We start from the raw sequence: 56,395 nt of genomic DNA, 5'->3' as shown, positions 1-56,395 counted from the left end.
GTCAATGGGGGCCCTGTTGGTTCTCCCGCAACGCTAACTTGTGAACTCGGTCAGGTCCGGAAGGAAGCAGCCGCAGCAGGCGACGCGTGTGCCGGGATGTAGCTGGCAGGGCCTCCACCATTTCTACTCCCCGAAAAAATCCTCAAGAAATCAGTACACAGCGAAACGCTGGCACTCCTTTGCCTGTGAATCATTCCCTGAAGGGAAAAGATGGCGTAACGAACAGCGGGTAAAAATAGTTAGCGGACGAACTTCCAGACAGAAACCGGTACTTTGTCGTAAAGCTTATTCATCGTCAGTTCAGCGAGACGATGATCGGCCGCAGAATAAAATACCGCGAGTTCGTTGTCAGATAATTCGTACTTGTTCTTTTCAATCACCCGTTCAAGGGTGTCAATTGAGCGACAACGACGCAGTCGCATCAAATAGTCTGTTTTGGTTAAGGCTTGATTGCTCATAAATAAACCGGTCTCACTCTGATGCTAAAAGGAATGGCTGGGTTGTTGGAGAAAAGCGCACTCTTCGGCAAACAGATTAAATAAGCGTTTTGCTGAACGTTGCCACCGTTGAAGATCCTGAGTATTGATTCCATAACTGCTAAACAGCATAAAGGTATCGTCAAGATATTCATCGATTTGCGTAATCAGCGCTTCATCTTCAACGTGCTTAATTTTGTAATTCATCGTGAAAGACGCGATATGCTCAATCAAATCGTTGAGCTGTAAATTGCTTTCCGCAGTAGGGTCATTCACCCAGCCGTGATGGCTGTCAGTCAGTGTCGTCATACTTTCGTCAAACAGGTTCTCACACAGGAATTTAAGCTGGGCAATATCATGCCGTTTTGGTGAGTATTCGTCCATCTTTTTCCCCTCCAGAGCTTGCACAGTGACCGCAGCGCGGCGAGATTTGGAAAAGCTATCAGGAAGCGATCACGAATATTAAGAATTCAGCGACTTTTTAAATATAATCCACATTCATTAGCTTTGCTCACCTCGATTACTAAATATTACAATTCGTCGGCTGGCGAGGGGCGGTTATTGTCTATCACTGAAAACACCAGTGCGCCCGGTACTATCTGGAACAAAATCTCTTCATGCTGGGTAGATGTTTCGTTTAAATCCAGGCAAGGATTAAATAAATCCCACTTAAAATCGTAAAGCATTTTAAATCGATTGTTATCGTGCGGTTGAATGGAAATAATCTTAAAACTGTCGGGAACTAATTGCGCGTTTTGAGAATACCACTGTAAATCACCTGCCAGGGCTTCGGCTATTTTGAGAATATTCCCCTGGATAATAGCCTGCAACTTCTCGCAATCGTCCTCATCCACAGCAATATCACAATGAATAATAGACTGCATTTCGCTTCCGGTAAAAAAAGGAGGATGAATCTATCATTGGGGTTCTGGCCAAATATTGCAAGTTAACTCTGTGCAGAATACGTAATCGTTGCGATGGGATTTATCGCTCAATCGATTCAGATCCAGTGATAGCCACAGAGTAAGCGCCAAATGGTTAACTTTTGAAACACTTTCTCTCGGGTATCGCGCGGGGAAAATCAGGTAGTATAATTGTTATGTTATAACGTTTTTGGTCTCCCTCCATGAATCACAGTGGTTTACTCCTCTCACTTAGCGGCCGCCTGCTGGTCGCGCTGCTGCTTATCGCGTTCCTGGCGCTGGCTATCTATTGGGGAATGCAGAAATGATGCATTTCAACCGCTTGCAGGGCGGCTATCAGGGACAAGCGGTGACGCCGATAGTTACCGGAGAACTGGCGGCAGGCAGCATGACGGCATTAATCGGCGCGAACGGCACCGGAAAATCCACGCTACTGAAAACCATCGCCGGTCTGTTGCCGCCGATTGCAGGGACTTGCGAATTAAAAATTTCGCCTAAGGCGCTTGGCTGGTTACCGCAGCGTAGTGAGTTAGAAACCCGTTTCCCGCTTACCGTTTATGAGCTGGTTGCTATGGGATGTTGGCCGCGCTGCGGCTGGTTTGGTGGCATCAATCGTGCGATGCGACAGGAGATCGATGCCGCACTGGATGCCGTGCAGATGCGTGATTTCGCCGATGCGCAGCCTTCAATGCTTTCCGGCGGCCAGTTGCAGCGGGTGCTGTTTGCGCGCCTGATGCTGCAGCAAAGTAAAGTCTGGCTGCTGGATGAACCCTTTAATGGCATCGATACGCAAACCGTCACGCTGTTGATGTCAATCCTCGAGCAGCAGCAGCAGGCGGGCACCACCTTATTAGTCGTGTTGCACGATCGACCACTGGTCGCGCGTTACTTCAAAGATGTGTTGTCACTTGATGATGCTGACTCCGCTCAAACTCCACTGCTGCGCAGGGTGGCTTCGTGACATTGATTCAACCGTTTATCGAATTTGGTTTTATGCGCCGTGCATTAGTGGCTTGTGTGGCATTAGCGCTGAGCGCCACGCCGCTGGGTGTATTCCTTTCACTGCGCCGTATGAGTCTGGTGGGCGATGCGCTCTCCCACGCGGTGCTACCTGGCGCGGCGATTGGCTATCTGGTTTCCGGCTTATCGCTGGTGGCGATGGGCATCGGCGGGTTGATTGCGGGGTTAGCCGTTGCGCTGCTTTCTGGTGCCGTCAGTCGGTACACCCCCTTAAAAGAGGACGCCAGTTTCTCTGGCTTTTATCTCGGCTCGCTGGCGCTGGGCGTGACGCTGGTGTCATTGCGTGGATCGAGCGTCGATCTGCTGCACGTGCTGTTCGGTTCACTGCTGGCCGTCGATAACGCGGCCATCCTGCTGGTGGGCGGCATTGCGGCGTTCACTTTAATGATGCTGGCAGTGATTTTTCGTCCGCTGGTGATCGATGCGTTCGATCCGGATTTCCTGCGTGCGCAAGGCAAATGGAGCGCGCCGATCGTGCACGGCATTTTCCTGATGCTGGTGGTGCTGAATCTGGTTGCGGGTTTTCAGGTGCTCGGCACGTTGATGTCGGTGGGATTGATGATGTTACCGGCCACCAGCGCCCGTTTCTGGAGCCGCCATCTGGCCTGCATGCTCGGTATCGCCATGGTGCTGGCGGTGATTGCGGCGGTGGTGGGCTTGATCCTTTCCTGGCACTTCTCACTGCCCGCTGGACCGGCGGTGGTGCTGAGTGCGGCCGTACTGTTTTTGCTTTCTGTTTTAACAGGACCGTGTGGCGGCCTGCTGCGCCGTCGATAACTATACAATTAGGGGATACGAATGAAGAAGTTACCGTTGAGTCTGGCGATAGGCGCCATGTTGATTAGCCCACTGACCATGGCGAAAACCGTGGATGTGGTAGCGAGTTTCACCGTGCTGGCGGATATCGTTAAGCAGGTGGGCGGCGATCACGTTAACGTGAAGTCGCTGGTGCAGCCTAACGGCGATCCTCATACCTTCGAACCGACGCCACAGGATAGCCAGGCATTGGCTAAAGCCAATGTGGTATTTGTGAGTGGTTTGGGGATGGAAGGGTGGATGGATCGCCTGATCAGCGCCTCCGGTTATAAAGGCACGATTGTGGTCGCCTCCAACGGCGTCAACACACGCAAAATGGAAGAAGACGGCAAAACCGTGACTGACCCACACGCGTGGAATAGCATGCACAATGGCGTGATTTATGCCACCAACGTGATGAATGCGCTGATTAAAGCCGACCCGGAAGATGCGGCGGATATCCGCAAGAGCGGTGAAAGCTACATTCAGCAGTTGGAAAAACTGGATAGCTGGGCAAAAACGGAGTTTGCTGCAGTGCCGAAAAGCAAGCGTAAAGTGCTGACCAGCCATGATGCCTTTGGTTACTTTGGCCAGCGTTACGGTGTGAGTTTCCTGGCGCCAGTCGGTTTCTCCACGGAAGCCGAAGCCAGTGCCAGCGATGTGGCATCGATTATCAAGCAGCTGAAGGCTGAGCACATCAAGACTTACTTCATGGAGAATCAGACCGATCCGCGTTTGGTGAAACAGATTGCCAGCGAAACTGGCGCACAGCCAGGTGGTGAACTCTATCCTGAAGCGTTGTCCGAGGCGAACGGTCCTGCTGCGACCTATGTTGCTGCCTTCAAGCACAACGTCGATATCATGTTGCAGAGCATGAAGTAAAAAAAAGGCCGGGGAGCATCCCGGCCAATTATCACGACACTTTCCTACCTTTTCTTTTTTCTTCCCTGAACCGCCTTAAAGCGCGGATTTGTTTTGCAGATCACGTAAATGCGACCTTTACGACGCACGACTTTGCAATCCTTGTGACGGGTCTTGGCAGACCGTAATGAACTTAAAACCTGCATGCGTTAACTCCTGATTAATTGCCGCGCGTCAGGAAGCTGCCGAAACGCTTGTTGAAGCGTGCGGCGCTGCCTTCTTTGGTGAGATCTTTTTGCTTGCCGGTGTAGTGGACGTGGGATTTCGACGAGACATCCAGCGTCACGTACGGCAGCACTTCGCCTTCGAACTCAATGGTGCGTTCGGTTTTAATGGTGGAACCGATTTTGAAATACTCATCGACAGAGGTGTCGTGGAACACCACGGGACGGTAATGAGGATGGATATTGGCTTTCATAACTGCGCTCTCATGTAATGTTATAATATAACAATAGTATGAACCTGCAGAGAATTGATTGCAACCGCGATCGCAGTAAGGGTATTGAACGGTCGGGTGAAGGGCGGTGTTCAGGCAATAAAAAAGGCCGCTTGCGCGGCCTTTTCAACAGGTGACAACTTAGTGTTTGTGCTCGACCGGATGGCCTTGCTCAATCTCCGCTTTGTTCTTACCAAAGCGGCGACGTACCACCACAAAGAACACGGGCACGAAGAAGATCGCCAACGCAGTTGCGGTTACCATGCCGCCCATTACGCCAGTACCTACGGCGTTCTGTGCGCCGGAACCGGCACCGGTACTGATGGCCAGCGGCAGAACCCCGAGGATAAAGGCTAGTGAGGTCATCAGAATTGGACGCAGACGCATACGTGCTGCTTCCAGAGTTGATTCCACCAAACCTTTCCCTTCCTTCTCCATCAAATCCTTGGCGAATTCAACGATTAGGATGGCGTTCTTCGCCGACAAGCCAATGGTTGTCAGCAGTCCCACCACGAAGTAGACGTCGTTACTGAGTCCGCGCAGGGTGGTGAAGATCAATGCACCGACCACACCCAGCGGCACCACCAGCATAACGGAGAACGGAATCGACCAGCTCTCATACAATGCCGCCAGACACAGGAACACCACAATCAGCGAGATGGCGTACAGGGCAGGGGCCTGGTTACCGGACAGACGTTCCTGGTAAGACATACCGGTCCAGTCATAGCCGATACCCGCAGGCAGTTTGCCCGCCAGCTCTTCCATCAGGTTCATGGCATCGCCGGAGCTCTTGCCTGGTGCAGCCTGACCCAGAATCTCCATTGATGGTAAGCCGTTGTAACGTTCCAGACGTGGTGAACCGTACTGCCACTTCGCCGAAGAGAAGGCTGAGAACGGAACCATAGTGCCGGAGCTGTTACGCACAAACCATTTGCTGATGTCATCTGGCAACATACGCGAGTCAGCCTGGCCCATGACGTACACTTTCTTCACACGACCACGGTCGATGAAGTCATTGACGTACGAACCACCCCAGCCCGCGCCCAGCGTGGTGTTGATGTCAGACAGCGACACACCCAACGCCTGCGCTTTTTCCTGATCGATGATCAGTTTGTACTGTGGCGTATCTTCCATACCGTTTGGACGCACGCCCACCAGCGTATCCGGATGCTGGGCAATCATGCCAAACAGCTGGTTACGCGCGGCGGTTAACTTCTCGTGACCCAGGTTACCCTGGTCCGTCAGCATGAAGTCGAAGCCGGTGGCGTTACCCAGCTCGATAATCGCTGGCAGGTTGAACGGGAAGACCATCGCATCTTTGATCTGACCCAACGCCTGCATGGCGCGTCCGGCAATCGCTGGCACTTTCAGGCTGGCATCGCCACGCTCATCCCACGGTTTCAGGCTGACGAAGGCAATACCGGTGTTCTGACCACGACCCGCAAAGCCAAAGCCGTTAACGGTAAATACCGAGTTAACGCTGTCTTTCTCTTTGTTCAGGAAGTAATCGGTCACCTGATCCAGCACTTTCTGCGTACGTTCCTGGGTTGCACCGGCTGGCAACTGCGCCTGCGCCAGTAACAGACCCTGATCCTCTTCCGGCAGGAAGGAGGTAGGCAGTTTCAGGAACAGATACGCCATGCCGACCACGATCACCAGGTAGATCACCAGATAACGACCGGTGCTACGCACGATGTGACCTACGCTATCGACGTAGTGGTTGGTGCTCTTGTCGAACAGGCGGTTGAACCAGCCGAAGAAGCCAGTGGTTTTACCGTGATCGCCTTTCTTGATCGGTTTCAGCATGGTGGCACAGAGTGCCGGCGTCAGAATCAACGCCACCAGTACTGACAGTGCCATTGCGGAAACGATGGTGATCGAGAACTGACGATAAATAACCCCGGTAGAGCCACCGAAGAAGGCCATCGGGATAAATACTGCGGACAGCACCAGGGCAATACCCACCAGCGCACCCTGAATCTGCTCCATCGAACGTTTTGTCGCTTCTTTCGGCGGTAAACCTTCTTCCGCCATCACACGCTCAACGTTCTCTACCACCACGATGGCGTCATCTACCAACAGGCCGATGGCGAGCACCATCCCGAACATCGTCAGGGTGTTTATCGAGTAACCAAAGGCACTGATAATCGCAAACGTACCCAACAGCACCACCGGCACCGCAATGGTCGGAATCAGCGTGGCGCGGAAGTTCTGCAGGAACAGGTACATCACCAGGAACACCAGCACGATCGCTTCAAACAGCGTTTTCACCACTTCGAAGATCGAGATCTTCACGAACGGCGTGGTGTCGTACGGGTAAACGGTTTTCATGCCAGCCGGGAAGAACGGCTGCAGTTTGGCCAGCTCATCTTTCACCGCTTTGGCGGTATCCAATGCATTCGCACCGGTTGCCAGTTTCACACCGATACCCGAAGCCGGTTTGCCGTTGTAGCGGGCGATGATCTCGTAGTTTTCACCACCGAGTTCAATCTTCGCCACGTCACGCAAGCGCACCTGTGAGCCATCCTGGTTCACTTTCAGCATGATGTTGCCGAACTCTTCAGTATTGGTCAGACGGGTCTGCGCAATGATCGAGGCGTTCAACTGCTGGCCAGGCACGGGCGGTGTACCCCCTAACTGACCGGCGGCGACCTGGGTGTTCTGGGTGCCCAACGCACTGATGACATCGACCGGCGTCAGCTGGTAGTTGTTCAGTTTGTGCGGGTCGAGCCAGATGCGCATCGCGTACTGCGCACCAAACACCTGCGTATCACCGACGCCAGGCGTACGGCTGATCGGGTCTTTGATGTTTGAAGCAACATAGTCAGAGATATCATTCTGCGTCATGCTGCCGTCATCACTGACAAAGCCCGCTACCATCAGGAAGCTGCTGGAGGATTTTTTAACCTGAATACCTTGCTGCTGTACTTCCTGCGGCAGCAGTGGCATCGCCAGCTGCAGCTTGTTCTGTACCTGTACCTGCGCGATATCGGCGTTGGTACCGGACTGGAAGGTCAGCGTCAGGGTTAAAGTACCGGACGAGTCACTGCTCGAGGCCATATACATCAGGCCATCGATGCCGTTCATGTTTTGTTCGATAACCTGGGTTACCGAATCCTGCAGCGTTTTCGCATCAGCACCCGGGTAGGTTGCCTGGATTTCAACGGCCGGCGGCGCAACATTGGGATATTGCTCAATCGGCAAGCTGATAATTGCAAGAGTACCTGCCAGCATAATGATGATGGCAAGCACCCAGGCAAAAATGGGGCGATCGATAAAGAACTTAGCCATGTATCAGTGGCTCCTGTTTAGGACGATGATTTAGCAGACTGTGATTCCGGTGCTGCTTTGGCATCATCTTTGACTTCTTGTGGTGTCACCTGCGCACCTGGCTTGGCACGCTGAAGACCGACGGTGATCACGCGATCGCCTTCTTTCAGGCCATCCGTTACCAGCCATTTGTCACCAAATGCCTGATTAGCGGTGATATTACGGACTTCCACTTTATTATCTGCGCCCACCACCATCGCAGTTGCCTGACCGGTTGGGGTACGGGTTACGCCCTGTTGCGGTACCAGAAGTGCGGTTGGGTTGGTGCCTTCATCCAGACGCGCACGCACAAACATCCCTGGCAGCAGGCGATGGTCCGGGTTCGGGAAGATGGCGCGCAGCGTGATGGAGCCGGTGGTTTCATCCACGGTCACATCAGAGAATTCCAATGTGCCTGTCTGCGTGTATGCGTTACCGTTTTGCATCAAGAGCGTGACGTTGGCTTTGCCGTCATTCTGTTTCAGCTGACCGGATTCCAGTTCTGCGCGCAAACGCAGGAAATCATCACTGGATTGGGTCACATCGACATACATTGGATCGAGCTGCTGCACGGTTGCCAGCGCAGTGGTTTGACCGCTGGAAACCAGAGCGCCCTCAGTGACTGACGATTTACCAATGCGACCGCTGATCGGCGACGTCACTTTGGTGTAAGCCAGATTGATGCGGGCGGTTTCCACATTGGCCTGGGCTGCCTGAACGGCTGCAGCCGTCTGTGCAGCGGTGGCCGCCGCGGTGTCATAGTCCTGCTGACTGATGTACTTAGTACCCAGCAGCGGCTTATAACGTTTGATGGTTAACTGCGCGACGTGTGCATTGGCTTGCGCCTGTGCTAAATCGCCTTTGGCGCTGTCATAAGCCGCCTGGTAAGTTGCCGGATCGATCTGATACAGGGACACGCCTGCTTTGATATCCGTTCCTTCCTCAAAATTACGCTTCAGAATAATGCCTGACACCTGAGGGCGTACTTCTGCCACGCGGAATGCCGAAGTACGTCCTGGCAGTTCGGTGGTAATTTTCAAAGGCTCGTTTTTTAACGTCACAACACCCACTTCTGGGGGCTGCTGCTGGGCGGCTTGCTGGGATTTATTATCATCACATCCTGTTAACACAAAGCTGCCTGAAAGCATCAGGACGGCCGCCAGAGGCGCTAATCCTCTGTTTTTATTCATAAATAAACCTCTAGTGTCCGATATCAAATGATCAATGGATCACAAACCGATAAACCCATTGCTGCGTTAAAACACGGGTCGTGCTATGGTACATACATTCACAAATGTATGTAAACTTGCCAGTTTGTAAAAAAAGTCCTCTATGGCACGAAAAACCAAAGCGCAAGCACTTGAAACGCGGAACCAAATTCTGGATGCCGCTTTAGCACACTTCTCTGAACACGGTGTGGCTGCCACATCCCTGGCAGATATCGCAACAGCGGCCGGCGTCACGCGCGGTGCTATCTACTGGCATTTCAAAAATAAAGCCGATGTTCTGCATGAAATCTGGCTTCGGTGTGACGCTGGGCTTGACGATGTGGAACTTGAGTATCAGACAAAATACCCGGACGATCCACTTTCTGTTATCCGTTCTATGTTGATCTATATCCTTGACGCCACAGCAAAGGATCCACAAAGACGCGCATTAATGGAGATTATCTTCCATAAATGTGAATTCGTTGGCGAAATGTCGACATTACAGGATATGCGTCAAAGTTTACTGCTTGAGTGTTACGACCGAATTGAATTGGTGCTACGTGAGTGTATCGAAGTGGGCCAGTTGCCTGCGGGATTGAACACGTTGCAATCGGCGCGTCTGATGTGCGGTTATATCAACGGTATGATGGAAAACTGGCTGTTTAACCCGCAGGCGTTTGATCTGGCGGCAGATGCGCCGCAGTTGGTGGATGCCTTTATTGATATGCTGCGGCTCAGTCCCACTCTCTCTTCGGCGCGTTAATTAACGCCCTCTGCCGCCTGTTTCTGCTGATAATCGCGTTGGACAATCGCCAGCGCGGCTAACACGGTTGCGGTAGGCACCTGGTTCTCTTCCAGCAGTTGTATCAAATCCACTGCCAGTTTGATCTCATCGGATGCAGTTTCCAGTGACATGATTTCTCCTTGTTAAATACGTAATTTTGCCGCCACCAGCAGCATCAAAATGGAACCCAGCAGTGCCACCCCAAAGCCAGCGGGATGCAACGTCGCTAAATCACCCGTTGTAAAATAAGTCGCGATGTAACCCCCAATTAACGCACCAATCACGGCCAGCACCAGCGTCGGAACAAACCCACCCGGCCGACCGGGAAAAACCATGCGCTTGATGCAGCCAGCCACCACGCCAATCGCTATCCACATAATTAGGGTCATGATTTTCCTCCTTCATTCATAGGGGGAGTATATATCCTAAATAATTTCAGGTGCAGGCAAGTGGCAAAGGAATGAACCCGCAGGGGCTTACTCATGCAGACACGGGGGGAATGAGCGTAGCCAACGCACCTGCCCTGTGAAGTATGACGGGTATAAAGGAAAGTGGGCGGTGATTACCGTGCCGGGCCTGACATTTCCAGTTTGTGCATCGCATGGCGACAGCGTGCCAGCCGCTCGTACAGCACTTCGATATCGCGGATCAACTGCTGCTGCACGCTGAGGGTTTCGGTGCGCGCCAGATGTTGCTCACGTTGTTCGATCATTGCCAGCAGGCGCGTTTCATAGCCCTGATACTCTTCGCGCTTCGACTGGCGCGGATCAACGCGAGGACGCTCACGCGGGGTGCGCAGTTGCTGGCTCTGGCATTCGCGTTGCAGGGCGGCAATCTGGTCCAGCACTTTCTCCGCCAGCCACTGGCGGCGCATCACATCAGTATCGGCTGCGCCAAGCTGGGTTAAATTTTGCTCCAGCTCAGCGAGATAATCAGCGAGCCGCGTGCCTTTGCAATGGAACAGTTGGGCGTCAAAACGGGGCTGTCGGCAGGCACCATCGCGTTGCTGTGCGATTTGCTGTCGTAGCTGATCGACAATGGCGAGCAGACGTTGATGTGCGGGCGGTTGGGGCATCACTCTGATTCCGACTGTGTTAACGTAGCGCAGTTCCGATTTTATCAGGCATCAGGCATGCAACGAATTTTTCTTCTGTGTCTTGGCTGGCTGGCGATTGTGCTGGGCACGCTGGGCATTGTATTACCTTTGTTACCGACCACGCCATTTGTGTTGCTGGCCGCCTGGTGCTTTGCCCGTTCGTCACCGCGTTTTCACCACTGGCTGCTGTGGCGCTCGCCGTTTGGTCGCTACATCCGCCACTGGCAACAGCATCGCGCCATGCCGCCCGGCGCCAAAGGCCGCGCCATGTTGCTGATTGTCATCACCTTTGCCGCTTCTATTTATCTGGTTAACATGCTGTGGGTGCGGATTATGCTGGGCATCATGTTGTGCGCGCTGCTTTTGTTTATGTGGCGTATCCCGGTAGTGGCAGAAAATGCTGACAGCGGCGATTAAGTGCGGCAGGGTTGCATTTAGACAGGTATTTGCATAGATTTGGGCATCTTCGTGCGTGGCTTCCCTTTTTAAACGTCTTCGCTTAACCCGGTTTCCGGGTATTGGCGCTGTCGGATGCTGCGCGTATTAGATATTTTTCCAGGCGTAACACTTATGACCGCAACTGCTCAGCAGCTTGAACTCATCAAAAACAGCATCAAAAGCATCCCTGACTACCCTAAGCCGGGCATCCTGTTCCGTGACGTCACCAGTTTGATGGAAGATCCGCAGGCCTATGCCGCGTCGATTGCCATTCTGGTTGAGCGCTATCGTGACAAAGGCATCACCAAAGTGGTGGGCACCGAAGCACGTGGCTTCCTGTTTGGTGCACCGGTGGCACTGGGTCTGGGTGTCGGTTTTGTGCCGGTGCGTAAGCCGGGCAAGCTGCCGCGTGAAACCTACAGCGAGAGCTATGAGCTGGAGTACGGTTCTGATGCGCTGGAGCTGCACAAAGATGCCATTAAGCCAGGTGATGTGGTGCTGGTTGTGGACGATCTGCTGGCCACCGGCGGTACGCTTGAAGCCACGGTGAAACTGATCCGCCGTGCCGGTGGTGAAGTGAAAGATGCTGCGTTCGTGATCAACCTGTTTGATCTGAGCGGTGAAGCGCGCCTTAACGCGATCGGCATTGATTGCTACAGCCTTGTGAATTTCCCCGGCCACTAAGGCCCTGTGCGCCGCTGACCTTGGCCATCGCGGCGCATTTCATTGCGCGTTCCTGCCGTCGTACCTTGGTATCAATATCTGATAAATCGTACCGCTCAAGCGGATGCGCGATGAAATTCAGCGCCTGCAGCGCGGGTATAGGCATATCCTGTTGTGGCTGTTAGACTACTGCCCATATAAACAGGGGTTGCGAAGCTGCATTTTTCCTCTTTGTCTTGTGGCGGAACCCGGTTCACTTAGCCGCACCGCTGTGCCAACTCAATAAATTCCAGTGATTGAATCCACATGAGCTATCAGGTACTTGCGCGAAAATGGCGTCCCCAGGCTTTCGCTGACGTAGTCGGTCAGGAACATGTGCTGACTGCGCTGGCCAACGGATTGTCACTGGGACGAATCCATCATGCTTATCTCTTCTCCGGTACACGCGGCGTGGGGAAAACCTCGATCGCCCGTTTGCTGGCGAAAGGTCTTAACTGCGAAACCGGTATCACCTCCACGCCATGTGGTCAGTGTGATAACTGCCGTGAAATAGAGCAGGGGCGCTTTGTCGATCTGATTGAGATCGATGCCGCGTCACGCACCAAAGTCGAAGACACGCGCGATTTGCTGGATAACGTGCAGTACGCCCCGGCGCGCGGTCGCTTCAAGGTTTATCTGATCGATGAAGTGCACATGCTCTCGCGTCACAGCTTTAATGCGCTGTTGAAAACGCTGGAAGAGCCGCCGTCGCACGTCAAATTCCTGCTGGCGACTACCGATCCGCAAAAACTGCCGGTCACTATTCTGTCGCGTTGCCTGCAGTTCCATCTTAAAGCGCTCGACGTCGAGCAAATTCAGCAGCAGTTAGTGCATATATTGCAGCAGGAGCAGATTGCCGCCGAGCCGCGTGCACTGCATCTGCTGGCGCGTGCCGCTGATGGCAGTATGCGTGATGCCCTGAGTCTCACCGATCAGGCGATTGCCATGGGGCAGGGCAGCGTGACGCGTGAAACCGTGGCGCAAATGCTGGGCACGCTGGATGACGAACAGCCGCTGGCGCTGATTGAAGCGCTGGTGGAGGGCCAGGGTGAACAGGTGATGGCACTGCTGAATCAGGCGGCATCGCGTGGTGTCGAGTGGGAAGCGCTGCTGGTCGAGATGCTGCGATTACTGCATCGCGTGGCAATGGTGCAACTGCTGCCGGCTTCGCTGGGTGAGGATGATGTAAATCAGGCACATCGCTTGCGCGATTTAGCGCGCGTCTTACCGCCCGCCGATGTGCAGCTCTACTACCAAACTTTGTTGATGGGACGTAAAGATCTGCCGCTGGCACCGGATCGTCGCCTCGGCGTCGAGATGACGCTGCTGCGCGCGCTGGCGTTCCATCCGCAGGCGACCATTGCCGAGCCGGTTGCGCGGCCCAGTCTGATCCCGCAGGCGGCACCGCAAGCGTCTGCTGCATCCGCAGGCGTTGCTGCGCCGGCCTCTTCCGCTCAGGTTACTGCTCCAGCTTCGTCAGCCAACACTGCAGCGTCAGCAACGCCAGCGGCTTCCGCTCCCGGACCTGCAGCCACTTCTTCGGCACCTCGCACCGCCTCTGCCGCGCAGCCGCAGATGGCGCCGCCAATGCAGGACGCGCCGCCGATGGCTGATGACTACGCCGATATGCAACCGGCGCCAGAACATATGTCCGACTCCACCAGCCAACTGTTACAGGCGCGAACGCAGTTGCTGCGTCAGGGAGCCGGCAAAGCAAAAAAGAGTGAGCCGGCAGCGCGTCCCGCGCGGCCGGCGAACCCGGCGCTGGAACGTCTTGCCAGTGTCACCGAACGCGTGCAGCAGCGTGCGTCTGAACCCGCGGTAAAAACGCCCGCGAAGCCAGAAGCCTATCGCTGGAAAGCCCAGCAAACGGTCGAGGTAAAAGCGGAGCCCATCGCAACGCCAAAAGCCTTGCGTTCCGCTCTGGAGCATGAGAAAACGCCTGAGCTGGCGCTTCGTCTGGCCGAAGAAGCCCAGCAGCGCGATGCGTGGGCCGCCGAAATAGCCGCACTGACGTTGCCAAAACTGGTGCAGCAGGTGGCGTTAAACGCGTGGAAAGAGGTGGGCGAGAACGCCGTCACGCTGCATTTGCGCAGCAGTCAGCGTCACCTGAATTCAGCGTCGGCAAAACAGGCGTTGACGGAAGCGCTCAGTCAGGCAGCCGGACAAACGGTTGAACTGACCATCGTTGAAGACGATAATCCTGCGGTGTTGACGCCACTGGAATGGCGTCAGGCCATTTATGAAGAGAAACTGGTGCAGGCGCGCCAGTCGATTGAAAGCGATACTCACATTCAGACATTGCGTCGATTCTTCGATGCCGATCTGGATGAAGAGAGTATTCGACCCGTTTGAACACCCGCTGTCGCGCGTGAGTGGCGCGCAGCCCCAGCAGAGAGAGAAGACTATGTTTGGTAAAGGCGGATTGGGCAACCTGATGAAACAGGCCCAGCAGATGCAAGACAAAATGGCCAAAGTTCAGGAAGAGATTGCCGCGCTGGAAGTGACCGGTGAATCAGGCGCTGGCCTGGTCAAAGTCACCATTAACGGTGCACATAACTGCCGCCGTGTTGAAGTCGATCCAAGCTTGCTGGAAGACGACAAAGACATGCTGGAAGATCTGATTGCGGCAGCCTTCAACGATGCAGCACGTCGTATCGATGAAACGCAGAAAGAGAAAATGGCTTCTGTGTCTTCTGGTATGCAGCTGCCACCTGGCTTCAAAATGCCGTTCTGATGCAAACCAGTCCACTGCTTGAATCTTTGATGGAGTCGCTGCGTTGCCTGCCGGGCGTGGGCCCGAAATCGGCGCAGCGCATGGCTTTTCAGCTGTTACAGCGCGATCGTAGCGGTGGTATGCGTCTGGCGCAGGCTTTGACCCGCGCGATGTCGGAAATCGGCCACTGTGCCGATTGCCGCACTTTCACCGAGCAGGAAATTTGCACCATCTGCGCCAATCCGCGCCGTCAACAAAACGGCCAGATTTGCGTGGTGGAGAGTCCTGCCGATATCCACGCCATTGAGCAAACCGGCCAGTTTGGCGGCCGTTACTTTGTGCTGATGGGCCACTTGTCACCGCTGGATGGCATCGGTCCGCAAGATATCGGTCTGGATCGGTTAGAGCAGCGCCTGGAGCGTGAAACGCTGACCGAAGTGATCCTCGCCACCAACCCAACGGTGGAAGGTGAAGCCACGGCCAATTACATCGCTGAGCTGTGCGGGCAATATGGCGTTGATGCCAGCCGCATTGCACACGGTGTGCCGGTCGGTGGTGAGCTGGAAATGGTCGATGGCACCACGCTGTCGCATTCGCTCGCTGGACGCCACAAGTTTAAATTCTAATCACTTGCCGATGTCTTCACCGACATCGGCTTGAAATTCCCATCATCATCCCCATTTCTCTCTCAACCTATGATCAACCCCGATTTAGTTGAGGTAGCAATGACCATGAAAGGACAAGAGACGCGTGGCTTCCAGTCAGAGGTAAAACAACTTCTGCACCTGATGATTCACTCCCTCTATTCAAACAAAGAGATTTTCCTGCGTGAACTGATCTCCAACGCTTCGGATGCCGCCGACAAACTGCGCTTCCGCGCCCTGTCCACGCCGGATCTGTATGAAGGCGATGGCGACCTGCGCGTGCGTATCTCGGTCGATAAGGATAATCGTACGCTGACCTTGAGCGATAACGGTATCGGTATGCGCCGTGATGAGGTGATTGAGAACCTCGGTACCATCGCGAAGTCCGGCACCAAATCCTTCCTTGAATCCATGGGCTCAGACCAGGCGAAAGACAGTCAGCTGATCGGTCAGTTTGGCGTGGGCTTCTACTCGGCGTTTATCGTTGCAGATAAAGTCACCGTGCGTACTCGTGCTGCGGGCGCGAAAGCCGATGAAGCCGTGTTCTGGGAATCGGCGGGCGAGGGTGAATACACTCTGGCAGAAATCGAGAAAGCCGATCGCGGTACCGAAATCACGCTGCACTTCCGCGAAGGCGAGGATGATTTCCTCGATGCGTGGCGCGTACGCAACGTGATCAGCAAATACTCCGATCACATTGCGCTGCCGGTTGAGATTGAGACCAAAGACGAAGAGAACGACACCACTACCTGGGAGAAGATCAACAAAGCTCAGGCGCTGTGGACGCGCAACAAGTCTGAAATCAGCGACGAAGAGTACAACGAGTTCTATAAACACATCGCCCATGATTACAACGATCCGGCGATCTGGAGCCACAACCGTGTGGAAGGCAAGCAGGAGTACACCAGCCTGCTGTACATCCCGCAGCGTGCGCCATTCGACATGTTCAACCGCGACAGCAAACACGGCCTAAAGCTGTATGTGCAGCGCGTGTTCATCATGGACGATGCCGAGCAGTTCATGCCGAACTACCTGCGCTTCGTACGTGGCCTGATCGATTCCAACGATCTGCCGCTGAACGTCTCGCGTGAAATCCTGCAGGACAGCCGTGTCACCCAGAGCCTGCGTGCCGCGCTGACCAAGCGTAGCCTGCAGATGCTGGAAAAACTGGCTAAAGACGACGCCGAAAAATACCAGCAGTTCTGGAAAGAGTTTGGTCTGGTCCTGAAAGAAGGCCCCGCCGAAGACAACACCAATCAGCAGGCGATTGCTAAACTGCTGCGCTTTGCCACCACGCAGAGTGAAGGCGCTGAGCAGACCATTTCGCTGGACGATTACCTGAGCCGCATGGTGGAAGGGCAGGATAAGATTTACTACATCACTGCTGACAGCTATGCCGCCGCGAAGAGCAGCCCGCATCTGGAACTGTTCCGCAAAAAAGGTATCGAGGTGCTGCTGCTGTCCGATCGTATCGACGAGTGGATGATGAGCTACCTGACCGAGTTCGACGGTAAAACCTTCCAGTCAGTGAGCAAAGCGGATGAGTCGCTGAGCAAACTGGCCGATGAAGAGACCGAAGAGCAGAAGGAAGCGGAAAAAGCGCTGGAGCCGTTTGTTGAGCGCGTGAAAACGCTGCTGGGCGAGCGTGTGAAAGAGGTGCGTCTGACTCATCGTCTGACCGACACCCCGGCGATTGTCACCACCGACGCCATCGAAATGACCACCCAGATGGCGAAGCTGTTTGCTGCTGCGGGCCAGGAAGTGCCGGATGTGAAGTACATCTTCGAAATCAACCCGGAGCATACGCTGGTGAAACGCGTGGCGGATACCCATGACGAAGCGCATTTTGCTGAATGGGTTGAGCTGCTGCTGGATCAGGCGCTGCTGGCTGAGCGCGGCACGCTGGACGATCCTAACCAGTTTATCCGTCGTATGAACCAACTGCTGACGGCATAAGCCATTCAGCGCCCGCGCCGGTTGGCGTCAATACCGGCGGCAGGGTTGGCAAGAGACAAAAAAGGTCGGCATTCAATGCCGACCTTTCTTTTAATGCAGCGCCTGATCGCGCAGCCAATCCCGGAATAACGTTATCTCCGCATCATGCTGACGTGACATTTTCGTCATCATCCAGGTGGCGCGGTCCACACGCACAAATCCCAATGGGGCGATAAGCGTACCGTCGCTCAACTCCTGCCTGACCAGTAAACGCGGGGCCATGATCACCCCTAAGCCATTTCTCGCCGCCTGAATGCCCAGAGTGAGATTATCGAAATGCTTACCGACCCAATAATTGCCACGCGCACCGCTGGTTTTCGCCCACTCGGCCCAGGCGTGCAGTCGTGTATCGGCATGCAGCAGCGGCAATGACGCTAAATCCTGCTCATTGTGAAAACGCGCGGCATACTGAGGCGCGCACAGCGGGCCGATGTAGTCATCGCTGATCAGCGTAGCATCAATATCCTCATCCGGTGACTGCTCATAGCTGAGAATCAGCACATCGGTGTGTTCACTGCGCAACTGGTCGATCTCCACCAGCGGCTGAAACTGCACTTCAATATCGGGATAGCGTTGATAAAAACTGCTAATACGTGGAATCAGCCATTGCGAGAGAAAACTGGGCGCGCAAGAGACGCTGAGGTGATGACGCATGCCGGTGCGAATGCTTTCGCAGGTGGTGGAGAGTTCGCTAAACGCCTTCTGACAACTCACCAGCAAGCGCTCGCCGTGTGAGGTTAATTTGACGCGCCCATTGGTACGGACGAATAAGGGCTTTCCCATCCAGCTTTCCAGCTGTCGAATCTGATGGCTAATGGCGCTGTGTGTCACATGAAGACGCTCGGCCGCCACGCTAAAACTGCTGTGCAGTGCTGCCTGATGAAAATAGTGCAGTGCACGTAACGACGGAAGCGCGGTCATACTCATCCCCTGTGTAAAAACCTAACAGGGATTGTCAGTTTATATCATTTTAATGTCCAGCCGCATTGGCCTAACCTTTCCCCCAGATTATGGCGGGTTGACGGATGGCGTTGTCTGTGTTTAACGCGGCTAATGTTCCCCCTTAATCTGCGACACACACAGCATCTTTATAATTAGAGAAATCTCACGCGATGGATCACCAATATGCTTCTGCCAGGGCGGCGGCAGCGCGCGATCGACTTCGCGGCTTGCTTTCACGTCACTATCGGCTGGAAAATTACGACCTCTTCTTTGCACCTTCTTTGCATATTTCGCGGGTGCTGCTCTCACAACTGTTTTTACGTCAGGAACAGGCGCGCAATCAAACGCGTTACGCTTCGCAATATCCGGTCAGTGAACTGAGTGTGTTACCCGCAGTGCCGATGATGGCTGGTAACATTGCGCTGGTGGAGCATGTCGACATGCTGCAGGGTCGGGTGCGTCCGCTGGCGGAGTGTCAAAGTCAGGGCGTGACCGACGCCTCGGAATCCTTTGCCACCTTGTTGCATAAACGATTAATCAGTGATGCGCGATTGTTTGTGGCGCGGCTCGATCGTCATGCGGCGTTAAGCAGTGACCTGGTGTTAATTGCAATGAAAACCTGCGATTTCAGCACGCTGGTGCGCAGCGAATTGCGGTTATTTGAGCAGGGACTGGCCTTTGGCTCGTCACTGGATCAAACCCTTGAAATGATGGAAAACAGCGACTGGCGGCCGTTTAATATCGCTAGCGTGGATAATATTACGCTTGAGGCCCCGGTTCAGCTGCAATCGATTCAGCAGCACGGCTTACCGTTCGCCCTGTTCCCCATGCCGGTCAGTCTTACCTTGCCCGACTTACCGCAGGATATGCATCTGCTTTCCGCTCATCACCGATTGCGCCTGCATGCCAACGTGCGCGGCGGTGTGAACAAAAATCAAAACGTCACGCCGATCCTGAAGAGACGTCTGAAAGACGTGTTAAGCGTTAGCCTTGATTCTTAAAAACGGGCACTCTGCTGGTGTTTTGCGCTAAAGCAAGTCAAAGTAAAGCTTTAACCGGAAGCGCGCCCGTTTCCTTGTGGTGCGCGGGCCATAATGGTATGTTCTTGGCCTTCTCAGATTGATCAATGCGATTCGCAAGGGGAATTACGCAATGCGTATTATTCTGCTCGGGGCACCGGGCGCAGGTAAAGGCACTCAGGCTCAATTCATCATGGAGAAATACGGTATTCCGCAAATCTCCACCGGTGACATGTTGCGTGCGGCAGTTAAAGCAGGCACCGAACTGGGCCAACAGGCGAAAGCCATCATGGATGCCGGTAAACTGGTGACAGACGAGCTGGTGATTGCGCTGGTTAAAGAGCGTATCGCGCAGGAAGACTGCAAAAACGGTTTCCTGCTCGATGGCTTCCCACGCACTATTCCACAAGCTGATGCCATGAAAGACGCGGGCATCAATGTGGACTTCGTGCTGGAGTTTGCCGTACCGGACGAACTGATTGTGGATCGTATTGTTGGTCGTCGCGTGCATGCGCCGTCTGGCCGCGTGTATCACGTCACCTATAATCCTCCAAAAGTGGAAGGCAAAGATGACGTGACCGGCGAAGAGCTGACCACGCGTAAAGACGACCAGGAAGAAACCGTGCGTAAGCGTCTGGTGGAATACCATCAGCTGACGGCACCGCTGATTGCTTACTACAGCAAAGAAGCGGAAGCCGGTAACACCCAGTATCACAAGATCGACGGCACCCGTAAGGTGGCTGAAGTGAGCACGCAGCTGGCCGGTATTCTCGGTTAATGCGGATCAGGGGCCGGTTGTCCGGCCCTTTTGCAGCAATTGCTTTCCCCTCCCACGAATTCCGCTACAATTTCCCCCTGATTTTGATCCATTCGTTTTGACATCAAGGAAATACCAATGAGGCAAGAAAAGCCTGGGGTTTTGCTGGTCAACTTAGGCACACCCGATGCGCCTACAACACCTGCCGTTAAGCGCTATCTGAAACAGTTCCTTGGCGACCCGCGCGTGGTGGATACACCGCGTTGGTTATGGTGGCCGATTCTCAATTTCGCCATTTTGCCGTTCCGTTCGCCGCGCGTGTCGAAGTTGTACGCCTCGGTGTGGATGAAAGAAGGCTCTCCGCTGATGGTGTTCAGCAGGCAGCAGCGCGATGCGCTGGCGCAGCGCGTGGATATGCCGGTTGAGCTGGGCATGAGCTACGGCCAGCCAAGCCTCGACGGGGCGGTACAGCGTTTGCTGGATCAGGGTGTCACCAAACTGATTGTGTTGCCGCTCTATCCGCAATTCTCGTGCTCGACGGTGGCTGCCGTTTGGGACGGATTATCCGCCAGCTTTAAACCGCTGCGCTCCCTGCCTGAAGTGGCTTTCATTCGCGATTATGCCGAGCATCCTGCCTATATCGCAGCACTGAAGGCTTCGGTTGAGCGTTCGTTTGCGCAGCATGGCGAACCGGACCTGCTGGTGCTGTCGTATCACGGCATCCCACAGCGCTTTGCCGACGAAGGTGATGATTATCCGCAGCGCTGCAAAGACACCACCGAGGCGCTGGCTGCCGCGTTGGGCATCGCGCCGCACAAAATCATGATGACCTTCCAGTCACGCTTTGGTCGCGAGCCATGGTTGACACCGTACACCGACGAAACCATGCAAGGTTTACCGGCCAAGGGCATCAAACATGTGCAGGTGATGAGTCCCGGCTTCTCCGCAGACTGCCTGGAAACCCTGGAAGAGATCAGCGAGCAGAACTGTGAGTTCTTCCTGCACGCCGGTGGCGAGAAGTTCGAATACATTCCCGCGCTCAACGCCGATGACGAGCACATCGAGATGATGGTTCAGCTGGTCAACGCACGCCGATAAAGTGCTGGCAGAGAGTGTGATATCATTCTCTGTCAGATTTCCCTTACGGCAGCCACGATGAAATTTCCCGGCAAACGCAAATCCAAACACTATTTCCCCGTTAACGCGCGCGATCCGCTGCTGCAAGCCACACCTCAAGAGCAGGAAGAGGGCAGTTGGGTGGTGGGTATCGACCAGACGCTGGTGGATATTGAAGCCAAAGTTGATGATGACTTTCTGCAACGCTACGGGCTGAGCGCCGGCCACTCGCTGGTGATCGACGATGCTACCGCAGAAGCTTTGTATGACGAGCTGATGCGCGATGCGCTGATCAGCCATCAATTTGCCGGCGGCACCATCGGTAATACGCTGCACAACTATTCCGTGCTGGCCGATGACCGTTCCGTATTGCTCGGCGTGATGTGCAACAACATCCAGATTGGCGGCTACGCTTATCGCTATCTGTGCAACACCTCCAGCCGTATGGATCTCAACTTCCTGCAGGGCGTGGATGGCGCGATTGGCCGCTGCTTCACTCTGATTGGTGAGCAGGGCGAACGCACCTTTGCCATCAGCCCGGGTTTAATGAACCAACTGCAGGCGGACAGCATTCCGGAAGAGGTGATTGCCGGGGCGTCGGCGCTGGTGCTGACTTCCTATCTGGTGCGCTGCCAGCCGGGTGAACCGATGCCAGCGGCCACGCTGCGTGCCATCGACTACGCGAAAAAACATAACGTGCCGGTGGTGCTGACGCTGGGAACCAAATACGTGATTCAGGACGATCCGCAGTTCTGGCGCGATTTCCTGCGCGATCATGTGTCGATCGTGGCGATGAACGAAGAAGAGGCGCTGGCGCTGACGGGTGAGCAGGATCCGCTGCTGGCGTCGAATATTGCGCTGGACTGGGTGGATCTGGTGCTGTGCACTGCTGGCCCTACCGGTTTGTATATGGCTGGCTTCACCGAAGATGAATTCAAGCGCAAAACCAATCATCCGCTGCTGCCGGGCGCAATTGCCGAGTTCAACCAATATGAGTTCAGCCGCGCTATGCGTCATCAGGATTGCCAGCAGCCGCTGCGCATCTTCTCGCACATCGCGCCTTATATGGGCGGCCCTGAGAAGATCATGAACACCAACGGCGCGGGCGATGGTGCTCTGGCCGCGCTGCTGCACGACATCACTGCCAATAATTTCCACCGCCAGAAAGTGCCGAACTCCAGTAAACACGCACGCGGTTATCTCACCTATTCGTCGCTGGCGCAGGTGTGTAAGTATGCCAACCGGGTGAGTTATCAGGTGCTGAATCAGCATTCACCGCGTCTAATGCGCGGGCTGCCTGAGCGGGAAGACAGTTTAGAAGAGTCGTACTGGGACAGGTAACAGTGAACCCGTAACGGCGCGATTTATCGCGCGTTTGTTGGCAGCGGTGCTGCTTGAATTGCGCGATTAATCCCGCCGCTACGGTGTCTGTTGAATAGCGGCGCTACGGTATCAGTTGAATTATGGCGCTACGGTGTCTGTTATATCGGGCACTCCCGCACAATCGGGTTCTGCGCAATCTCTTCCTGCAGCACGTTCAACATGCTGTTGGCGATCTCACGCTCGCCCATCACCACGCGATTGGCACCGCGTTCCATGATGTAATTCACTTCATCGTCGTAATGCGCGCGGGCAATAATTTCGATATCCGGACGCTTCTCACGCGCGGCGGTGACAATTTCCCCGGCTTCGTAACCGTTTGGAATGGTCAGCAGCAGCCAGCGTGCACAGTCGAGTCGGGCTAACTCCATGGTATCGACGCGAGCCGCATTGCCCAGCACCGCCTTGATCCCTTGCTCACGCAGCGCTTCAACGCGCGGACGGGAATTTTCCACCACCACCAGCGGCACATCGGTTTCCATCAGCTGCTGGCCCAGCAAGCTGCCAACGCGGCCATAACCCACAATGACCGCGTGATTACAGATATCCAGCGGAATCTGCTTCTCTTCTTCAATCGCCTCTTCCAGCGTCTGCTCTTCGATGGTTTCAGTCTTATCGAGGTAGCGCTCCAGAAGGGTAAACAGAATCGGGTTGAGCATAATCGAGAGGATCGCAGCCGCCAGCACCAGATTGCGTCCTTCATCACTCAACATGCCGAGTGAAATACCTAATCCGGCAAGGATAAAAGCGAATTCCCCAATCTGCGCCAGACTCACCGAAATGGTCATGGCGGTGCGGCGCGAGTGGCCGAGCAGCGTCACCAGCAGCCAGGCGGCGATGGATTTACCGAGCACGATGATCGCCAGCGCGCCCAGCACCGCCAGCGGCTGCTCGATCAAAATCATCGGGTCAAACAACATACCGACCGAGACAAAGAACAGCACCGCAAACGCATCGCGCAGTGGCAGGGTATCGTGCGCGGCACGGTGGCTGAGTTCGGATTCGTTAAGCACCATACCGGCAAAGAAGGCGCCGAGGGCGAAGGAGACATCGAAGAATTCAACCGCACCGAAAGCGATACCCAGCGCCAGGGCTAGTACGGATAAGGTAAAGAGTTCACGCGATCCGGTGGCGGCACTTTTTGCCAGAATCCACGGCACCACGCGACGGCCGACCACCATCATCAGCACCATAAAGGCGACGACTTTGCCGATGGTCAGCATCAGGTCCCAGAACAGCAGAGAGGGGCTGGCATTGCCTTCTTCCAGCATTCCGGCAATGGCGGGCAGCAGCACCAGCGTCAGGACCATCACCAAATCTTCAACAATCAGCCAGCCAATGGCGATCTGCCCCCGCTGGCTATCAATCAGTTGACGCTCTTCCAGCGCACGCAGTAACACCACGGTACTGGCGGTGGAGAGACAGAGGCCAAACACCAGACCGGTCATCCACGACCAGCCCATCGCCCACGACAGCCCCATTCCCAGCAGCGTGGCCACCGCGATTTGCGCGATGGCGCCGGGAATGGCGATCGACTTTACCGACATCAAATCCTTCAGCGAGAAGTGCAAACCCACGCCAAACATCAGCAGGATAACGCCGAGTTCGGCGAGCTCAGGCGCGAGGTTAGTATCGGCGACGAAGCCCGGGGTAAAGGGACCGGCGAGCACGCCAGCCAGCAGATAACCGACCAGCGGGGAGATTCGCAGACGGTTGGCAATCATTCCAAGGATAAAGGCGAGGACCAGGCCCCCGACAATGGTGGTGATCAACGGTGTGGTGTGATGCATGCCTGTCTCCTTGTGTGCAAATGTATCCGCTTGTAACAACCTAGTGTAATGCACAATCGCTAACCACGTTTAAACATTTGAGCGGTGAAAAGCGATTAAATTGAAAAATTAAGAAGAAAACGCAGCTTAAGCAGCATTTTCCTCAGTTATCTCATACTATCGGCAGGTTTTACGCAGAATGGAGGGGGGCGAGGAAAAAGCGTTGCCCCCCAAAAGTGGCTTACGCGTGGCGGTTATCAGGTAAGAAAGCGGTTAAAAGGCCGATTAAAGGCAGCCAGGCACAGATTTGATATACCCATTCGATGCTGGTGTGGTCTGCCACTACGCCCAACACGGCGGCACCGAGCCCACCCATACCAAAGGCAAAACCGAAAAACAGCCCGGAAACCATACCAATACGCCCTGGCATCAGCTCCTGCGCATACACCAAAATGGCAGAAAACGCCGAGGCGAGAACCAACCCGATGATCACGCTCAACACGCTGGTCCACATTAAGTTGGCGTGGGGCAACAGCAAGGTGAAGGGCGCAACGCCAAGAATCGATACCCAAATCACGTATTTACGGCCGATTTTATCGCCAATCGGCCCGCCAATAATGGTGCCCGCAGCCACCGCGCCGAGGAAGGCAAACAGATGGAATTGCGAGGCCTGAACAGAAAGTCCGAACTTCTGGATTAAATAGAAGGTGTAGTAGCTGCTCAGGCTGGTGAGATAGAAGTATTTAGAGAAGATCAGCAGCAGCAAAATGCTGATCGCCAACGCCACTTTCTTACGCGGCAGCGGGTTAACCGGCGCAACCGTTGCCTTTGCCTTACTGGCGCGCTGCTGGTGGCTATACCAGCGGCTGACCTGCAGCAGCACGATAATGCCGAGCAGTGCCGCCAGCACGAACCAGGCAAGATGCCCTTTGCCGTAAGGGGCAACAATCATCGCTGCCAACAGCGGGCCTAACGCGTTACCAAAGTTGCCGCCCACCTGGAACAGGGATTGAGCCAGGCCATGACGTCCACCGGAGGCCATACGCGCCACGCGCGAAGATTCCGGATGAAACACCGAGGAACCACTGCCCACCAGCGCGGCAGCGAGCAGCACCTGCGGATAGGTGCTGGAGAACGTCAGCAGCACCAGACCACACAGCGTAAAGCCCATCCCCACCGGCAAAGACCAGGGTTTTGGGTATTTGTCGGTGTAATGACCGATGATCGGCTGTAGCAGCGAAGCGGTGACCTGAAAGGTTAGCGTTATCAGACCTATCTGGACGAAGTTAAGGCTAAAATCTTTTTGCAGCATCGGGTAGATCGCCAGCAGCAGCGATTGCAGCATATCGTTGAGCAGATGCGCGAGGCTGATGGCACCTAAAATGCCAAAAGCGGCCCGTCCCGGTGCGCGTGCCGGGGTTGCGATGTCACTTGCCATAAAAATCCTGAAGAGTGCGGTTATCGTTATCAGTTTGTTACTACCGCATGACTCTATAAGCCTTTAGTCTTGAGTTAAAGTGCCATCTGTGCGACACAGAAGGGTGATAAAGCACATTAAGTCCACGGCAAAGTGGAAAGACGCAGAATAAGGAGATCGGCTTTGTTGTTATTCCCGCGGAGAGGGCGCTGGCTGGCGCTGATCATGCTGTTGCTGCCGATGCTGGCGCAGGCATGGCAGACGGATCGCAGTTATCGATTCAGTATTCTGCACACCAATGATCATCACGGTCGCTACTGGACCAATGCGCAGGGCGAATACGGTCTGGCGGCGCAGAAAACGCTGATGGATAAACAGCGTTATGATGTGCAGGCCAAAGGCGGTGGTGCCTTGATCCTTTCCGCCGGAGACGTGAATACCGGCGTGCCGGAATCGGATCTGCTCAATGCCGAACCCGATATTCGTGGCATGAACCTCATCGGCTACGATGCCATGGCGCTCGGCAATCACGAATTTGATAAGCCGCTCAGCGTGCTACAACAGCAACAGAAGTGGGCCAAATTTCCCTTCCTCTCTGCCAATATCTATCAAAAGGGCAGCGACCAGCGTCTGTTCAAGCCGTGGGCGATCTTTAATCGCATGGGGCTGAAGATCGCGGTGATTGGCCTGACCACCACCGATACGCTGAAAATTTCCAATCCGGAAAATATTGCCAATATCGACATCCGCGATCCGGTGAAAGAGACGGAAAAAGCGGTGGCGGAACTGCGTGCCAGTGAAAAACCCGATGTGATTGTGGCGCTGACGCACATGGGCCATTACGACGATGGGCAGCACGGCAGCAACGCACCGGGTGATGTGGAACTGGCGCGCAGCCTGCCGCCGGGCACTATCAATGTGATCATCGGCGGCCACTCGCAGGATGCGGTGTGCATGGAAAAAGATAACGTCAGCGTGAAAGATTATCAGCCCGGCCAGCCTTGTCAGCCCGATCGCCAAAATGGCGTGTGGATCATGCAGGCAAAAGAGTGGGGCAAATACGTCGGGCGCGGCGATTTCACCTTCCGCAACGGCGAATTGACGCTGGACAGCTATCAGCTGATCCCGGTGAACCTCAAGCACGAAGTGAAGAATCTGGATGGCAGTGTTTCCTGGCTTACCTGGCAGGAAGAGATCCCACCCAACAGCGCAATGATGAAATTGTTGACGCCGTATCAACTGCGCGCGGCAAAGAAACTCGACGTCACGGTTGGCAGCAGTGATGGCGTGTTCGTGGGCGAACGCGACAAAGTGCGCTTTGAACAAACCAACCTTGGGCAGCTGATTCTGCGCGCGCAGATGGCAGCGACCCAAGCGGATTTCGCGGTGATCAGTGGCGGTGGCATTCGCACTTCACTGGCCGCGGGCAAACTGAGCTGGCGCGATCTGTTGCAGGTGCAGCCGTTTGGTAATCAGGTGGTGTCAGTCACGCTGACCGGAGACGAATTACTGAAGTATCTTGCCACGGTTGCCAATATCAAGACCAACTCCGGTGGTTTCGCGCAATTCAGCAATATCAGTCTGGTGGCAGATGGCAAAGCGGTGAGTGAGGTGAAGATCAATGGCGAGCCGCTGCAAAAAGACAAAACCTATCGCATGGCCACCAACAGCTTTAATGCCAGCGGCGGTGATGGTTATCCCAACATCGAGGCGCATGCGGGCTTCAGCAATACCGGACTGCGCGATGCAGATGTGCTGCGCGATTTTGTCACGGCGCACTCACCGCTGAAAATCGCCGACTATGCGCCAACCGGCATCGTGCATTTGACGGAGCAGCAGGTACAGGAGCGCGACAAAGCGCAAGAAAAACCCAGGAAGCGCAGCTACCCGCAAGCCATTTTGGCGTGGATCTGGCCGCGTGCGCTGCACAATTAAAAACGGCGCCCGATTGGGCGCCGTTGTTTTATGCCCGACAGGATTTCTGCGTCAGCCAGCGCTGGCGCAATTTATCCCACATCCAGTTATAAGCCATGGTATAGGGCAGGAAGAACAGGAAGAACGCCACTTCCAGCATGAAGGCTTCCAGCAGCGTGATCTTCAGCATCCAGGCGGCAATCGGCAAACCGATAACGATAAAGCCCCCTTCAAAGCCCAGCGCGTGGATGGCGCGCAGACCGAGGCCGCGTTTTCTCTGCGGCGGCCAGATGCGATCAAAACCGGTGTTATAGATCATGTTCCACAGCATGGCGACCGTTGACAACATAATCGCCAGCGCGCCCATCTGAAACAGCGGCTTTTCCATAATCCAGGCGGCCAGCGGAGCCACAGTGAGAATCGCCAGCACTTCAAATCCTGCAGCATGATAAAAACGTTCTTTCAGCGAACGGGTACGCATATAAACCTCCTTTTGGGTAACGCGACACATTTTCTCACCGCAAAATGCTAAGATAAAATGATTACCTATCGATAAAAGCGATGATTCACCATGAAATACTCCCCGGAATCCCTTGAGGCCTTTGTCCAGACTGTCGCCAGCGGCTCGTTTTCTGCGGCGGCGCGTGCGCTGGCCAAAAGCCAGTCCACCATCAGCAGCGCCGTGGCGAATCTGGAAGACGATCTCGGTTTCACTCTGTTCGATCGCAGCGGTCGTCAGCCGGTACTAACCGAGCAAGGACAGCGCGCACTGGCGCAGGTACAGCAGATTCTGGCGGCCAGCCAGCGGTTGGATGAGCTGGCGGTGCGGCTGTCACAGGGCGTGGAACCGCGACTCAGTCTGGCAATTTCTGATTTCTGGCAGGCCGATCATCATGAAAATCTGCTCAACCGCTTTGAAGCGCGTTATCCGGATATTGAATTTGAATGCATGATTGCTGAGGACGCGGACGCGCTGGACCTGCTGCAGGCCGGTCGCGTGCATCTCGGCGTGGTGCGTGCGCAGCCGCAGTTGCCGCCTGATTTAGCGGTGGCACGTTTACAGGTGGGGGCCGAAATGGCGATCTATCTGCATCAGGAGCATGTGCTGGCGCAGTCAAAACAGGTGAGTGAAGCTCAACTCGGTGAATTACGTCATTTACGGCTTAATACCTGGGTGCAAAACCGTGAACCCTTGCCTGCTGGCCGAGTGTGGTCGGCGCCTTCTTATTTATTGCTGCTGGAAATGGCGGAGCAGGGCTTTGGCTGGAGCGTATTACCGCGCTGGCTGGTGGAGCAGTTTGGTCATCAGGTGTTGAAAGAGTTGCCGGTGCCAGGCTGGCCACAGCGCATCGCGGTGGATGTAATCTGGTCGCGACGCAATCCGCCAGGTCCTGCCGGGCGCTGGATGATTGATCAACTCTGCGCCCAGCAGCCGGATTAATCGCGGCGCGCCACGTCGGCCAGTGTGGCATCCAGCAGTCGTGCCAGGTCCTGCGCCGCCAGTTCTATATCCAGCCCGCGCTTACCGCCGGAGACAAAGATGGTGGCAAATTCTGCAGCCTGCTGATCAATCACCGTTGGCAGACGTTTTTTCTGCCCCAGCGGGCTGATGCCACCCACCAGATAGCCGGTGACGCGCTGTGCCAGTTGCGGGTCGGCCATATCCGCTTTTTTGGCGCCCAGCGCCTTTGCCACTTTTTTCAAATCGAGCTGCGAGGAAACTGGCGTCACGGCTACCGCCAGCGCTTTGGCATCGCCGTTGAGCGCCACGAGCAGGGTTTTGAACACCTGGCGTGCATCGAGATTGAGCTTACGCACCGCCTCATCACCAAAATTTGTTTCGTGGCTGTCATGCTCATAAGAATGAAGGGTAAAGGCGACCTTTTGTTTTTCCAGCAGTTTTACGGCGGGTGTCATGTTCTGTCCTTGCTACGAAAATTCTTATTTCAGTTTTGGTGAATAATACTGGCGAAATTCTGAACTTTGCGCGAAAATTGGCCCGCGCCAGCAATGCTGGTGATAACCAAAATCATAAACAAATTCCTCTTTGACGGGCCGATAGCGATATTGGCCTTCTTTTTTGCCTGTAATTCGCCGCGCATCCGCTTTGTTTGTCATCTGCTGCTCAACGTCTCAACGTCTCAACGGCTCAACGGCTCAACGGCTCAACGGCTCAACGGCTCAACGGCTCAACGGCTCAACGGCTCAACTCCTTACTGCTCATCCGCTGTGCCAACCCTTCGCCGCGCATCCGGCAAAGCACATTTCCGCACAATCAGAGAGACGCACGTCATCGATCTGATCGCTTTCAGGACATGAGGATGCATAATGTCTTGCGGTGACGGCATTTGTTACGATTTCAACAATCCTGGCAGGTTATCCTCGCCATACAGATGCAGCGCACCCACGGCCACCACATAGCGGCCTTTCGGCAGCGCCTGCAATAACTCGCGCCAGTGCTGATTACGATTGCGCATCAGCGTGTCATTGAGATCGCTGCTAAAGGTGGTCGGCAGGGCCACCGGTTGCTGCGTGGGCGGTGCATCCAGCCACCAGCTGATCATGGTTTGCAGCAGGCGGGCGTTGGTGTGCCAATGCTCCAGCGTGTCCAGTAACAGCGATAAACCCTCTTGCGGTAGCGACTTCAGCAGTGCGATCTGGGTTTCCGGGCCTTCCAGTTCAATAATGCGCTTGTTAGCCGATTTCGCCGCCATCAGCAGTTGGTAATCAATGCCATATTGCGGCCGTAACCCCAGACGCTGCGCCTGTTGTGCCTGCAGCATCAAGGCGATTTGCCAGAACGGCAGCGTGTCGAACACTGCCATGGAAAGCGAAAGCTCATCGCACAGCACATCCAGTCGCTGCAACACCTCTGCATCCAGACGCATCGCCAACGGCGTACAGGCATCGTCATGGGTGAAGGGCGATGCACCCTGGGTAATATCCGCTTCGACAATCAGCGCATCGGCGCGACTCAACTGGCGTAACAGGCCCGCTGGCAACGGCTGCATATCGCGCGTGCCCATATGAATACTGCCCGCCAGATGCAGGCGTCGATCGCCCAATTTGATATCCATTGCCGGCCAGGTATAGCGTGCCGGGAAGAGGCTGGCGGCCATCTGCTGGAAGCTGTGCCACAGACTGCGTCTCATGCCCTGTCCTTTTGAAGTCAAAAATCCATGCTAGCGATTTCAGTCACTGAAAAACAGGGCAGAGAGGGCGATTAGCGTTTTGCTGGCTTAAAGCGCAACAAACGATTCGCGTTACTCACCACGGTAATCGAAGACAGCGCCATCGCCGCGCCCGCCACGATTGGGCTAAGCAGCAAACCCGTGAACGGGTAGAGCACGCCCGCCGCAATTGGAATCCCCAGGCTGTTATAGACAAAAGCCCCGAGCAAGTTCTGGCGCATATTACGCAGTGTCGCGCCTGCCATCGCCAGCGCATCGGCAACACAGTGCAAATCGTTGCGCATCAACGTCATGGCGGCGGTTTCAACGGCCACATCGCTGCCGCCACCCATGGCAATCCCCACATCGGCCTGCGCCAGCGCGGGCGCATCGTTGATGCCATCGCCGACCATCACCACTTTGCGCCCCTGCTGCTGCAACTGCGCAATCGCCTGCGCTTTGCCTTCGGGCAGCACGCCCGCGATCACTTCATCAATACCGGCTTCGGCAGCAATCACCTGCGCGGTTTTTTGGTGATCGCCGGTCAGCATGATTAACCGATAGCCCAATTGGTGCAGGCGCTGTAACGCCTCCGCACTTTCCGGGCGCAGGCTGTCACGCAGAGCGATCAGGCCGAGCAACTGACGATGATCGGCCAGCAGCACTGGCGTAGTGCCTTGCGCGGCGAAACGGTCGATATCTTGTTGTGCGGCGCGGTAATCAATCTGTTGTTCATCCAGCAGTGCCTGATTGCCGAGCAGCAGCGTTCTGCCTGCCACTTTAGCGCTCACGCCTTTGCCGCGTATTGTACGAAATTGCTTAGTCGGCTCATCGCTGAGATCGGGTACTGCCGCCAGAATCGCTTTCGCCAGCGGATGGTTCGAACTTTGTTCCAGTTGCGCCGCAGCGCTCAGCACCTGCTGACGATTCCAGTCGCCATACACCAGCACATCGCTCACCTGCGGGGTGCCACGTGTCAGCGTGCCGGTTTTATCCAACACGATGGTATCGACTTCGCTGGCACGCTGTAGCGCATCAGCATCGCGCACCAGCACGCCCAATTCTGCCGCGCGACCGACGCCGGCAATCACCGACATTGGCGTCGCCAGCCCCAGCGCGCAAGGGCAGGCGATAATCAGCACCGTGGTGACAATAACCAGCGTGTAGGCCAACTGCGGCTGCGGGCCGACCAGATACCACACCAGACCCGCCAGCAGGGCAATCGCCACCACCACCGGCACAAATACCGCTGAGATGCGATCGGCCAGGCGGCCAATGTCGGGTTTGCTGCTCTGCGCCTGGCGCACCAAATTGATGATACGCGCCAGGGTGGTGTGGCTGCCGGTGGCGCGCGCTACGAAGCGCAGCGTGCCATCCTGCAACAGCGTCCCGGCATAGACTTTATCGCCAGGCTGTTTCGCCTGTGGCACTGCTTCACCGGTCAACATCGCTTCATCAAACCAGGCTTCACCGCTTTCGACTTCGCCGTCCACCGGCACGCGATCGCCCGTCACCAGCTTCAGCAGCATGCCGGGCTGGACCTCGCTCAACGGCATCAGCGTTTCGCCCTGTTCACCGATCACACGCGCCTGAGCAGGGGTGAGATCCAACAGGCGTTCGAGGGCTTTGGATGCCCGCTGGCGTGCTCGTTGTTCCAGCGCATGGCCGAGGTTAATCAAACCGACGATCATCACGCTGGCTTCAAAATAGAGATGTCGCGCCTGCATCGGGAAAAATTCTGGCCACAGCGCCACGCTCATCGAATAGAGCCAGGCGGCGCCAGTGCCTAAGGCCACCAGCGTATCCATGGTGGCGGTGCCGTGCTGTAGGCTGCGCCACGCACTGCGATAGAAATGGCCGCCTGCGATCACCATTACCAGCAAAGTGATCACGCCGAGCGAGCGCCATAACGTTTGGTTGGCGTCACTCAACATCATGTTGTCGCCGAGCATGCCCCAGATCATCATGGGCACGCCGAGCAGCAGCGCCAATGCCGCCTGCCAGCTAAAGCGGCGCATCGCCTGCTGTGCGCTGACCTGCTGGCGTTCACGGCGCGTCTGTTCATCGTCGATCACTTCAGCGGAATAGCCCGCCTGATCCACTGCGCCAATCAGCGCCTCGGCTTGCGCATCGCCTAACACCAGCGCGCTGCGCTCCCCGAGGTTGACGCGGGCCTGACTGACGCCAGGCACTTTCTGCAACGCCTGTTCCACCCGGCTCACACAGCTGGCGCAGCTCATGCCGCCGATCAGCAAATGGTGAACAGGAAGGTTTTCTTCTGCCGGTTGCGACACCGTTGTCAGCGCCTCCGGCGGCGGCTCTGTTGCTGTCAACGGCTCAGGCTTTGGGCTGTCTTTCACCGCCGCGTGATAGCCGGCCTGTTCAACGGTCGCAATCAGATCGCTGGCGCTGGCGGCACCGGTAACGCGCGCTTCCTGCTGCGTGACATCCGCCTGTTCCACATCGTCGCGCTGCTCCAGCGCTTCTTTCACCCGTTTGACGCAGTGGCCACAGGATAAACCGTCCAGCGCCAGTAATTGTGTGTGTGACATCTTAAACTCCTTAAACGAGAGGTTTGACTGTCTGCAAACTTTGCATTAGTTATAGAGCCTAAACCTTCCATTCAGGGGAAGGTCAAGCGGTCATGAGGTGAAGACAAAAGATGAACATCAGCGATGTGGCAAAAAAAACCGGGCTAACCAGCAAGGCGATCCGTTTTTATGAAGAGAAGGGCGTGGTGACGCCGCCGTTACGCAGTGACAATGGCTATCGCAGCTATGCCGCGCATCATATTGATGAGCTGAATCTGCTGCGTCAGGCGCGTCAGGTCGGATTTACGCTGGATGAATGCCGCGAGCTGGTGACGCTGTTCAACGATCCCGCACGCCACAGCGCGGATGTCAAAGCGCGCACCTTGCAGAAAGCGGATGAAATCGCTGCGCACATCGAAGAATTGCATGCAATGCGCGCGCGACTGCTGGAACTTGCTGAAGCCTGCCCCGGCGATGACAGTGCCGAGTGCCCGATCATCAATCATCTGGCGGGCTGTTGCCATCAGGGCGAAGGGAAACGCGGTTGAATCTGCAGCGTGATACCGATCACACCGGTGACGATCACGGGCGTTCCGGCGGGCAAATCTTCTGTCGCCTGCACTCGCCAACTGCTGTCGCCTATGCGCACATGGCCTAACCCATCCTTAAGGGTGTTACCAAGGGTCAGGTGCATCCCGATCAGCTGCGATCCGCGTTGATTCAGGGTGTTAGGCTGCTGAGCAACCTCGCGGTAGCGCATCCAGCGATACCAGAAATAGACGCACAGCAACGTCAGCACCGCGAACAAAATGCCCTGATGCGTCCACGAGAACGGGAAAAGCCATTCAATCAGACCGACCAGCACCGCCGCTAATCCACTCCACAGCAGATAACCGCTGGTGCCGAGCATTTCAGCCGCCAGCAGCAGGCCGCCCAGCGTCAGCCAGAACCAGTGCGGATGGGCAATCAGCTCAATCAGGATCACGGTTTACGCTCCTGACGGCTCTCCTTCAACAATTCGCCGATCCCGGCAATAGAACCCAGCAAACTGCTGGCATCCAGCGGCATCATCACCACTTTGCTGTTATGAGATTCACCGATCTTCTGCAACGCATCGGTATATTTCTGCGCCACAAAGTAGTTCACCGCTTGAATATCGCCTGCGGCAATCGCTTCCGATACGGCACGCGTGGCGTTGGCTTCCGCCTGCGCCTGACGTTCACGCGCTTCGGCCTGCAGGAAGGCGGAAGTACGTTCACCTTCGGCTTTCAGAATCTGCGACTGCTTGTCACCTTCAGCACGCAGTATCGCCGCCTGGCGCACGCCTTCTGCGGTAAGGATGTCAGCACGCTTGGTACGTTCGGCTTTCATCTGCGCATTCATTGCCGCGATTAATTCCTGCGGTGGACGCACGTCACGAATTTCGATACGGGTGATCTTCACGCCCCACGGATTGGTGGCTTCATCGACGATATGCAGTAGGCGGGTATTGATATTATCGCGCTGCGACAGCATCTCATCCAATTCCATGCTACCCAGTACCGTACGGATGTTGGTCATGGTCAGATTGAGGATCGACAGCTCAAGATTGCTGACTTCATAGGCCGCGCGCGCAGGATCAACCACCTGAATAAAGCACACGGCATCAATGGTGACGTTGGCGTTATCTTTGGAGATGATTTCTTGCGAGGGGATATCGAGGACTTGTTCCATCATATTGATCTTGCGACCAATACGATCCATGAACGGGACAATTAAACTCAGGCCGGGGGGCAGGGTTTTGGTGTAACGGCCAAAACGTTCCACCGTCCACTGATAGCCTTGTGGCACAATTTTTACACCGGCCCATACCGTAACGAGTGCGAGCACGATAATGACGGGAATCACAGTCAACATATAACCTCCTGGTTGTCAGATTATCGGGCCGAGTCGTTCGGCCCGTTGCACGCGCGGTACCGATCAGTACAGCAGCGAGTACAGCTGGCGGCGATAGCGTGTGGCGAGAGCATCGCCCGTGCCGAGCGCGGCCAAAATCTCCTGAAACATCTTACGTACCTGACCTTCTCCGGCACTGAGATCGCTCTTCAGGAAGCTGAACAGCAGATCCAGCGCTTCTTCGTTACGGCCCACCTGGTGCAGCTGTAATGCAAGTTTAGCAGCCAGTTCCGCATTCGCGGGCTCGGCTGCCAGTTGTTCCTGCAGTTGCTGAATTTCAGGGGTATCCGCAGCTTGTTTCAGCAGATCGATTTGCGATACCAGGCTTTGATAACGGGTGTCCTGATCCTGCAATGGCACCACCGCCAGCACCGCTTCTGCTTCTTCGCTGCGGCTCAGGGTGATCAGCACTTCTGCCAAGAGGAAACCAATTTCACTGTTCTGGTTGCTCAGCGCCCAGGCATCTTTCAGCAACGGCAGCGCATCCAGCGGTTTGCCTTCTTCCATCAACTGCATCGCTTGATGGGTTTTGATCTCTTCTTCACGCGGCAGCACTTTTTGCAGCAGCGCGCGGATCGCCTCTTCCGGCTGCGGGCCCTGGAAGCCATCCACCGGCTGCCCGTTCTGGAACAGGTACACGGTTGGAATCGAGCGCAGACCAAACTGCGATGCCACCATCTGCTCTTTATCACAATCCAGTTTGGCCAAAATGAACTGACCCGCATACTCCTGTGCCAGACGCTCCAGCACCGGCGTCAGCTCCTGACAGTGTTGGCTGCGATCGGACCAGAAATAGAACAGCACCGGCATCTGCGTGGATTGTTCCAGCGTCTGGTGCAGATTGGATTCGTTGATGTCGATAATCAAAGCGTGTGACATGAATACGTCTCTTTGCAGAAAGTGTGTTGAGAATATGGGGGCAAGCTGCCCCGCTTCAAGTTCAAATCTAGCTTGTCGATCAGTTGCTGCGCAAGATGCGATCCAGCATCCAGCCCGGTAACAAGCGTTTCAGCAGGCTCATTACCCATGCGACCAGCGTCACCGGATAGCGCAGCCGCGGATGTTTGCTTTCCAGCGCGTGACGCAGCTTGGGCAAAATGGCTTCCGGCGGCAGGGTGAAGCGTGCGGCAATGCCGGGATTGCGCACCGGTTTGTCCTGCTCGCCCTGATGCACATTGTCGGTGAAACGCGTGGCAATCGGCCCCGGCTCGATCAAACTCACGCGCACGCCGGAAGCGCGGACTTCCATGCGCAGCGCATCGCTCCAGGCTTCCAGCGCCCATTTGCTGGCGGCATAGGCACCGCGCCCGGGCGTGGAGATCAGCCCCAGCACCGAGCTGGTATTGATAATACGCCCATTGCCGCTGGCTTGCAGGGCAGGCAGCAGGCGCATCGTCAGTTGGTGCGTACCAAACAGGTTGGTGGAGAACTGCTTTTCCAGCTGCGCGCGCGAGACGCTGCTCAACGGGCCATATTGACCAAAGCCGCCGTTGTTGAACAGGCCATGCAAGCGATGCTCGCACAATTCCAGAATATGGTCGGCTGCGGCATCCACGCTGGCTTCATCATCAAGATCGAGCAGCACGCCAATAAAGCCCAGCGCCTCCATGCGCGCCACATCATCCGCGCGACGGCAGGCGGCTATCACGCGATAACCGCGAGACTGCAAATCGTTGGCGGCCGCTAAGCCGATGCCGCTGGAGCAGCCGGTGATGAGAATATTTTTTTGCATAATCACTGTAAGGCTGTTTGAGATTGATAACAGATTCAGTGATTTGTACTGCTGACGTCAACCTTTAGTTATGGCCAAGCCGGCCGCGCTAGCACTTCGTTTGTTAAGTGCATTAAACGGCCTTTCAATGTATTTCCATGCCAGCCATGCCAGTAATAAAGAGAGTGTGACCGAAACAGAAAAACGCAATACACCCTCTTCAATACCCATGTCATTCAATCGCTTACCTATCCCTTCATTCATCAAGGTGTGTACCAGATAAAGTGAAAATGAGATATCGCCTAACTTAAGCCATGCGCGAGGGATAAGCTTTCCAATTCTCTCTTCTGAAGCAACGGCGAATAAGAGAATAAGTGCATAAATCCATCCTGAACCGGTTAAGCCATGTCCGACAAATAGTCCCTGGCTAAATAGCGTAACCATCATGGCCACCGAAGCGACAAACATGATCAGCATCAGATAAGAGTTGAGTTTACGTAGTAGCGGTACGCTTAACCCAATCAGCATTCCAACCAGGAACAATAAAATCATCGGATTAGTGACAAGGTTAAGCTGTGCACTGCCTAAATCATAACCTTGCTCTGCGAGGCTGAGGTTCTTCCCGGCAAGCCAGGGGATGGCGAAGAGAGTTAAGACGAACCAAATTGCGATAGCTAAAGCCCGACGTGGTAATCCCAGAAGCAATCCCACCGCAAGATAAAAGTAGAGTTCATAATTCAGGGTCCAGCGAATTCCATACATGCCACTGTCATCCACATAAAAGGGACCGTGCTCAGGATATATCGGCTGAAAGGTGAGCGCGCTTATGAGGTTCTGTGTTTTATCTGCATAGTGGAAGGTGCTCATGGCGCCAGAGAGCAGAAAGGTAATGATCAGAATAATGTAGTACGCAGGTAATATACGGAAGAGGCGGCGCTTCAAAAAATGCACCGTTCCTGAAAGCGTGGCGGGTGTCGTTTTCAAGGTTAAAACAATCACAAAACCGCTAATCAGAAAAAACAGGTCAACACCGGTGGCTCCCCAACCAAATAATGAGTCTCCTAACCCAGATGACTTTGCATTGATGTTCCAGCGGAAATGGAAAAACATCACGCTGAGGGCAGCGAATCCCCTGAGCGCGTGCACACTATTAAAATAACTCGCATTCATTTAATTATTCTTAACTGTGGTAGCCAACCGCAAGTAGACGGCTTAAATTGTGCCCTTTTATATCATTGCGTTAAGGATGTGACCACGAAAAGTTAAGAGTGCAAAGAATGAGTAAATAATGATTTGGTTTAAGTAAGAAGTGTGATGTTGCGCATCGTCAGGTCTGCAGATGCGCATGAATGGAATTTGTGCCGCCATTGCCAGGGTTTGCATTTCTTTACCTGTTAAAAATCACACGCCTGCTTTAATTCTGCTTTACTAGCGGAGCCAGTTCGTTGGCCATCAGATTGGCGATAAACGGCTGCGCATCCGGATTGGGGTGAATACCGTCCTGCTGCATCCATTCCGGCTTCAGATAGACCTGCTCCATAAAGAAGGGCACCAGAGGAATGTTGTACTGCTGTGCCAGCTGCGGATAAATCGCGCTAAACGCTTCGGTATAACGACGTCCATAATTAGCGGGTAAACGAATTTGCATCAGCAGCGGCTGCGCTTTAGCCGCTTTGACTTCGTCGATCACTTTACTCAGATCCTGCGCGATATTGGCAGGCGGGAAGCCGCGCAAGCCATCGTTACCGCCCAATTCGATTAACACCCAACGGGGTTGATGCTGTTTTAATAGGCCAGGCAAACGCGCCAGCCCTTGTCCGGCGGTATCTCCGCTGATGCTGGCGTTAATAATCTGGGGCTGCTGTTGCCAGCTTTTATTGAGCAGGCTGGGCCATGCCGCAGTGGCGGACATGCGATACCCTGCGCTCAGGCTGTCGCCCAGTACCAGCAAGGTATCGGCGGCGGCGATGCGGGACACCAGCAGAAGCAATAACAACAGGAAGGGATAATGCCAGCGGAAAACATTGTTGCAGTTCATCATCTTACTAAGTCCGTCGGTCAGGGAGAGCATCAGCTGACCATCCTTACCGGAGTTGAGCTGGTTGTCAAACCAGCTGAGACCATTGCGCTGATTGGCGAATCGGGTTCCGGCAAATCTACATTACTGGGCATTCTGGCCGGGCTGGATGATGGCAGCAGCGGCGAGGTCAATCTTCTCGGCCAGCCGCTGCATAATATGAACGAAGAGCAACGTGCCGCGTTGCGCGCGCGGGAAGTGGGCTTTGTGTTCCAGTCCTTTATGCTGGTGCCAACGCTCAATGCGCTGGAGAACGTGCAGCTGCCTGCCTTGCTGCGCGGTGACAGCGATCGCGATAGCCGCGCCCAGGCGGTGGATCTCTTAACGCAACTTGGTCTGAAAGATCGTCTGCATCATCTGCCCGCGCAGCTTTCGGGCGGGGAACAACAGCGTGTGGCGCTGGCACGCGCGTTTAGCGGCCGTCCCGGTTTGCTGTTCGCCGATGAACCGACCGGCAACCTGGACCGCAAAACCGGCGATCGCATCGCCGACTTACTTTTCTCTCTCAACCGCGATTTCGCCACCACGCTGATTCTGGTGACGCATGATGAGCAACTGGCGGCGCGCTGCTATCGTCGGCTGCGCCTGCGCGACGGCAAGCTGTGGGAGGAGACATGATTTGGCGCTGGTTCTGGCGTGAATGGCGCTCGCCGTCACTGCTGATTGTCTGGTTGGCTTTGACGCTGGCGGTGGCGTGCGTGCTGGCGCTGGGCTCGATCAGCGATCGCATGGAGAAAGGGCTGAGCCAGCAGAGCCGTGATTTTATGGCGGGCGATCGTACTCTGCGCAGCAGCGCGCCCGCGCCGGAAGCCTGGCTGAAAAAAGCGCGCGATGAAGGGCTCTCCGTCAGTCGTCAGCTCAGTTTTATGACCATGACCTTCGCCGATCAGACGCCGCAGCTGGCGGATGTGAAAGCGGTGGACGATGCCTATCCGATGTTCGGCACCTTGCAGACCGATCCGCCGGGATTAAAACCGCAGGCGGGCACGGTGCTGGCCGCGCCACGCTTGCTGGCGCTGCTGAATCTGAAAGTTGGCGACAATGTTGATGTCGGTGACACCACGCTGCGCATTGCCGGTGAAGTGATTCAGGAGCCGGATGGCGGCTTCAATCCGTTCCAGACGGCGCCGCGCCTGCTGATGAACCTCGCGGATGTCCATAAAACCGGTGCGATTCAGCCCGGCAGTCGACTCAGCTGGCGCTACAAGTTCTCCGGCGATCCGGCTCCGCTGGCGCGTTATGACAGCTGGATCCAGCCGCAGTTAAAATCCGGTGAGCGCTGGATCAGCGTCGAGAACTCCGAAGATGCGCTGGGTCGCTCGATGCAACGCGCCCAGCAATTTCTCCTGTTATCGGCACTGCTGACGCTGATGCTGGCGATTGCCGCCGTGGCGGTGGCGATGAGCCATTACTGCCGCAGCCGCTACGATCTGGTAGCAGTGCTGAAAACCCTGGGCGCGACGCGCAAAGCCTTACAACGGCTGATCATCGGCCAGTGGCTGGCGGTGCTGTTGCTGGCGGCGATAGCGGGCAGCGTGCTGGGGCAGGGGATTGAGATCATCCTGCTGGTGATGCTCAAACCGGTGCTACCCGCCGCGTTGCCTGCTGCCAGTTTCTGGCCGTGGCTGTGGGCGATTGGCGCGATGTTTGTGATTTCGCTGCTGGTGGGATTGCGCCCCTATCGGCTGCTGATGGCAACTCAGCCGCTGCGTGTGCTCCGGCGTGATGCGGTGGCGAATGTCTGGCCGCTGCGGTTTTATCTGCCCGCCATGGCGCTGGTGGTGGTTGGCCTGCTGGCGTTATTGATGGGCGGCAGCAAAATGCTGTGGGCGCTGCTGGCGGGCGTGGTGATGCTGGCGCTGCTGCTGTCACTGCTCGGCTGGGGCACGCTGTTGCTGCTGCGCAAGCTGGTGGTGCGCAATCTGGCGATGCGTCTGGCGATCAATCGTCTGCTACGGCAGCCGGTGATGACGCTGAGTCAGCTGGCGGCATTTTCGCTCTCCTTTATGCTGCTGGCGTTACTGTTGGTGATGCGCGGCGATCTGCTGGATCGCTGGCAGCAGCAGTTGCCGCCGGATGCGCCGAACTACTTCCTGCTCAACATGACGCAGGAACAGGTGCCGCAGGTGCGCGACTTCCTCAATCAGCATCACGTTAAACCTGAATCCTACTATCCGATTGTGCGTGCGCGTCTGACGGAGCTGAACGGCAAAGAAGCCGATCCGAAGATGGATAACGCGCTAAACCGCGAGCTGAATCTGACGTGGCAAGCAGAGCGTCCGGATCACAATCCGCTGTTGGCCGGAAGCTGGCCACCGAAAGCGGGTGAAGTGTCGATGGAAGTGGAACTGGCGGATCGCCTTGGGCTGAAGCTTGGCGATACGCTGACCTTCAGCGGTGATACCCAACAGTTCAGCGCCAAAGTCACCAGCCTGCGCAAAGTGGATTGGGAAAGCCTGCGGCCGAACTTCTTCTTTATCTTCCCGCCGGGCGCGCTGGACCAACAGCCGCAAACCTGGCTCACCAGCTTCCGCATGGACAGCAATCCGGCGCTGCTGGCGCAGCTCAATCGCGCCTTCCCGACGCTGAGCTTGCTTGATGTCGGCAGCATGCTGAAGCAGATCGGTCTGGTGCTGGCGCAGGTGAGTCAGGCGCTGGAGATCATGGTGGTGCTGGTGACGGTGTGCGGCGTGCTGCTGCTGCTGGCGCAGATTCAGGTCGGTATGCGTCAACGCAGGCAAGAGCTGGTGGTGTATCGCACGCTGGGTGCCAGTAAACGCCTGCTGCGCGGCACGCTGTGGTGCGAGTTTGCCTTGCTTGGTGTGGTGTCGGGTATTGCAGCGGCACTGGGTGCAGAAGCGGCGCTGTGGGGATTACAGCGTAAGATCTTCGATTTCCCGTGGGAGCCGGACTGGACTTTGTGGATGGCATTACCGATTTGCGGCGCGCTGTTGTTGTCGCTGTGCGGTGGTTGGTTGGGCGTGCGACTGCTGAAAGGGAAGCCTCTGTTCAGGCGATTCGAAGCGGCTTAATCTAGTGCACAAAAATCAAAGGCCGCTTGCGCGGCCTTTTTCATTTACAGCTTCTCAACCGCCCAGGCAATTCCGCTGGCGTACTCTTCCGGCAGCAGCGGTACCAGTGCGTTCAGCGCCGCCGCGAGGCGTGCCTGATCGCTATCGGTGAGATTTAAGTGCCCAACCTTACGGCCTGGACGCACTTCTTTGTCATACCAGTGAAGATGCACCAGCGGCTGTTGCAGCCAGTCGACATTCACGTCAGTACCAATCAGATTCACCATCACCGACGGCGCGAACACCACCGGTTTCGGCAGTGCCAGACCCAGCACCGCACGCAGATGCAGCTCAAACTGGCTGATCGACGCGCCGTTTTGCGTCCAGTGACCGCTGTTGTGCACGCGCGGCGCCAGTTCGTTGATCAGCAGGCCTTCTGGCGTGATGAAACACTCCATCGCCATCACACCCACGTACTTAAGCTCATGCATGATCGCGCTGAGCATCGCTTCCGCCTGCTGCTGTTGCGCAGCATCGGCCTGCGGGAATGCCACGCTGGTGCGCAGAATGCCGTCCTGATGCAGGTTATGCGTCAGCGGATAGAACACCGTGGTGCCATCCTGACCGCGCGCACCAACCAGCGACACTTCACCGCTGAAGTTAATGCCCTGTTCAACGATGCACTCGCCGTAGCACTCATTCGGCAAAGAATCGGTCTCGTTGGCGCGCAAACGCCACTGACCACGACCGTCATAACCGCCGGTGCGACGTTTCACAATCGCCAGTTCGCCCAGCGAGCTGAATACCTGCGGCCACTCAGCTTTATCAGCCAGCAGCTGCCATGGCGCTGTTGCCAGGTTCAGCTGATCGAGCAGCTGTTTCTGCGTCAGGCGATCGGCCAGACGCGGGAAGATATCGCGGTTTACAAATGCCGGATGCAACGCCAGCTCACGCGTTAACGCGGTTTCCGGCCATCGCTCGATCTCTGCGGTGATCACGCTTTTGGCGATCGGCAGGGCAGAAGGTTCAGCATCCAGACCTACCGGATACACCGCGATGCCCAGCGGTTCGCCCGCCTGGCGCAGCATACGGCCTAACTGACCGTTGCCGAGTACGCAAACCGGTTTCATGCATCCACCCGCGGATCTGGGTTGTTCAGCACTTCATCCGTCTGGGTTTGACGCCAGGTGGCGAGACGCGCCGCCAGCTCTTTGTCATGCACCGCCAGAATCTGTGCCGCCAACAGTGCAGCGTTAGCCGCACCGGCTTTACCGATCGCCAATGTGCCGACAGGAATACCGCGCGGCATCTGCACGATGGAGTAGAGGCTATCCACACCGCTCAACGCGGCGCTTTGTACCGGCACGCCCAGCACTGGCACCAGGGTTTTGGCAGCAATCATGCCCGGCAGATGCGCAGCACCGCCCGCTCCGGCAATGATCACATGGAAACCGTTATCTGCGGCGGTTTCGGCAAAGCTGAACAGTTTGTCTGGCGTACGGTGAGCAGAGACCACTTCAACGTGGAACGGAACATCCAGGCTGTTAAGAATTTCCTCGGCGAACTGCATGGTAGCCCAGTCACTTTTAGAACCCATGACGATGGCGATACGAGCCGGGGTGGCGTTGGATGACATGCGGTCAACTCCTGTGAATAGTCAAACGAACCTGGCCGGGCGGGCAGGTAAAGAAGGGCACAGAGAATAGCATGAGAAGAGAGCAAGGAAAACGGTTGCGTGGCCGGAAAACGGGCAATGGTGCGTGAAGATGGGCAGATGATGAATCTTCATCCCGCTGAGTGCCGAGCACTGGCGCGCCCGACTATTTCAGGATTCGATTTTAAAACGGGAATTCGATCAGCTGCACGCCATCGGCATCGACCTGAATCATCGAGCCCTTTTCATGCCAGGCACCGAGTACCACGCGCTGGGCGCTTTCACCTTGCACAATCAGCTCATGCACCGCCGGACGGTGAGTATGCCCGTGAATCAGAATCCGCACCTGCTGGCGCGTCATCGTATCGATCACGGCTTGATGATTAACATCCATGATGCTCATCGACTTGTGCTGATTGGCTTGCTTGCTGTCGGCGCGCATACGTGCGGCAATGCGCATGCGGATGCGCAACGGCAGGGCGAGGAACAAGCATTGTAGCCAGCGCTGATGCACTTTGGCGCGGAAGCGTTGATAGCCTTCGTCGTCAGTGCACAAGGTATCGCCATGCATAATCAGCACGCGATGACCGTACAGGCTGAGCACTTGCTCTTCCGGCAGCAACGTCATGCCGCTGGCGCGTGCAAAACGCTTACCGAGCAGGAAGTCTCGATTGCCATGGATAAAGAATTTGGGGATTGGCAGGGCTTTTAGTGCAGCAGCGATTTCACGATGCAAAGGGTTGGGATCATCATCGCCAATCCAGGCTTCAAACAGATCGCCGAGGATGTAAAGCGCATCGCAATCGCGCGCTTCACCCTGCAAAAAATGCAGAAAACCGGCAGTCATTGCCGGTTCTTCTGTGCACAGATGCAAATCTGCGATAAACAGCGTGCGCGACATTACTCGCTAACAGTCACTTTCTGGATGACAACGTCGTCAACCGGAACGTCCTGATGCATGCCGCTGCGGCCCGTCTTCACCGCTTTGATTTTCTCAACCACGTCCATGCCTTCAACCACTTCAGCGAACACGCAGTAACCCCAGCCCTGCAGGCTTTCGTCACGGAAGTTCAGGAAGTCGTTGTCTGCTACGTTGATGAAGAACTGTGCAGTCGCAGAGTGTGGCGCCTGAGTACGGGCCATCGCCAGCGTACCTTTGGTGTTCTTCAGACCGTTGTTGGCTTCGTTACGAATGTCTTCTTTGGTGTCCTTCTGCTTCATGCCAGGCTCAAAACCGCCGCCCTGGATCATGAAACCGTTGATAACACGGTGGAAGATGGTGTTGTCGTAGAAACCTTCACGGCAGTAGTCCAGGAAGTTTTTCACGGTAGCCGGCGCTTTGTCATCGAAGGTTTTGATTACGATGTCGCCATGGTTCGTCTGGAAAGTGACCATTATATTCGTCCTGTTACGGGTGTCGTCAGTATCAACTGCCGCGCCTGCTAAGCGGCGGGGCATTTTTGTAGACGCCTCTTATATCACAAATTCCGATGGCTCGTCAGTAAGGCAGCCACAGAAGGTAAGCGAGCGATGCACAACTGAGAAAAATACGGCACAATACCCAGCTACGCTGGAAAGGCGTATCCCGCAAACGTTAATAACGGAATCGTTCAATGCTGAAGATCTATAACACCCTGAGCCGTCAGAAAGAGGAATTCAAACCGATCCACGCTGGTCAGATCGGCATGTACGTCTGTGGAATTACGGTTTATGACCTTTGTCATATCGGCCATGGGCGTACCTTCGTTGCATTTGATGTGGTGTCACGTTATCTGCGCTATGTGGGCTATCAGCTCAAATATGTGCGTAACATTACCGATATTGAAGATAAGATCATCAAACGTGCCAACGAAAACGGTGAGAGCATCGAAACGCTGACCAACCGTATGATCGCTGAAATGCACAAAGATTTTGATGCACTGGGCATTCTGCCGCCGGATCTGGAGCCGCGTGCCACGCGCCATATCCCTGAAATCATCGAACTGGTCGAGCGTTTAATCGAACGCAAACACGCTTATGTGGCCGATAACGGCGACGTGATGTTCGATGTGCTGAGCGACAAAGGCTATGGCGTGCTGTCACGTCAGGATCTGACTCAGTTGCAGGCGGGCGCGCGCGTTGAAATCACCGAAATCAAACGCAACCCGATGGACTTCGTGTTGTGGAAAATGTCCAAACCTAACGAGCCCGCGTGGAATTCACCGTGGGGCAACGGTCGTCCGGGCTGGCACATTGAGTGTTCCGCGATGAACTGCAAACAACTCGGCAATCACTTCGATATCCACGGCGGTGGATCGGATCTGATGTTCCCGCACCATGAAAATGAAGTGGCGCAGTCAACCTGTGCGCACGAAGGCGATTACGTCAACTACTGGATGCACTCCGGCATGGTGATGGTCGACCGCGAGAAGATGTCGAAATCACTCGGCAACTTCTTCACCGTGCGCGATGTACTGGCGCATTACGATGCCGAAACCGTGCGTTACTTCCTGATGTCGGGCCACTATCGCAGCCAGCTTAACTACGGCGAAGATAACCTCAATCAGGCACGTGCGGCGCTGGAGCGTCTCTATACCGCGCTGCGTCACACCGATGCCAGCGCCACGCCAGCAGGCGGCGAAGAGTTCGAAGCGCGCTTCCGCACTGCAATGGATGACGACTTCAACACGCCGGAAGCCTACTCGGTGTTCTTCGACATGGCGCGTGAAGTTAATCGCCTAAAAACCGAAGACAAAGCCGCCTCTGATGCCCTGGCCGCGAAACTGCGTCAGCTGGCGAACGTGCTCGGCATCCTGCAACAGGATCCAGAGCAATTCCTGCAGAGCAGTGCGCAGGTGAATGATGACGAAGTGGCGGAAATCGAGCATTGGGTCAAAGCGCGTTCTGATGCGCGTGCCGCAAAAGATTGGGCACAGGCGGATGTGGCGCGTGACAAGCTGAATGAGCTGGGCGTGATTGTCGAAGATGGTCCGCAGGGTTCGAGCTGGCGTCGTAAGTGATAGCGTCGGGTGCGCGTTTGTCGGCACTCGAATAGGCAGTTTGAAGGGTGCGCTGTCATCAGCACCCGAATTCTCAGGTCGCAGGGTTCACGTTGATGCGTACCGGAATTTACCAGCCGCAGAATAGCAAAAGGGGCGAACCGCAGTTCGCCCCTTTTTTATTTGCCTGAATGCTTAAGCTACAACGGTAATTTTATAACCGGCGAACTCAACTTGCTGGCCTGCCACAATCTTGCAGCGCTTACGCGTTTCGATTGCGCCATCAACACGCACTTCGCCATCCGCGATAGCCACTTTTGCCTGCGCACCGCTCTGCACCCAACCTTCAAGTTTCAGCAGGTCACACAAATCAACGTGAGCATGTTCGCCCAAAGAAAAACTGGCCATTATGCCTCCTCCACGTCGTGATACTCTTCGCACGCGACTAATGTATTTTGAATCAGGGTCGCAACGGTCATTGGACCGACGCCACCGGGAACCGGGGTGATATAAGACGCACGCTCAGAAGCGCTCGCGAAATCCACATCGCCCACCACTTTACCGCTCTCCAGACGATTGATGCCAACATCAATCACCACCGCGCCTGGCTTGATCCAGTCACCCGGAATAAAGCCTGGTTTACCGACCGCCACCACCAGCAGATCGGCGTGCTCAACGTGATGACGCAGATCTTTGGTGAAACGGTGCGTGACGGTGGTGGTGCAGCCCGCCAGCAGCAGCTCCATGCTCATCGGACGACCGACGATATTGGATGCGCCAACCACCACGGCGTTCAGGCCGTAAGTATCGATATTGTAGCGCTCCAGCAGCGTGACGATGCCGCGTGGCGTACAAGGACGCAGCTTTGGCGCACGCTGGCACAGACGACCGATGTTGTACGGATGGAAGCCATCGACATCTTTGTCCGGCACGATACGTTCCAGCACTTTGACATTATCGATGCCGGCAGGCAGCGGCAGCTGAACCAGAATACCGTCGATTTCGCTGTCATTGTTCAGCGTATCGATCAGTTCCAGCAGTTCGGCTTCGCTGGTGGTCGCAGGCAGATCGTAAGAGCGGGAGATAAAGCCCACTTCATCACAGGCACGACGTTTGCTGGCGACATAGATCTGCGAAGCGGGGTTCTCACCCACCAGCACCACTGCCAAACCTGGCGCACGTTTACCGGCTGCCAGACGCTGCTGTACTTTTTCGGCAACCTCAAGGCGCACCTGCTGCGCAATCGTTTTACCGTCAATAATTTTTGCTGCCATCAGAGAGGAGATCCATCTGTAGAGAGTTAAATCGGGGATTGGCGCCTATTCTGTCAGAAGCGCGTGCGGCTGTCAGGTAGAGATTCATTTCGCCTGTGCGTTTCACGACTTTCCGCAGTGACGTGAGGCCGCCTTAACGCGTATTATGTCCCTCAGGAAATTATGTGGATGCCGTGATGATTTGGTTAATACTCGCCACGCTGGCGGTGGTGTTTGTTGTAGGGTTCCAACTACTGACGGCCGGTTCGCGCCATGCCGCGCAGGCGCTAAGTAAAAGGCTGCAACTGCCGCCGGTGCACATCGAATCGATGCTGTCGCTGATGGGTAAGGATGCGGCCAAAGAGTTCACCGATTACATCGCGGGCGATAATGAAACCCATTTGGGCAACGGCGCCGCGGTGATGCTGATCTGGCAGGTGTTGATTGTCGATGGCAGCGACGAGAACGCAGTGCGCTGGCATGGGATTCTGACTAAGGCTGGATTTTCAGGGCTGATTTCGCGGCAGCAACTGTTGCTGGCGCTGGGGTTTCTGAGGCAGCTGGAACCGGAGAGTGCGGAACTGCATGCGCTGCGCGAGCAGTATAATGCGCGGTTTACGCAGCAGGGGATCGAGCTGGAAGGGGAGTCTGGCGAGGTGAGTAATTTGGTGTCGATGAGCGAGTGGCGTAAGCGGCATTGATGAGCGGGGGAGTGTTGGGTATAGGCATGGGTATTGAGGGCTGATGGCGCGCGACGTGTGGCGTAGTACTCGGTCTTTAGGACGAATTGTTCAATGATTCAACACTCTGGAGCCGCAGGGCGGCAAAAACGTTGACGCGAGAGCGTGCAAACGTATAATCCGACGCAACCACTATGCGCCCTTAGCTCAGCTGGATAGAGCACCGGCCTTCTAAGCCGTAGGTCACAGGTTCGAATCCTGTAGGGCGTGCCAAGCCAAATCAATAAGTTATCTCTCACCCTCCACTTTCAAATTTTCCCCATGGGACAGATTTGGGACACGGCTGCCAAAAATCGCATCAATTTGCCTCGCGTGCTCCGTTAAATGATTCGGTGCCAGGTGAGCATAACGCTGCACCATTTCGATACTTTCCCAGCCTCCCATTTCCTGCAATGCGGACAATGGCACCCCGGCCTGAATAAGCCAACTCGCCCATGTGTGCCTCAGATCGTGGAAACGAAAATCCTCAATGCCTGCCCGTTAAAGTGCAGTGCTGGTACTGGATTTGGGGATACCAGCTGGTCGGCGTTGTGCGTGCTGGCTACAACTTTGCCGTGCGGAAGATCTCCGGTAAGACTGCCGTAGTCAAAGAGGAGTTCAGTCAGTTGCTAACCTGATGGTTATATAAAGCGATACAGGCGATATCTTTGGCCATCGTTTTTTGCGGAAGAACATCACGACTTTATTTAGGACGATATGGATCATCGGTGTTTTACGAAATGCCTTTTGCTCGCATGTCATCTGATGAGCGCTCATGAATTTCATTAGTTCTTGAGTTCCTCCTTCGCGGCACATATGTGTTACAAAGCTCACCTGCTGATATCCAAGTCCTTGCATCTCGATTAGGGTCATTTTCAGCTCATCGAAAATCTTTAGCACTGCACCTTTTCCAACTGGACAATTTACAAATCGCATGTGCAGCGTGGCTGGTTTAGAACCGTGGCTCACAGCAGAGAAAAGTGGAAAGTATCGAGTTCTGTTTTTTATTTTCCTCTTAATACGCATTAGAACAGCAATCAAAAACACGAATATCAAAAATATAGAATCCATAAAGCCTCCTGTAGGTGGGTATCGGTAGGCTGAGAGAAATGTTTAAGGTGAATTATGGTGACCAAAAAACGGGCCGCCCTTCTGATTTTCTACCCGAGTTTGCTGCCGACATCTGATCGAAGCTTGCCGAAGATGAAAGCCTGCGCAGCGTGTGTACCCGACCAGGAATGCCAAACAAGGCAACCGTATTTCGCTGGATTGGCGATAACAAAGAGTTTCGCGACCAGTACGAGAGGGCCACAGAGAGCCGGGCTGATGCGATGTTTAAAGAAATGCTCGAAATCGTTGCTGACGTCGCAGCAGAAGGTGCTGCGGTGGTAAAGGCAAGGCTGCAACTTGATGCCTTTAAATTTATCCTCGCGCGTATGGCTCCGAAGAAATACGATGACAAAATTTATCAAGACATCGACGGCAAATCATCTGATGGCAGCATGATGCCGAGGCTGACAAAGGTGATGGGCTATGACACTAAGTTGAGGTTTGCGGCCACGGTTTCCTCACAATGACCTGTAGCTGGTTAATTGAGTCAGGACTATGATTGAAGGATGCGATGGAAAGGCAGATGAGCCATATGGAACGAAATTCGGTGAGGGAGGCGTATATCCATAAAGCGGAATTTCTGGATGAGCGCAAGCTAATGTTGCAGTGGTGGGCTGATTTTCTGGATGCGAACCGGGAGAAAGGGATTACGCCGTTTGACTATGCGAAGATCAACCGGGGAGCAGGTCACAGGAGGAACATATCAAAAACAGGCAGATACACAATTTAAATTACAGTCTCTTTCATCGATTTTTGTCCATTATGATGACACTCTATATTCGTATTGAAATCACAGTGATACAGTGCATTTTTTAGTAATATTTAACCTATTGATTATTTAAAGGAATAATGACCGTTGAAATTTGCACAAGCTCTCAGCATTCTCTCAAAGTCTTCACCGTATGCGGTCAGTACCGAGAGAGAGCACTATCAAGATCACCTCGTTGGATTCAAGAGATACATATACATCACGACAGATATAGAAGCGGATTTTAAAAAAGCACTCCTATCTGCTAAGTCCAATCAAGTCATCTTCCTATGCGGAAGTAGTGGTGATGGCAAGTCTGAGATCTTGACGCAGTACAGCCAAAAGCACAAAGTGACTCATGACTTCCATTTGGATGCGACTCACAGCTTCAATCCAAGCCAGACAGCCATTCAAGCTCTTGATCAAAGATTCACCCAGTTCAAGCAAAGTCATAAACCACTTGTTGTGGGTATTAACGTTGGTATGCTCGGCAATTATGCAGAAGAAGGTTCCAAAGAGCATAGCGACATCAAAAAGGTGCTCAGAGACTTTCTCTCTCGTAAGCGATCAGCAATTCCAAAGCAGTACGTATTCTTGGATTTTGAAGACTATCCAAAATTCACCTTCAATGCTGAGGGCTGTGCATCAGACTTTGCAGAAAAATTTCTAAAAAGATTGACAGCACAAACGCTTGAGAATCCTTTCTATGCGCTTTATGACAAAGAGCTCAAATCTCTAGGTCATACTCGCCTGACGGCAAACTATGCGCTGCTGAGTCGCCCTTCAGTTCAGGAATCTCTGATCGGCTTATTACTCAAAGCCCGTCTTATCAAAGATCAGTTCCTCACGGCCCGAGCGTTACTGGATTTCATTTTCCAGTTGCTCGCGGCGGATGGCTACTTGTTCGACAACTTGTTTGCAGGCAGTGATAACGAGCTGTTATCCCGTATACAGGGTTTTGACCCAAGTAATCTGCATACGCGCACCGTCGATGAGTTTGTGCTTCAGCATGAGCTGGGCATTGAAGATGAGCGTTTCAATGCGTTTAGATCTAAAATTAACGAGCTTGGTTTTTACGAGGTAACCAAAGCAACGTCTTTTCTTCGCCTTTTCTATTTGCTTCGGGGTGACAAAGAGCTCAGCAATGAGTTTGTAACGCCTATCCAAAACGAGTTCACAAACAATCTGGTAGAAACCTATGCATCTGTCTGGATGCGACATCGTGATTTCGATGGTTCAGGAAAGATGCGCAAACTGCTTGGCAGTTTCTACAAAGAAACGCTGATCGCAGCGCTTCACCGCTATTGTAATCGTCATGCCCCAACACTCGACAAAGACGAGTATTTAGTTTCTGAGCTTAATGGCTACAAAACGGCGGTGTCTCTTGAAGTTAAGGCCGATTTTTCAGCAATACAAAACAGTACACTCGAAAAAATAGGCACCTTCAATGTGTATCTGAACGTCGATGAACAATCGCTTAAGCCAATGCCAATTAGCGTCAAACTACTTGAGCTTTTGGTCAAGATTGGGCAGGGGTATCGCCCTAACAAGCACGACAAAAATGCTGTTTTGTTACTTGATGAAGCATTGGAACAGATGCTGACAGTAGCTAAGCAAAAAGAGACCTTTTTTATTCTCAAGGGCGATAAGCGCTACAAAATCGTGAAAGAAGAAAGTGACTATTTTGAAGTGAGTGGTATGCACTAATGACGACCGATAATTTCACATTACCGATAAAGGCCGGTTTGCCACAAACGGTAGCTGATAAGTTCCAAAATAAGAATACGTTGAGCAGTTACATTCCCATTCGTACGCAAGGCAATGATTTTGACTGGTCATCAGTCGTGGGCTTAGTCCTGCGTGGATTACTTTGTAAAAAAATAGAAAAGTACAATTACCAAGATTTTACTGCGGATTGCAAAAACAACTTACAAAACAAATTGGGTGAAGAGGAATTTTGGAGTGTACTTGAAGATATGTATTTCACTAATGAAAATATATTCTCGGTAACCCCTGAGTTTCTGTTGTTTAAGAGCCAGAAGAGTCAAGATAACAAGTACACGCGCGACATGAGAATGGCATCCTTGTTTATTAACTTACTTCAAGGACAGCAAATTGAACGATTTGAATCTAACTTGAACTTCCTCGAAGAGGAGTTTCTTAAAACGCTTTTAGACAAAACAAAGTCAGATCGTGACAAGGACTTCCAAGTGACCGAGTCACCATATTTGCCCTATATAGCAGAGGCGTTTAAACGTGACCTCGAGTTTTTAACTGGTTATCCGAAATACCTGTTGGATGAGTTCGAGCGTTTCTTGGCATTCTATGGCTTTGCTTACACGGCTCAATTAAGCCTATCGTTGTCGGATTGGAAAACAGGTGAAGCCCCAACCGCGAAACCGCTATATTTCATCATGGATCATGAGCGCGCCAGCAGTGAACGTATCCATATCAAAAAGCACGGTTACAAGCTTTTTAGCGAATCGTCTTTCAAGCTGTTTCCCTTCCTCTCTATGCTGGAAAATCTTCAACCAAACCCAGAAAAATTAAAAAAACCTTTGTGGCAATTGGCAAAGGATATTAAGAGTTCAGAGCGGAGTGATCTAGCTGGGTATATTGAAAATTACGCAAAAATGTTTCGCCACAACAGAAAACTTGAAACAGCAATACCTGAAAAAGCAGAAACCGCAATTGATTGGTTGGAATATGCTTTGAAGCTTGCTGAAGAACAGTTCAGAGACCCTAAAACCGACCGTCCGGGGACTATCAAAAAATATATTAAAGCGGTTGAAGAAAACATGGCTACTGGCTTCGTGCAAGCTCGTGGTCGCTCTGGTCGGGTGTTAGTACTCACTCAAGACCACATTATTTTGCTTACTAACCTGGTGGTGGGTAAGGAAGAAAAGCTTCGCTTCCATGAGCTGATAATTGGCTTACAGCAAAGGGGGATTTTTGTTGATAAGCAGACAGAACAAGAGCTTATTAAGTTCTATGAGCGAATTGGCAACGTTGAACGCATGAGTGATAGTGGAGATGCAGTGTATGTGCGCAAAACAATTTGAATCGTTTCTGGTTGAGCAGTTTTTACTGCACGCGAAAGGAAACATCCGCGCAGGCTATCGCTACCAGTTTAACTCTCCTGACCATGCTAATAGTCAGCGACTTTTCGATGCGCTCTTAGCGCGAAAAGGAGGAGAGAGCGAAGCTCGCAATGGTGTAGCGCTGAGCTATTTAGACCTAGAAGACTGCAAAGTGGTGCCAGTGCTTCATAGCGAAGATGCGTGTGAAACGGGCTTTACCGAAAACTACATCTCTAATTTGCGTGACGAAATAGCAAGCCAGGAAGGTCCGTTGAAGGGCTGTGCACTGGTGGTGATTCACAATAGTCGCCTAGATACTCTCATCAACTCGGCGGAAGATCTTGGCCAGTCTGGCCAGGTGTGGAGTCCAGGGAAAATCAAATTCGCTCTTAGTGGCTTTATTGAGCAATCTGACAAATCTCGAGACGTTTCGCTTTGCCTTTTGGACGACCAATTTGACGCGATTTTGGAAGATGGTGCGACCATGTTCGGTTTCGAGTCTTTATACAAGGCAGTTGAGGATGGCGAACTGTGTTTCAGCGAGCTAGGCATGTTTGAGGATCCTTTTGTTGCTGAGTTATCGGGCAATAAAAAACAGATCAAACAGCGCCTAGAAGAAAACCGTACGCTTTACCAAGAGTTGTCGTTTGAAGTAGAGCATTTTGGTCAGCAACTCGAAGAAAGGCTGAAAGGCTTTAGTAGTAGGTTTATCAAAGAACATTTTTCTGACGATGGTTGGAAAGATGTGGAGTTTGAAACTTATCGAGAAGAGATCAAAAGGAATAAGATTCAGAACCTTAAGCATGAAGGTGAAGACGAGACCAATAATGCGCAAGTGATTGGTCGCTACCCAAAAGAAACTAAAGCAGGATTGCGTGACCGTCACTTGATTATTGCACTGGAAGAAGGGCAAAGTGAGTTTGAACTTAAACTGAGCTTTTCTGGCATCAGCGATTTAAGAAAAGAGCAGTTTAAAGTCTCGCCAGCGAATGCACTTGGCAAACAAGAAGTCATCAGCACGCGCCTAACTAGTAAAGGGGCAAACGCTACTCTAGCAGCTAGTTATGCCAATGAGCCTTTGTTTTTCACGCTAGCATTGAAGCGTGACAATACCTCTGAACACCATAACTTCCGTTGCTTGGTTGTCAGAAAAGGCGAGTTTCACCTCGAGGCATTCAAAAACATTTTCGCCGTTGAGCCTTCAAAAAAACGCCTTACCTTGAAAACGGTAGACAACAGCTTGGTTATTAACCCGGCGCTAACTGCAAACCGAAGCCTAGATGATGTCGGTGAAGTGGTTGACCGCGCAGAATTTGGTGTTGTCGATTTTGAATCTTTGGCCAACGAGTCAGAAGAAATCAGCTTTGTGGTGAAATCAGGTGATAATTCCCTGACATTTTATATTGAGGGTGAACAGGTAGAAAGCAGCCTGTCCTTCCCATTGCTGCTTAACCAATCTCGCTTCCACAAATTGTTTGACGATCACGTGTTTGGCGAGCTTTATCCGAGTAAAGACGTTGTCGCGATCGATCATAGTGAATTTCGCGTCATGGAGCCGCGCATTAGCCTACTTCGTTGGGAAGAGTGTTTCGTTCAGCAAAAGCAAGTCTACCTAGCGGAATCCAACAGCATGGCGTTGGAACAGTTAAGGTCTATTGATGACGGTCTTCACTCAGCATACCAAGCACTGTTTGACTATCTAGCGAGCCGACGAACAACTATTTCGTTGGTTTCGTGGGGGCCTTTATTTACGGCACTCGTGAAAGCGACCGTGGATGCATTCCTTGATTATTTCAACGCGATCCCAACTGGTGGCATGCTTACCAAAGAGCAAAAGCTTGTGATGCAAATCGGTTTGGTTCGCGAGAATGGTGAAGAATATTACTCGCCATTCCACCCAATGGTGTTGGCTTACTACTTAAATCTTTGTAATGAAATGCAAAAAGATGACAGCTTTGCTGACTTGCCAACTGTCACGTTCAATCGCTTGGGGCCAAGTGGACTGCTTCCGTATGTCTATCATCCCAAGCATGGGTTTGCCTACAACCAGCAAGTAACAGAAAACGGGTTTTGGGTTAAAAGTGTCCCTCACCAGAAAAGTTGTCTGAAGTTCGTTCGCAAGCTGGTTAAAGAAAAGATCAACGAGTTCCAAAAAGCGTTTCGCCACTTGTTTACCGGCTCAGAGAAGAGTGTGTTGGTGAATGCCGTGAATCAAGATCGTGCAGAAGAGTTATTCCTCGGTTTGGTTGACTATGTAAAAGATAACCTCGATAAAGCGGCATCAATTCATGTCAACCTCTACGATGATGAGCTGGTTTTCAATGCATTTGACCAGTTTGCAGAAACGTTCAATTACGAAGAATTAAAGTCTTGGTTGGAATTGGACCGAGAGAAAGTGCGAGAAAATGCCGACACCATTATCGATATTCTGCGAACCCGGCTAACTTACAGCAAGTTTACCAATGCTCAAAGTGAACGCGAAGGGCAAGCCTACTCGCACCTGTCTTTTTTCAGAAACAACGACAACGTGAAGTTAACGACCTTGAGCGTTGACGACATGCCTAGTGGTATTGCGTGTGATGGTCTGCTGACGGGCGACGCTTCTAAAAGTGATGAAGGCTCATACTTCACTGCATTTGGT

General features: G+C 54.1%; 54 protein-coding genes, 1 tRNA gene, 1 other RNA gene, 4 pseudogenes and 1 other annotated feature (1 of these 61 only partly in view). Of the genes and pseudogenes, 28 read left to right on the top strand and 32 right to left on the bottom strand.

The features are described from left to right. Positions 1-14 precede the first annotated feature (14 nt). Positions 15-111, top strand: an RNA gene (gene ffs / locus FD737_RS03055) — signal recognition particle sRNA small type. Between the two features lie 128 nt (positions 112-239). Here ffs and FD737_RS03050 read toward each other — a convergent pair. The 3 genes from FD737_RS03050 to FD737_RS03040 all read right to left on the bottom strand — a co-directional run bounded on the left by FD737_RS03050 (position 240) and on the right by FD737_RS03040 (position 1,360). Continuing rightward, entirely contained in the window at positions 240-458 is a 219-nt protein-coding gene (locus FD737_RS03050) for an HHA domain-containing protein (RefSeq protein ID WP_034828137.1), read from the bottom strand. Positions 459-482: 24 nt separating this feature from the next. Continuing rightward, complete coding sequence (gene tomB / locus FD737_RS03045) at positions 483-860, bottom strand: Hha toxicity modulator TomB (protein ID WP_160832672.1); 378 nt, start codon at positions 858-860, stop codon at positions 483-485. A gap of 146 nt (positions 861-1,006) precedes the next feature. Further along, positions 1,007-1,360 (bottom strand): hypothetical protein, encoded by a 354-nt coding sequence (locus FD737_RS03040; protein ID WP_160832671.1) that lies wholly within the window; start codon positions 1,358-1,360, stop codon positions 1,007-1,009. Positions 1,361-1,703: 343 nt separating this feature from the next. Here FD737_RS03040 and FD737_RS03035 point away from each other — a divergent pair, with 343 nt between their 5' ends. The 3 genes from FD737_RS03035 to FD737_RS03025 are packed head-to-tail and all read left to right on the top strand — an operon-like array spanning position 1,704 to position 4,096. Next, the gene (locus tag FD737_RS03035) at positions 1,704-2,360 is read left to right on the top strand and encodes a metal ABC transporter ATP-binding protein (RefSeq protein WP_034828143.1); all 657 of its coding nucleotides are present in this window, start codon (positions 1,704-1,706) and stop codon (positions 2,358-2,360) included. Next, positions 2,357-3,196 carry a metal ABC transporter permease gene (locus FD737_RS03030; protein ID WP_160832670.1) on the top strand — a complete coding sequence of 280 codons (840 nt, stop codon included), beginning with the start codon at positions 2,357-2,359 and terminating at the stop codon, positions 3,194-3,196. Before FD737_RS03035 ends, FD737_RS03030 begins: the two co-directional genes overlap by 4 nt. A 21-nt stretch (positions 3,197-3,217) precedes the next feature. Next, positions 3,218-4,096 (top strand): metal ABC transporter substrate-binding protein, encoded by an 879-nt coding sequence (locus FD737_RS03025; protein ID WP_058962373.1) that lies wholly within the window; start codon positions 3,218-3,220, stop codon positions 4,094-4,096. A 44-nt stretch (positions 4,097-4,140) separates the two neighbouring features. Here FD737_RS03025 and ykgO read toward each other — a convergent pair whose 3' ends face one another. The 4 genes from ykgO to FD737_RS03005 all read right to left on the bottom strand — a co-directional run bounded on the left by ykgO (position 4,141) and on the right by FD737_RS03005 (position 9,070). Beyond that, positions 4,141-4,281, bottom strand: coding sequence for a type B 50S ribosomal protein L36 (gene ykgO / locus FD737_RS03020; protein ID WP_008103894.1), 141 nt, complete (start codon positions 4,279-4,281; stop codon positions 4,141-4,143). Between the two features lie 14 nt (positions 4,282-4,295). Next, the gene (locus FD737_RS03015; RefSeq protein WP_034828149.1) at positions 4,296-4,553 is read right to left on the bottom strand and encodes a type B 50S ribosomal protein L31; all 258 of its coding nucleotides are present in this window, start codon (positions 4,551-4,553) and stop codon (positions 4,296-4,298) included. 159 nt (positions 4,554-4,712) lie between these two features. Continuing rightward, a complete protein-coding gene (locus tag FD737_RS03010; RefSeq protein ID WP_034828151.1) occupies positions 4,713-7,862 on the bottom strand; it encodes a multidrug efflux RND transporter permease subunit AcrB in 3,150 nt (1,049 codons plus the stop codon). Positions 7,863-7,879: 17 nt separating this feature from the next. Next, complete coding sequence (locus tag FD737_RS03005; protein WP_034828153.1) at positions 7,880-9,070, bottom strand: efflux RND transporter periplasmic adaptor subunit; 1,191 nt, start codon at positions 9,068-9,070, stop codon at positions 7,880-7,882. Positions 9,071-9,212: 142 nt separating this feature from the next. On the opposite strand from FD737_RS03005, the gene acrR reads away from it, so the two are divergent. Further along, on the top strand, positions 9,213-9,851 hold the full coding sequence (acrR, locus tag FD737_RS03000) for a multidrug efflux transporter transcriptional repressor AcrR (RefSeq protein WP_097117479.1): 639 nt from the start codon (positions 9,213-9,215) through the stop codon (positions 9,849-9,851). Here acrR and rsmS read toward each other — a convergent pair. The 3 genes from rsmS to priC form a co-directional block, all read right to left on the bottom strand. Then, positions 9,848-10,003 carry a pleiotropic regulatory protein RsmS gene (gene rsmS / locus FD737_RS02995; RefSeq protein ID WP_064511361.1) on the bottom strand — a complete coding sequence of 52 codons (156 nt, stop codon included), beginning with the start codon at positions 10,001-10,003 and terminating at the stop codon, positions 9,848-9,850. The genes acrR and rsmS overlap by 4 nt on opposite strands. Positions 10,004-10,015: 12 nt before the next feature. After that, the gene (locus FD737_RS02990; RefSeq protein WP_034828157.1) at positions 10,016-10,261 is read right to left on the bottom strand and encodes a GlsB/YeaQ/YmgE family stress response membrane protein; all 246 of its coding nucleotides are present in this window, start codon (positions 10,259-10,261) and stop codon (positions 10,016-10,018) included. 173 nt (positions 10,262-10,434) lie between these two features. Further along, positions 10,435-10,947, bottom strand: a complete 513-nt coding sequence (gene priC / locus FD737_RS02985) for a primosomal replication protein PriC (protein ID WP_160832669.1) — start codon at positions 10,945-10,947, stop codon at positions 10,435-10,437. Between the two features lie 57 nt (positions 10,948-11,004). Here priC and FD737_RS02980 point away from each other — a divergent pair, with 57 nt between their 5' ends. The 6 genes from FD737_RS02980 (at position 11,005) to htpG (ending at position 17,424) form a co-directional block, all read left to right on the top strand. After that, a complete protein-coding gene (locus FD737_RS02980; RefSeq protein WP_097117477.1) occupies positions 11,005-11,385 on the top strand; it encodes a DUF454 family protein in 381 nt (126 codons plus the stop codon). Positions 11,386-11,538: 153 nt separating this feature from the next. Next, a complete protein-coding gene (gene apt / locus FD737_RS02975; RefSeq protein WP_058962246.1) occupies positions 11,539-12,090 on the top strand; it encodes an adenine phosphoribosyltransferase in 552 nt (183 codons plus the stop codon). Positions 12,091-12,375: 285 nt separating this feature from the next. Further along, on the top strand, positions 12,376-14,463 hold the full coding sequence (gene dnaX / locus FD737_RS02970; RefSeq protein WP_097117475.1) for a DNA polymerase III subunit gamma/tau: 2,088 nt from the start codon (positions 12,376-12,378) through the stop codon (positions 14,461-14,463). Beyond that, positions 13,805-13,866 (top strand) — a sequence feature (DnaX frameshifting element). It overlaps the preceding gene by 62 nt. 52 nt (positions 14,464-14,515) lie before the next feature. Then, positions 14,516-14,845, top strand: coding sequence for a YbaB/EbfC family nucleoid-associated protein (locus FD737_RS02965; protein ID WP_031377860.1), 330 nt, complete (start codon positions 14,516-14,518; stop codon positions 14,843-14,845). Beyond that, positions 14,845-15,450: a recombination mediator RecR gene (gene recR / locus FD737_RS02960; RefSeq protein WP_097117474.1), complete on the top strand. Its 606-nt coding sequence runs from the start codon at positions 14,845-14,847 to the stop codon at positions 15,448-15,450. The genes FD737_RS02965 and recR overlap by 1 nt, the downstream gene beginning before the upstream one ends. Before the next feature lie 99 nt (positions 15,451-15,549). Continuing rightward, on the top strand, positions 15,550-17,424 hold the full coding sequence (gene htpG / locus FD737_RS02955) for a molecular chaperone HtpG (protein WP_160832668.1): 1,875 nt from the start codon (positions 15,550-15,552) through the stop codon (positions 17,422-17,424). A 90-nt stretch (positions 17,425-17,514) separates the two neighbouring features. On the opposite strand, the gene FD737_RS02950 is transcribed toward htpG, so the two are convergent. Then, positions 17,515-18,384, bottom strand: coding sequence for a LysR substrate-binding domain-containing protein (locus tag FD737_RS02950; RefSeq protein ID WP_038648497.1), 870 nt, complete (start codon positions 18,382-18,384; stop codon positions 17,515-17,517). 188 nt (positions 18,385-18,572) lie between these two features. On the opposite strand from FD737_RS02950, the pseudogene FD737_RS02945 reads away from it, so the two are divergent. The 4 genes and pseudogenes from FD737_RS02945 to FD737_RS02930 all read left to right on the top strand — a co-directional run. Further along, positions 18,573-19,406 (top strand): annotated as a pseudogene (locus tag FD737_RS02945) (DUF6024 family protein); the annotation flags it as partial. Positions 19,407-19,557: 151 nt separating this feature from the next. Beyond that, positions 19,558-20,202: an adenylate kinase gene (adk, locus tag FD737_RS02940; protein WP_034828185.1), complete on the top strand. Its 645-nt coding sequence runs from the start codon at positions 19,558-19,560 to the stop codon at positions 20,200-20,202. Between the two features lie 117 nt (positions 20,203-20,319). Continuing rightward, positions 20,320-21,279 carry a ferrochelatase gene (gene hemH / locus FD737_RS02935; protein ID WP_160832666.1) on the top strand — a complete coding sequence of 320 codons (960 nt, stop codon included), beginning with the start codon at positions 20,320-20,322 and terminating at the stop codon, positions 21,277-21,279. A 57-nt stretch (positions 21,280-21,336) separates the two neighbouring features. Further along, positions 21,337-22,638 (top strand): inosine/guanosine kinase, encoded by a 1,302-nt coding sequence (locus FD737_RS02930; protein WP_097117471.1) that lies wholly within the window; start codon positions 21,337-21,339, stop codon positions 22,636-22,638. 140 nt (positions 22,639-22,778) lie between these two features. Here FD737_RS02930 and ybaL read toward each other — a convergent pair whose 3' ends face one another. Both ybaL and FD737_RS02920 read right to left on the bottom strand, forming a co-directional pair. Then, positions 22,779-24,467, bottom strand: a complete 1,689-nt coding sequence (ybaL, locus tag FD737_RS02925; protein WP_160832665.1) for a YbaL family putative K(+) efflux transporter — start codon at positions 24,465-24,467, stop codon at positions 22,779-22,781. A gap of 220 nt (positions 24,468-24,687) precedes the next feature. Then, entirely contained in the window at positions 24,688-25,884 is a 1,197-nt protein-coding gene (locus FD737_RS02920; RefSeq protein ID WP_160832664.1) for an MFS transporter, read from the bottom strand. A 162-nt stretch (positions 25,885-26,046) separates the two neighbouring features. Here FD737_RS02920 and ushA point away from each other — a divergent pair, with 162 nt between their 5' ends. Further along, positions 26,047-27,798, top strand: coding sequence for a bifunctional UDP-sugar hydrolase/5'-nucleotidase UshA (gene ushA / locus FD737_RS02915; protein WP_097117469.1), 1,752 nt, complete (start codon positions 26,047-26,049; stop codon positions 27,796-27,798). A gap of 28 nt (positions 27,799-27,826) precedes the next feature. On the opposite strand, the gene FD737_RS02910 is transcribed toward ushA, so the two are convergent. Continuing rightward, complete coding sequence (locus FD737_RS02910; protein ID WP_160832663.1) at positions 27,827-28,258, bottom strand: multidrug/biocide efflux PACE transporter; 432 nt, start codon at positions 28,256-28,258, stop codon at positions 27,827-27,829. Positions 28,259-28,348: 90 nt separating this feature from the next. Between FD737_RS02910 and FD737_RS02905 the strand changes: the two genes are divergently transcribed. Further along, the gene (locus FD737_RS02905) at positions 28,349-29,218 is read left to right on the top strand and encodes a LysR family transcriptional regulator (RefSeq protein WP_034828200.1); all 870 of its coding nucleotides are present in this window, start codon (positions 28,349-28,351) and stop codon (positions 29,216-29,218) included. On the opposite strand, the gene ybaK is transcribed toward FD737_RS02905, so the two are convergent. The 4 genes from ybaK to copA all read right to left on the bottom strand — a co-directional run bounded on the left by ybaK (position 29,215) and on the right by copA (position 33,499). Further along, positions 29,215-29,694, bottom strand: a complete 480-nt coding sequence (gene ybaK / locus FD737_RS02900) for a Cys-tRNA(Pro)/Cys-tRNA(Cys) deacylase YbaK (RefSeq protein ID WP_160832662.1) — start codon at positions 29,692-29,694, stop codon at positions 29,215-29,217. The genes FD737_RS02905 and ybaK overlap by 4 nt on opposite strands. A 24-nt stretch (positions 29,695-29,718) precedes the next feature. After that, entirely contained in the window at positions 29,719-29,895 is a 177-nt protein-coding gene (locus FD737_RS02895) for a hypothetical protein (protein ID WP_160832661.1), read from the bottom strand. A gap of 233 nt (positions 29,896-30,128) precedes the next feature. Then, positions 30,129-30,929, bottom strand: coding sequence for a TraB/GumN family protein (locus tag FD737_RS02890; protein ID WP_097117468.1), 801 nt, complete (start codon positions 30,927-30,929; stop codon positions 30,129-30,131). Positions 30,930-31,000: 71 nt separating this feature from the next. After that, positions 31,001-33,499: a copper-exporting P-type ATPase CopA gene (gene copA / locus FD737_RS02885; RefSeq protein WP_097117467.1), complete on the bottom strand. Its 2,499-nt coding sequence runs from the start codon at positions 33,497-33,499 to the stop codon at positions 31,001-31,003. A gap of 110 nt (positions 33,500-33,609) precedes the next feature. On the opposite strand from copA, the gene cueR reads away from it, so the two are divergent. Then, positions 33,610-34,026 (top strand): Cu(I)-responsive transcriptional regulator, encoded by a 417-nt coding sequence (cueR, locus tag FD737_RS02880; protein WP_058960852.1) that lies wholly within the window; start codon positions 33,610-33,612, stop codon positions 34,024-34,026. On the opposite strand, the gene FD737_RS02875 is transcribed toward cueR, so the two are convergent. From FD737_RS02875 to tesA, 6 genes are all read right to left on the bottom strand, one after another. Continuing rightward, positions 34,002-34,460 carry an NfeD family protein gene (locus FD737_RS02875; RefSeq protein WP_097117592.1) on the bottom strand — a complete coding sequence of 153 codons (459 nt, stop codon included), beginning with the start codon at positions 34,458-34,460 and terminating at the stop codon, positions 34,002-34,004. The two genes, cueR and FD737_RS02875, sit on opposite strands and share 25 nt — an antisense overlap. Next, entirely contained in the window at positions 34,460-35,374 is a 915-nt protein-coding gene (locus FD737_RS02870) for an SPFH domain-containing protein (protein WP_034828210.1), read from the bottom strand. Before FD737_RS02870 ends, FD737_RS02875 begins: the two co-directional genes overlap by 1 nt. Before the next feature lie 63 nt (positions 35,375-35,437). Next, positions 35,438-36,292: a co-chaperone YbbN gene (locus FD737_RS02865; protein ID WP_034828212.1), complete on the bottom strand. Its 855-nt coding sequence runs from the start codon at positions 36,290-36,292 to the stop codon at positions 35,438-35,440. A 79-nt stretch (positions 36,293-36,371) separates the two neighbouring features. Then, complete coding sequence (locus FD737_RS02860; RefSeq protein ID WP_160832660.1) at positions 36,372-37,145, bottom strand: SDR family oxidoreductase; 774 nt, start codon at positions 37,143-37,145, stop codon at positions 36,372-36,374. 57 nt (positions 37,146-37,202) lie between these two features. Continuing rightward, complete coding sequence (locus tag FD737_RS02855; protein ID WP_160832659.1) at positions 37,203-38,294, bottom strand: acyltransferase; 1,092 nt, start codon at positions 38,292-38,294, stop codon at positions 37,203-37,205. A gap of 244 nt (positions 38,295-38,538) precedes the next feature. Continuing rightward, positions 38,539-39,165, bottom strand: a complete 627-nt coding sequence (gene tesA / locus FD737_RS02850) for a multifunctional acyl-CoA thioesterase I/protease I/lysophospholipase L1 (protein ID WP_237448728.1) — start codon at positions 39,163-39,165, stop codon at positions 38,539-38,541. Here tesA and ybbA point away from each other — a divergent pair. Continuing rightward, entirely contained in the window at positions 39,133-39,819 is a 687-nt protein-coding gene (gene ybbA / locus FD737_RS02845) for a putative ABC transporter ATP-binding protein YbbA (RefSeq protein WP_160832658.1), read from the top strand. The genes tesA and ybbA overlap by 33 nt on opposite strands. Beyond that, positions 39,816-42,233, top strand: coding sequence for a putative ABC transporter permease subunit YbbP (gene ybbP / locus FD737_RS02840; RefSeq protein WP_160832657.1), 2,418 nt, complete (start codon positions 39,816-39,818; stop codon positions 42,231-42,233). The genes ybbA and ybbP overlap by 4 nt, the downstream gene beginning before the upstream one ends. Positions 42,234-42,277: 44 nt before the next feature. On the opposite strand, the gene purK is transcribed toward ybbP, so the two are convergent. From purK to ppiB, 4 genes are all read right to left on the bottom strand, one after another. Next, on the bottom strand, positions 42,278-43,342 hold the full coding sequence (purK, locus tag FD737_RS02835; protein ID WP_160832656.1) for a 5-(carboxyamino)imidazole ribonucleotide synthase: 1,065 nt from the start codon (positions 43,340-43,342) through the stop codon (positions 42,278-42,280). Next, on the bottom strand, positions 43,339-43,848 hold the full coding sequence (gene purE / locus FD737_RS02830; RefSeq protein WP_038648460.1) for a 5-(carboxyamino)imidazole ribonucleotide mutase: 510 nt from the start codon (positions 43,846-43,848) through the stop codon (positions 43,339-43,341). The genes purK and purE overlap by 4 nt, the downstream gene beginning before the upstream one ends. Positions 43,849-44,050: 202 nt before the next feature. Then, the gene (locus FD737_RS02825; RefSeq protein ID WP_160832655.1) at positions 44,051-44,767 is read right to left on the bottom strand and encodes a UDP-2,3-diacylglucosamine diphosphatase; all 717 of its coding nucleotides are present in this window, start codon (positions 44,765-44,767) and stop codon (positions 44,051-44,053) included. Then, entirely contained in the window at positions 44,767-45,261 is a 495-nt protein-coding gene (ppiB, locus tag FD737_RS02820; protein ID WP_034828227.1) for a peptidylprolyl isomerase B, read from the bottom strand. Before ppiB ends, FD737_RS02825 begins: the two co-directional genes overlap by 1 nt. A gap of 218 nt (positions 45,262-45,479) precedes the next feature. Between ppiB and cysS the strand changes: the two genes are divergently transcribed. Beyond that, on the top strand, positions 45,480-46,865 hold the full coding sequence (gene cysS / locus FD737_RS02815) for a cysteine--tRNA ligase (RefSeq protein ID WP_160832654.1): 1,386 nt from the start codon (positions 45,480-45,482) through the stop codon (positions 46,863-46,865). 174 nt (positions 46,866-47,039) lie between these two features. Here cysS and ybcJ read toward each other — a convergent pair whose 3' ends face one another. Both ybcJ and folD read right to left on the bottom strand, forming a co-directional pair. Beyond that, complete coding sequence (ybcJ, locus tag FD737_RS02810) at positions 47,040-47,252, bottom strand: ribosome-associated protein YbcJ (protein WP_097117460.1); 213 nt, start codon at positions 47,250-47,252, stop codon at positions 47,040-47,042. Continuing rightward, positions 47,252-48,118, bottom strand: a complete 867-nt coding sequence (gene folD / locus FD737_RS02805; protein WP_034828233.1) for a bifunctional methylenetetrahydrofolate dehydrogenase/methenyltetrahydrofolate cyclohydrolase FolD — start codon at positions 48,116-48,118, stop codon at positions 47,252-47,254. The genes ybcJ and folD overlap by 1 nt, the downstream gene beginning before the upstream one ends. Before the next feature lie 176 nt (positions 48,119-48,294). Between folD and FD737_RS02800 the strand changes: the two genes are divergently transcribed. Together FD737_RS02800 and FD737_RS02795 are read left to right on the top strand one after the other, a co-directional pair. Then, on the top strand, positions 48,295-48,798 hold the full coding sequence (locus FD737_RS02800; RefSeq protein ID WP_160832653.1) for a DUF1198 family protein: 504 nt from the start codon (positions 48,295-48,297) through the stop codon (positions 48,796-48,798). Positions 48,799-48,973: 175 nt separating this feature from the next. Beyond that, positions 48,974-49,050: transfer RNA gene (locus tag FD737_RS02795), tRNA-Arg, on the top strand. A 15-nt stretch (positions 49,051-49,065) separates the two neighbouring features. On the opposite strand, the pseudogene FD737_RS02790 reads toward FD737_RS02795, so the two are convergent. Both FD737_RS02790 and FD737_RS02785 read right to left on the bottom strand, forming a co-directional pair. Beyond that, positions 49,066-49,317 (bottom strand): annotated as a pseudogene (locus FD737_RS02790) (tyrosine-type recombinase/integrase); the annotation flags it as partial. 117 nt (positions 49,318-49,434) lie between these two features. Further along, complete coding sequence (locus tag FD737_RS02785; RefSeq protein ID WP_160832652.1) at positions 49,435-49,887, bottom strand: hypothetical protein; 453 nt, start codon at positions 49,885-49,887, stop codon at positions 49,435-49,437. A gap of 131 nt (positions 49,888-50,018) precedes the next feature. On the opposite strand from FD737_RS02785, the pseudogene FD737_RS02780 reads away from it, so the two are divergent. The 5 genes and pseudogenes from FD737_RS02780 to dptH all read left to right on the top strand — a co-directional run. Then, positions 50,019-50,273, top strand: a pseudogene (locus FD737_RS02780) (ubiquitin carboxyl-hydrolase); the annotation flags it as partial. 63 nt (positions 50,274-50,336) lie between these two features. Next, positions 50,337-50,656: pseudogene (locus tag FD737_RS02775) on the top strand (hypothetical protein); the annotation flags it as partial. Positions 50,657-50,782: 126 nt separating this feature from the next. Beyond that, positions 50,783-52,381: a DNA phosphorothioation-dependent restriction protein DptF gene (gene dptF / locus FD737_RS02770; RefSeq protein ID WP_160832650.1), complete on the top strand. Its 1,599-nt coding sequence runs from the start codon at positions 50,783-50,785 to the stop codon at positions 52,379-52,381. After that, positions 52,381-53,736: a DNA phosphorothioation-dependent restriction protein DptG gene (gene dptG, locus FD737_RS02765; RefSeq protein ID WP_160832649.1), complete on the top strand. Its 1,356-nt coding sequence runs from the start codon at positions 52,381-52,383 to the stop codon at positions 53,734-53,736. The genes dptF and dptG overlap by 1 nt, the downstream gene beginning before the upstream one ends. Then, positions 53,717-56,395, top strand: partial view of a DNA phosphorothioation-dependent restriction protein DptH gene (gene dptH, locus FD737_RS02760; protein ID WP_160832648.1) — the 5' portion only. Its footprint extends 2,370 nt past the window's final position; only the first 2,679 of its 5,049 coding nucleotides appear in the window; the start codon lies at positions 53,717-53,719; its stop codon lies off the right edge, out of view. The genes dptG and dptH overlap by 20 nt, the downstream gene beginning before the upstream one ends.

The organism is Pantoea sp. Seng (genome assembly GCF_009829935.1).
Classification (GTDB): domain Bacteria; phylum Pseudomonadota; class Gammaproteobacteria; order Enterobacterales; family Enterobacteriaceae; genus Pantoea; species Pantoea communis.
The sequence above is the reverse complement of the archived record's forward strand: the minus strand, read 5'-3'. Positions and strand labels throughout refer to the sequence as shown.

Excerpts from the sequence above, each read along its gene's own strand:
- FD737_RS03050 (WP_034828137.1), bottom strand. The coding sequence starts at position 458 with ATGAGCAATCAAGCCTTAACCAAAACAGACTATTTGATGCGACTGCGT.
- tomB (WP_160832672.1), bottom strand. The coding sequence starts at position 860 with ATGGACGAATACTCACCAAAACGGCATGATATTGCCCAGCTTAAATTC.
- FD737_RS03040 (WP_160832671.1), bottom strand. The coding sequence starts at position 1,360 with ATGCAGTCTATTATTCATTGTGATATTGCTGTGGATGAGGACGATTGC.
- FD737_RS03035 (WP_034828143.1), top strand. The coding sequence starts at position 1,704 with ATGATGCATTTCAACCGCTTGCAGGGCGGCTATCAGGGACAAGCGGTG.
- FD737_RS03025 (WP_058962373.1), top strand. The coding sequence starts at position 3,218 with ATGAAGAAGTTACCGTTGAGTCTGGCGATAGGCGCCATGTTGATTAGC.
- ykgO (WP_008103894.1), bottom strand. The coding sequence starts at position 4,281 with ATGCAGGTTTTAAGTTCATTACGGTCTGCCAAGACCCGTCACAAGGAT.
- FD737_RS03015 (WP_034828149.1), bottom strand. The coding sequence starts at position 4,553 with ATGAAAGCCAATATCCATCCTCATTACCGTCCCGTGGTGTTCCACGAC.
- FD737_RS03010 (WP_034828151.1), bottom strand. The coding sequence starts at position 7,862 with ATGGCTAAGTTCTTTATCGATCGCCCCATTTTTGCCTGGGTGCTTGCC.
- FD737_RS03005 (WP_034828153.1), bottom strand. The coding sequence starts at position 9,070 with ATGAATAAAAACAGAGGATTAGCGCCTCTGGCGGCCGTCCTGATGCTT.
- acrR (WP_097117479.1), top strand. The coding sequence starts at position 9,213 with ATGGCACGAAAAACCAAAGCGCAAGCACTTGAAACGCGGAACCAAATT.
- rsmS (WP_064511361.1), bottom strand. The coding sequence starts at position 10,003 with ATGTCACTGGAAACTGCATCCGATGAGATCAAACTGGCAGTGGATTTG.
- FD737_RS02990 (WP_034828157.1), bottom strand. The coding sequence starts at position 10,261 with ATGACCCTAATTATGTGGATAGCGATTGGCGTGGTGGCTGGCTGCATC.
- priC (WP_160832669.1), bottom strand. The coding sequence starts at position 10,947 with ATGCCCCAACCGCCCGCACATCAACGTCTGCTCGCCATTGTCGATCAG.
- FD737_RS02980 (WP_097117477.1), top strand. The coding sequence starts at position 11,005 with ATGCAACGAATTTTTCTTCTGTGTCTTGGCTGGCTGGCGATTGTGCTG.
- apt (WP_058962246.1), top strand. The coding sequence starts at position 11,539 with ATGACCGCAACTGCTCAGCAGCTTGAACTCATCAAAAACAGCATCAAA.
- dnaX (WP_097117475.1), top strand. The coding sequence starts at position 12,376 with ATGAGCTATCAGGTACTTGCGCGAAAATGGCGTCCCCAGGCTTTCGCT.
- FD737_RS02965 (WP_031377860.1), top strand. The coding sequence starts at position 14,516 with ATGTTTGGTAAAGGCGGATTGGGCAACCTGATGAAACAGGCCCAGCAG.
- recR (WP_097117474.1), top strand. The coding sequence starts at position 14,845 with ATGCAAACCAGTCCACTGCTTGAATCTTTGATGGAGTCGCTGCGTTGC.
- htpG (WP_160832668.1), top strand. The coding sequence starts at position 15,550 with ATGACCATGAAAGGACAAGAGACGCGTGGCTTCCAGTCAGAGGTAAAA.
- FD737_RS02950 (WP_038648497.1), bottom strand. The coding sequence starts at position 18,384 with ATGACCGCGCTTCCGTCGTTACGTGCACTGCACTATTTTCATCAGGCA.
- adk (WP_034828185.1), top strand. The coding sequence starts at position 19,558 with ATGCGTATTATTCTGCTCGGGGCACCGGGCGCAGGTAAAGGCACTCAG.
- hemH (WP_160832666.1), top strand. The coding sequence starts at position 20,320 with ATGAGGCAAGAAAAGCCTGGGGTTTTGCTGGTCAACTTAGGCACACCC.
- FD737_RS02930 (WP_097117471.1), top strand. The coding sequence starts at position 21,337 with ATGAAATTTCCCGGCAAACGCAAATCCAAACACTATTTCCCCGTTAAC.
- ybaL (WP_160832665.1), bottom strand. The coding sequence starts at position 24,467 with ATGCATCACACCACACCGTTGATCACCACCATTGTCGGGGGCCTGGTC.
- FD737_RS02920 (WP_160832664.1), bottom strand. The coding sequence starts at position 25,884 with ATGGCAAGTGACATCGCAACCCCGGCACGCGCACCGGGACGGGCCGCT.
- FD737_RS02910 (WP_160832663.1), bottom strand. The coding sequence starts at position 28,258 with ATGCGTACCCGTTCGCTGAAAGAACGTTTTTATCATGCTGCAGGATTT.
- FD737_RS02905 (WP_034828200.1), top strand. The coding sequence starts at position 28,349 with ATGAAATACTCCCCGGAATCCCTTGAGGCCTTTGTCCAGACTGTCGCC.
- ybaK (WP_160832662.1), bottom strand. The coding sequence starts at position 29,694 with ATGACACCCGCCGTAAAACTGCTGGAAAAACAAAAGGTCGCCTTTACC.
- FD737_RS02895 (WP_160832661.1), bottom strand. The coding sequence starts at position 29,895 with ATGACAAACAAAGCGGATGCGCGGCGAATTACAGGCAAAAAAGAAGGC.
- FD737_RS02890 (WP_097117468.1), bottom strand. The coding sequence starts at position 30,929 with ATGAGACGCAGTCTGTGGCACAGCTTCCAGCAGATGGCCGCCAGCCTC.
- copA (WP_097117467.1), bottom strand. The coding sequence starts at position 33,499 with ATGTCACACACACAATTACTGGCGCTGGACGGTTTATCCTGTGGCCAC.
- cueR (WP_058960852.1), top strand. The coding sequence starts at position 33,610 with ATGAACATCAGCGATGTGGCAAAAAAAACCGGGCTAACCAGCAAGGCG.
- FD737_RS02870 (WP_034828210.1), bottom strand. The coding sequence starts at position 35,374 with ATGTTGACTGTGATTCCCGTCATTATCGTGCTCGCACTCGTTACGGTA.
- FD737_RS02865 (WP_034828212.1), bottom strand. The coding sequence starts at position 36,292 with ATGTCACACGCTTTGATTATCGACATCAACGAATCCAATCTGCACCAG.
- FD737_RS02860 (WP_160832660.1), bottom strand. The coding sequence starts at position 37,145 with ATGCAAAAAAATATTCTCATCACCGGCTGCTCCAGCGGCATCGGCTTA.
- FD737_RS02855 (WP_160832659.1), bottom strand. The coding sequence starts at position 38,294 with ATGAATGCGAGTTATTTTAATAGTGTGCACGCGCTCAGGGGATTCGCT.
- ybbA (WP_160832658.1), top strand. The coding sequence starts at position 39,133 with ATGCCAGCGGAAAACATTGTTGCAGTTCATCATCTTACTAAGTCCGTC.
- tesA (WP_237448728.1), bottom strand. The coding sequence starts at position 39,165 with ATGATGAACTGCAACAATGTTTTCCGCTGGCATTATCCCTTCCTGTTG.
- ybbP (WP_160832657.1), top strand. The coding sequence starts at position 39,816 with ATGATTTGGCGCTGGTTCTGGCGTGAATGGCGCTCGCCGTCACTGCTG.
- purK (WP_160832656.1), bottom strand. The coding sequence starts at position 43,342 with ATGAAACCGGTTTGCGTACTCGGCAACGGTCAGTTAGGCCGTATGCTG.
- purE (WP_038648460.1), bottom strand. The coding sequence starts at position 43,848 with ATGTCATCCAACGCCACCCCGGCTCGTATCGCCATCGTCATGGGTTCT.
- FD737_RS02825 (WP_160832655.1), bottom strand. The coding sequence starts at position 44,767 with ATGTCGCGCACGCTGTTTATCGCAGATTTGCATCTGTGCACAGAAGAA.
- ppiB (WP_034828227.1), bottom strand. The coding sequence starts at position 45,261 with ATGGTCACTTTCCAGACGAACCATGGCGACATCGTAATCAAAACCTTC.
- cysS (WP_160832654.1), top strand. The coding sequence starts at position 45,480 with ATGCTGAAGATCTATAACACCCTGAGCCGTCAGAAAGAGGAATTCAAA.
- ybcJ (WP_097117460.1), bottom strand. The coding sequence starts at position 47,252 with ATGGCCAGTTTTTCTTTGGGCGAACATGCTCACGTTGATTTGTGTGAC.
- folD (WP_034828233.1), bottom strand. The coding sequence starts at position 48,118 with ATGGCAGCAAAAATTATTGACGGTAAAACGATTGCGCAGCAGGTGCGC.
- FD737_RS02800 (WP_160832653.1), top strand. The coding sequence starts at position 48,295 with ATGATTTGGTTAATACTCGCCACGCTGGCGGTGGTGTTTGTTGTAGGG.
- FD737_RS02785 (WP_160832652.1), bottom strand. The coding sequence starts at position 49,887 with ATGGATTCTATATTTTTGATATTCGTGTTTTTGATTGCTGTTCTAATG.
- dptG (WP_160832649.1), top strand. The coding sequence starts at position 52,381 with ATGACGACCGATAATTTCACATTACCGATAAAGGCCGGTTTGCCACAA.